The organism is Bacillus sp. FSL P4-0290, assembly GCF_037975435.1.
GTDB lineage: Bacteria > Bacillota > Bacilli > Bacillales > Bacillaceae > Bacillus > Bacillus subtilis.
Map to the genome: position 1 here is coordinate 625,107 of NZ_CP150253.1, position 57,671 is coordinate 682,777.

Genomic DNA, 57,671 nt, shown 5'->3' on the forward strand with positions numbered 1-57,671 from the left:
GGCCAGCCCGGCCTTGAATTGACTTCTTATAAAAGTCTCACGAGATAATAGCGTGAGACTTTTTATATGTTTGTTATTAACAGATAATTCACAATTTATCCACATGTCTGTGAGTAATTATAGAGATATAGATGGATAAAGGGCTGAAGTCGCTGTTAATAAAGTGGATAAATTCAGAATATTTTGTGGATATTGTGTATAAAGCGCTTACTTTGTTTTGCTTATTAGGGTATGTTCTGTGGATAAAAAGCACCTCTAAAAAGAGGTGCTTGACTTTTTTAATCTTCTTCTGTGGATAGTTCTTCCCATTCGGACAAAAGAGATTCCAGCTCCTGATTGAGCTTCTCATTGTCTGCATGGATAGCTTGTACTTTTTCATGATCCTGATAGACTTCAGGGTCACATAGCAATTCATCATTGCGGCTGATGTTTTCTTCAATGGTTTGAACAGTGGTTTCAATTTCTTCAATCCGACGGAGTCGTTGGCGCTCTTTCTTTTTCCATTCTTTTTCTTCCTCGTAGGAACGTTTGGAGTCAGACTTCACTGTAGCTGGCGTTTTTTCAGTTTCCTCTTGTTGATTTATTTTCTCCAATTCAAGCTGCTCTGTTTTTTTCTCTGTATAATAATCGTAATCTCCCAGATACTCCTCTATATGGCTTGAAGAAAGCTCCAATACTCTTGTGGCGATTCTGTTAATAAAATATCTGTCATGTGAGACAAATAACAGTGTGCCTGGATAATCAATCAGCGCGTTTTCGAGAACTTCTTTGCTGTCTAAATCCAGATGGTTAGTCGGTTCATCAAGGATGAGAAAGTTGGCTTTTTGAAGCATCAGCTTAGCTAGAGCCAATCTTGCTTTTTCGCCTCCGCTCAGTGAATGAACTGGTTTCAGCACATCATCTCCGGAGAATAAGAAATTTCCGAGACACGTTCTGATTTCTTTTTCTGGGAGCCCGGGGTACTCGTCCCACAGCTCATCAAGGACACGTTTAGAGGAAGTCAGCTCAGCCTGTTCCTGATCATAATAGCCGACACTGACATTTGAGCCGTATGAGATCGTTCCTTGATCTGGTTTTAGGGTGTCTATCAATGTTTTCAGCAATGTTGATTTACCAATTCCGTTAGGGCCGACAAGCGCGGCGCTTTCTCCTCTTGTCAGCATGAATGACACTTCTGTTAAAAGCGGCGGCTGGTTTTCATAGCTGATTGTGAGATCCTGAACACGGAGGACTTCATTTCCGCTCTGTTTTGTAATATCAAAATGAAAGTTTGCGGATTTTTCATCGCCAAGCGGTTTTGACATGACTTCCATTCGCTCCAGTTGCTTTCTGCGGCTTTGCGCCCTTTTGGTGGTAGAGGCTCTCGCCAGATTTCGGTCTACGAAGTCCTGCAGCTTTGCAATTTCGTCCTGCTGCTTTTCATACATTTTCAGATCTTTTTCATACTGCGCGGCTTTTTGGTCGAGATAAGCGCTGTAGTTGCCGTGATACTTTTTGCTTTCTGCTCTTGATACCTCGTATACCTGGTTTACTACTTTGTCCAAAAAGTAGCGGTCATGCGAAACGATGAGAATGGCGCCTGAATAGCCTTGCAAATAATGCTCAAGCCAGGTAAGCGTATCAATATCCAGATGGTTTGTCGGCTCATCGAGAATGAGCAAATCAGGCTGTGTTAACAGAAGCTTACCTAAAGCCAGTCTTGTTTTCTGGCCTCCGCTGAGGCTTTGAACCTGTGTAGAATCGTCAAAATGGCTGAAGCCGAGACCATGCAGCACAGATCTTACATCCGCTTCATATTGATAGCCGCCTTTATCTTTGAATTCCTGCTGAAGGCGGTCGTAGGTTTTCATGATGCTTTCTAATTCACCCGGGTCAGCTGCCGCCATTTTTTCTTCCATAGCCCGCATTTCCTTTTCCATTGCTTTTAAGTGGTCAAAAACAGTCAGCAGCTCTTCTTTTATGGTAAGCTTAGAATCCAAGCCAGTATGCTGGGCGAGATATCCCATTGTAATATCTTTCGGTTTAATAATTTCGCCCTTTTCATACGAAAGCTGGCCTGCGATAATTTTAAGGAGCGTGGATTTTCCGGCGCCATTTCTTCCTACAATGGCGATGCGATCACGATTTCTGACTTCCAGCTTTATATTGTTTAAAATAGTATCAGCACCAAACGATTTGGACAGCTGATTAATTTGTAAGATCATCATATTATTTCACCTCTGCTATAATAAGTTAAGTGTAGCTTATGAACCAGAAGTCAGCAAACAATACATTGGCCATATAAGACATAGAGAAGAAAATAGTGTATGATCTGTTTAAGGAGCGTTTTAATATGAATGGATTTTCTCATTTTAATGAACAGGGCAGAGCCCAGATGGTGGATATCAGCGAAAAATCTTCGACTGTCCGTACTGCGGCGGCTGTTTCAAGCGTACACATGAAGAATGAGGTGTACGAGAAAATACAAAGTCACGATATCGGCAAAGGAGATGTACTGGCTGTCGCGCAGGTGGCAGGCATTATGGCCGCAAAGCAAACGTCGAATATCATTCCGATGTGCCACCCGCTTTCACTGAGCGGGGTAGATATATCGTTTGACTGGAAAATAAAAGAAGCAGAAGTTATACTTCATATAAAAGCACAGGTCAAAACGAAAGGGAGTACAGGTGTGGAAATGGAAGCGCTCACTTCTGCATCGGTGTGCGCTCTTACCGTTTACGATATGTGCAAGGCCCTTGATAAGGGGATGGTCATCGGCCCTACTTTCTTGCTGGAGAAGACAGGCGGGAAAAACGGTGACTTTAAAAGAGAACTATCCGAGTATAATTTGGAGGACCAAAAATGAATAAGGATCAATCAAAAATTCCGCAGGCGACGGCGAAACGGCTGCCGCTTTACTATCGCTTTTTAAAGAATCTGCATGCGTCAGGAAAACAGCGTGTATCATCCGCTGAACTCAGTGATGCCGTAAAGGTTGATTCTGCCACGATTCGGAGGGATTTTTCCTATTTTGGAGCTCTTGGCAAAAAAGGATACGGATATAATGTGGATTATTTGCTGTCTTTTTTCCGAAAAACGCTTGATCAGGATGAGATGACAGACGTCATCTTGATTGGTGTCGGGAACTTGGGAACGGCATTTCTTCACTATAATTTCACAAAAAATAATAACACAAAAATTTCTATGGCTTTTGATATAAATGAGAGTAAAATAGGAACTGAGGTAGGCGGCGTGCCCGTCTATAACCTTGATGACCTTGAACAACACGTAAAAGATGAATCAGTTGCCATTCTTACAGTGCCAGCAGTTGCCGCTCAATCCATTACAGACAGATTGGTCGCATTAGGAATCAAGGGAATCCTTAATTTTACGCCGGCCCGTTTGAATGTGCCGGAACACATTCGAATTCATCATATAGATTTAGCAGTTGAGCTTCAGTCACTGGTTTATTTTTTGAAGCATTATTCAGTTTTAGAGGAAATCGAATAGAGGGAAAGGAGGAGCCCAAATATGCCGATCGGTCCTGGAAGCCTTGCTGTTATCGCAATCGTTGCTCTGATTATCTTCGGTCCCAAAAAGCTGCCTGAATTGGGGAAAGCAGCGGGAGACACACTTCGTGAATTCAAAAACGCTACTAAAGGATTAACGAGTGATGAAGAGGAAAAAAAGAAAGAAGATCAGTAAGTTAGGATGACACGAATGAAAGTGAATCAAATGTCGCTGCTGGAGCATATTGCTGAGCTTCGAAAACGGTTGCTGATTGTAGCGCTGGCGTTTGTCGTTTTCTTTATTGCTGGATTTTTTTTAGCAAAGCCGATTATTGTGTACCTGCAAGAAACAGATGAAGCGAAGCAGCTTACGCTTAACGCGTTTAACCTGACAGACCCGCTTTATGTGTTTATGCAATTTGCATTTATCATCGGCATAGTCTTGACCTCGCCGGTTATTCTTTATCAGCTTTGGGCTTTTGTGAGCCCGGGCCTCTATGAGAAAGAGCGCAAAGTAACGCTCAGCTACATTCCGATCTCTATTTTGCTGTTTTTAGCGGGCTTATCTTTTTCATATTATATTTTATTTCCTTTTGTTGTTGATTTTATGAAGCGAATTTCTCAGGACTTGAATGTCAATCAGGTGATCGGAATTAATGAATATTTTCATTTTCTTCTGCAGCTGACGATTCCGTTTGGACTGCTGTTCCAAATGCCGGTCATCCTCATGTTTTTGACCAGGCTCGGAATTGTGACACCGATGTTCTTGGCGAAAATCAGAAAGTATGCGTATTTTACGCTGCTGGTGATCGCAGCCCTGATTACACCGCCTGAGCTTCTGTCCCATATGATGGTCACAGTCCCGCTTTTGATTTTATATGAAATCAGTATCCTTATATCGAAGGCCGCTTATCGGAAAGCACAGAAAAGCAGTGCAGCCGATCGGGACGTGTCTTCTGGGCAATAATAAAAAATCCATTTCTCATGCGAGAAATGGATTCAGCGTGTTGACAAACCCCCGCATTCGTTGTCAAGCCTGTGCGTTGGTGCTCACGAATGAAAACATTCGCTCCGCTCCAATGCTCGCCTTTCCTAGACTTCAAGGGTTTTCAATCACGCTGAAAATGACAAAATCCTAAAACGAAAGCCGTTTTAGGATTTAATTTGAATCCATTTCTCATTCAGAAATGGATTTTCTTTATTTTTGGTTCTTTTTGATTTTAAATGAAAAGGCGAACATCTTAAAAGAAATGCTGATGTTGTAAGCGGCGAACACCATCAGCAGGATGGAGTAAAATGACCACATGCTGCCTGGCGAGCTTGCGGCAAGATAAGTAAAGATGCACCCTACGGCAAAGTAGATCATTCCCCAAACTACCGGGTTTCTCATAAAAATAATCCTCCAATAATCAATTGCATTTGTGTGCTCTGCTGTTCAAGGTAATTACGAACAGGCTCAAGCTGCATGATGACGACGAATGTATTCATCATTAAATGGGCGAAAATCGGCACCCATATCCGTTTTGTTCTCGCATATAAAAAGGCAAAGGTAAAGCCCATTGCTGTATATAGAAGAAGATGCTTCAAATCAGCGTGAACAATACCGAAAATAACCGAGCTGATCAGTCCGGCGAAAAAGAAATTCGTTTTTTCGTACAGCGTGCCGAAAATGATTTTTCTGAAGATGATTTCTTCTAATATAGGCCCGACGATGGAAGAAACGATAATCATGAGCGGGACTGCCTGAATGACATCCAGAATCGCTTGTGTATTTTCTGATTCTCTTCCGATGCCAAAAACATAATATTCAATAGAGCCTGCTATTCCTTGAGAGAAAAGGGCAATGAAAAAACCGGCTATCGCCCAAAGGATAGAAAGTCCGATTGAGTCCTTCTGTCCGTTTCGCAGCGTTTCTTTCGGAACGGTTCTCAGAATGAGCAGAACAACAACGAGACAGGCGATAAAGCTGATAACGGACCATAATCCTTGTGCATGCAGCATATTTTCATCTGTAGGCTGTCCTCCGGCATAACCGAATTTAAATAACAAGGGAATCGCGATTAATGCGGAAAACTGCATGATGATATATGTCAAAATAATAAACCAATACTGTTTTCTCAAATGGTATGTACTCCTTTGTTAAGTGGGTTTCGTTCATCTACAGCTATTGTAACATAATCGGTACGGGGGTGAAAAAGCTAACGGAAAAGCGAGCGGAAAAGAATGATGTAAGCGTGAAAAAATTTTTATCTTATCACTTGAAATTGGAAGGGAGATTCTTTATTATAAGAATTGTGTTAGCACTCTTTAGTGCTGAGTGCTAAAATTACATATTCATACTATTGAGGAGGTTATTACATTGTTAAAGCCATTAGGTGATCGCGTTGTCATTGAACTCGTAGAATCTGAAGAAAAAACTGCCAGCGGAATTGTGTTGCCGGATTCTGCAAAAGAAAAACCGCAAGAAGGCAAAATCGTGGCAGCTGGTTCAGGTCGCGTGTTAGAAAGCGGAGAGCGCGTTGCTTTAGAAGTAAAAGAGGGCGACCGCATTATCTTCTCAAAATACGCAGGTACTGAAGTGAAATACGAAGGTACTGAATACTTAATCTTACGTGAAAGCGACATTTTAGCTGTTATTGGCTAATTCTTAAATAAAAACATTTAAAAATTCGAGGAGGTACTGTAAACATGGCAAAAGATATTAAGTTTAGTGAAGAAGCCCGCCGCGCAATGCTTCGCGGTGTCGATGCACTTGCTGATGCTGTAAAAGTAACTTTAGGACCAAAAGGACGCAACGTGGTTCTAGAGAAAAAATTCGGTTCTCCGTTAATCACAAATGACGGTGTAACAATCGCTAAAGAAATCGAGCTAGAAGACGCGTTTGAAAACATGGGTGCTAAGCTTGTTGCTGAAGTAGCCAGCAAAACAAACGACGTTGCCGGTGACGGTACAACAACTGCAACAGTTCTTGCGCAAGCAATGATCCGTGAAGGCCTTAAAAACGTAACAGCAGGCGCTAACCCTGTAGGCGTGCGTAAAGGGATGGAACAAGCTGTAGCGGTTGCGATCGAAAACTTAAAAGAAATTTCTAAGCCAATCGAAGGCAAAGAGTCTATCGCTCAGGTTGCTGCGATCTCTGCTGCTGATGAGGAAGTCGGAAGCCTTATCGCTGAAGCAATGGAGCGCGTAGGAAACGACGGCGTTATCACAATCGAAGAGTCTAAAGGCTTCACAACTGAGCTTGAAGTTGTTGAAGGTATGCAATTTGACCGCGGATATGCGTCTCCTTACATGGTAACTGACTCTGATAAGATGGAAGCGGTTCTTGACAATCCTTACATCTTAATCACAGACAAAAAAATCACAAACATTCAAGAAATCCTTCCTGTGCTTGAGCAGGTTGTTCAGCAAGGCAAACCATTGCTTCTGATCGCAGAAGACGTTGAAGGCGAAGCACTTGCAACACTTGTTGTGAACAAACTTCGCGGCACATTCAACGCAGTTGCTGTTAAAGCTCCTGGCTTCGGTGACCGCCGTAAAGCAATGCTTGAAGACATCGCTGTCCTTACTGGCGGAGAAGTCATCACAGAAGATCTTGGCCTTGACCTGAAATCTACTCAAATCGCTCAATTGGGACGCGCTTCTAAAGTTGTCGTTACTAAAGAAAACACAACAATCGTTGAAGGCGCTGGCGAAACAGACAAAATTTCTGCCCGCGTGACTCAAATCCGCGCTCAAGTGGAAGAAACAACTTCTGAATTCGACAGAGAAAAATTACAAGAGCGTCTTGCGAAACTTGCTGGCGGCGTAGCTGTCATCAAAGTCGGCGCTGCGACTGAAACTGAGCTGAAAGAGCGTAAACTTCGCATCGAAGACGCCTTGAACTCAACTCGCGCAGCTGTTGAAGAAGGCATCGTATCCGGTGGTGGTACAGCGCTTGTAAACGTATATAACAAAGTCGCTGCAGTTGAAGCTGAAGGCGATGCTCAAACAGGTATCAACATCGTGCTTCGCGCGCTTGAAGAGCCAATCCGTCAAATCGCACACAATGCTGGTCTTGAAGGATCTGTCATCGTTGAACGCCTCAAAAACGAAGAAATCGGCGTAGGCTTCAACGCTGCAACTGGTGAATGGGTAAACATGATCGAAAAAGGTATCGTTGACCCAACGAAAGTTACACGCTCAGCTCTTCAAAACGCTGCGTCTGTAGCTGCAATGTTCTTAACAACTGAAGCCGTTGTCGCTGACAAGCCAGAAGAAAACGCTGGCGGCGGAATGCCTGACATGGGCGGCATGGGCGGTATGGGTGGAATGATGTAAAACCGACAAAAAACCCTTGATTTACAAGGGGGTGTCGGCAACGGACGTCATTTTTGATGCCCTATTGATCCATTTATAAATTTTCGAGGCTTCTCATGAGTTCACTGAACTTGTGAGAAGCTTCTTTTTTTCTGTCTTTCGTAGTTTGATTTTTTCAGCACTGTTCTATATCGATTTTCAATAGTTTTGATAATCCCGATATGAACTATTCAATTGACCAAAATACAAAATTCTACCGACTCAGATTCCTGTTTACGTCTTCTTTGATAAACGGCTTACTGTAACTTCAGTAAACTGCATTTCTGTTATGATTATAAAAAGGGTTTAAAAATTTTTCGTCCAAACCTCTGTTACTTCTCTCCCTATTGCAGACAGGAGATGGTATCCTCTCATAAGACAAAAAAGCCCCAGTTACCTAAATAAATAGTGTCACCAACACTCTTAGACGTTTCCCCAAGGAAAACACTGTCAAAGAGAAAACCTATTAAAATGTCTATTTGTGCTGCTTTTTAGCTACTAAGACGATGTATGTTAAATATATAGAACGGCAGAATAATCTGATTCTCAAAAATTCACTGGCGATGTAGTTAGGTTCTTCCACCAACATCTTGATAATATTCATCCCTACTCTATGGAGACCGACATTCCAATTATTAAATCTAATATTAGTTTTTTATGATTACCAAGGAGGACTTAATAGTGCATTTCTCAAAAATGATAGATCGCTTGGCTTTATATGATTTACATAGAAAAACAAGCAAAGATAAACATTTTTCTGCTGCTATTGCAGCCGATATCGATGATAGAGAGGAATTTTACAGTGCAAATATAGCTGATGTTTCAATTGATTTGAATGAATCTAAAAAAAAGTATAGGGTTGGAACATTTCGTTATGAATCCTTAATTCAAACTGGGAATCCTGTTAATGATACTTTAAAAGGGGAGGTTTTTTTACATAAAAATGATATAGATCAACCCAATGTTATCTTTGTACACGGCTGGCGCATGGAATCGTACAATAGGATCAAAAGAATATTTCATAAGCGTATAATGAACGATTTAGGCTGGAACATGTATTATTATTCTCTTCCATACCATTTTGAAAGAGAACCGGAAAATTCACTGTATAGTGGCGAGTTGATGATTAGTGCGAATATTGATCGTACAATTGAGTCGACAAGACAGGCCATTGTAGATTTACGGGCATTAATTCACTGGATAAAAGCAAATAAAAAAGGCCCTGTTATCATAGTGGGGGTAAGTTTAGGGGGATGGATCACTAATCTAATTGCTACCCTAGAATCTCAAATTGATGTAGTGGTATCAATCTTTTATGCCAATCGCCTTTCTTATTCAATATGGAACACGATCCCAGGTAAATTCATAAGAGAAGAATTAGAACAAAATGGTGTGACCTATGAAGATTTAACAAAATATTGGAATATCACAGATCCTAGTCAAGCCTTGCCGAAAGTTAATAAAGATAACATTCTGCTGATTTCTGCTAAACATGATCAGTATATTGACTTAAAAGATGCAGATTATTTATGGGAAAGTTGGGGGAAACCCACAAGATATGTCTACGATTGTGGTCATTCCGGTATTGTTTTTTGTCGCAAAAAACTGGCAAATGATACGCTTTCCTTTATAAGAGAAAGGATAAATAAGGGAAAACCTGGTTCAGTACATTTGTAGACCTTAATAAGAAACGAAAGGCCAACTGCGACTTCAGTTGGCCTTTTCTATTTATAATAAAGAAACTGAGTGAGATTGCTGACAGAACTACTATGCGTACTAGTCGGTTTCTTTAATCACCATTGCCAGTTCTTCCACCTCTCCCCGAATCCCAATCGCAGGCTCCCACGAATCAATCAAACGAATCGCTTTCTGATTAGCTTCCATCGCTTTCGTTTTCTCTCCTTTACGGTACAACAGCTGCGCCATTCCGTAGTGATAGTAGATCAGTTCAACTTGATTGGCGTTGTGTTTGTCATAGAGCATTTGCTCAAAGGCTTCTTCCGCTTTCTCAAATTGACCACATTTCACGTAAGCGACACCCAGATTGAAATAGGCTTCTATCGTTTTTTCGCCGCCGTACGTGGAGCTGATTTCATTTGCCGCTTCGTATAATTGAATGGCTTCTTCATGATGACCTCTCGCAAAGCTTAAGTCACCGCGAACCAATAGAACTCTGTGTTGAATGGTAGGGGAAATCGGTTGATTTTCGATTTCGTTTAAAATGGTCTCTGCTTTTTCCTGTTGCCCGTCTTTTAAAAAAAGCCTTGCTTTGAGTGCGTGTCCCCAAACCTTTAGATCATAGGCATCGTGATCGTCTGATTGTTCCAGAGTCTTCAGTCCGGCCTCTATTTGCTGTAAGGCCCCGTCTAAATCATTGACTTCCATCAGGGCCCAGCCTGCTGTGTCGATTCGGAAGTACGCTTCTCGTGTGTGTTGGCCTATTTGATGGGCGGCGTCGGCCGCTTTGTGTCCGTATTCGGTTCGCAAGGGCAGGTTGATTCTGCTTAGAAAATGGCTGATGCGGGTGATGAGTTCGATTAGGATTTCTTTTTGATCGGTTTCACTTGCCCATTGGATGACCTTTAAGATGTTTGGCCATTCTTGTTTCATTTGATCTAAGTTCCGTCCCAGCAGGTAGCTCCAATAGATAGAGTTGGGCTGTTCCCGCTTTAAATGGGTTTCGGCATAATCAATATAATAGTGAGCCCAGCGATTGCGGGCTTCTTTTTCATATTCGTGCTGTTCGGACAAGTGCTGTTCTCCGTAAGCGACAACGGTTTGGTGCGCTAAGTATTGTGTCCTGCCTTGGCTTCGTTCCGGCTGAATCAGCGCATATGACCGCATTTGCTCCATAGCGTAATGAAAACGGCGGGCGTCTAATCCGGCTGCTGCCGCCAGGCTTTTTTCATCAGGCGGCTTGCTGAAAAAGCAAAGCGTCTGCCATAGCTTTCGCGTATCTTCATTGCATCTATCCCAAGTGCGGCCAAAGAGGAATTCAAACAATTCCAGCAGTGAGTAGCCTGCTTTTCCAAGCTCATGAATCAGCTGCTGAGCGGGGATGTCATCGTCTGACATATAGGCAATGCTGAGTGCCATGGCTTTCGGGTTTCCGGCAGTCGCTGAAATGAATTCGTTTTTCAGGTCAGATGATAGATGTAACAGCTGCTCCAGCTTTTCCCGTTTATTTTGAATGTTGCATGTTTGTAAGCATCGGTGCACTTCTTGCTGAAAAAAATCCAAGGCATCTGTTTGCTCAAGGCCGCTCAGCTGAATAGCTGTCATTTCTCCGAAGCTTTCCCGATAGGTTTGCTTTACGTTTTCCCGCGCTGTGAGGAGAACTTTCACGCCTTGCGGAAGGCTGGTGATAAATTCATGAATGTCACGTTCTGCAGTATCAATGCTGTCAACAATCAGCAGGATCGGTTTTTCTCTTGTGTAATTGGCTAACGCATTGCGGACGACGAATCGTTTTTCATTGATTGATTTATCGATTTGTTCTGTGCGTCCGAGCTGATAGGCGATCGTATTTAAAAAATCGCTAAAGCTCAATCCTTTCCAATCAGCGCTGACCCAAATGATACTGTTGAACGCCAGCCAATCTGAAGTATCGTCGACACAGGAATAAGCGGCTTCAAGAGCGACTGTGGTTTTACCCATACCAGCCCAGCCGGTGATTAAACAGACTGGTGAAGGAGAAAGCATCCATTGCCGTATCGCTTCCATATCAAAGCTGCGTCCGATAAAGCGTCCGGACCAGCGTGAGGGTAAATTATGCGTGATAGGCTGTTCTGTAAGCGCATTCGTTTCATGGCCGGGTCTGTCATGAAACAGCCGTTTTACTACATTTTCAATTTCGTCTTCACTCGGAGCCCCAAATAATCCGTCTTTTCGCAGTATTTTCGCTTTTTTCAAACAAGATGCTGCCCATACAGGCAATGCGGGTTTGATGACTGGGATAGTGGTGGCTTCCAGCAAGTCGGTCAACCAATCGATATCGAAGTCGGTCTTTTCGAGAATGATCCAGATCATTCCGAACAGTTTTCCGTCGTCAATTCTTCCGGGAATGTAGTTTGCCCCCATCTGTCCGATCCAGCTTTTGATCGTGTTTGGGGAGACTCCCAGCTGGAGTGCGATTTTATCTATGTAAGACTGTCCTGTTTTTTCATTCTTTTTCCTTCTGACTTTATAATCAGGATGAAGTTTTAGCGTTTTGACGCCAGGTGCCAGCAGTTGTGCAAATTGTTTTCGGTTTTCAAGTTCAGCCATAAGCCTGCACCTCCTATTAGTACTATTTTATCAATCCAGCGTTTTTTGTATATGAAAAAATAAAAGTACAGTGCCGCTGTCCTTTTATACAGCAGAAAAGGCTGTTGAACGTCTTGAAAAGCAGATAAAATGGGGGCAGTAACAGAGAAAATAAAAATGTATGCACTTACATTTTATTTTCTAAAGAAAGGAATTTGCCAAATGACTCACACAGTACCTCAGAACATGAAAGCGGCTGTTATGCACAATACAAGAGAAATCAAAATCGAAACAGTGCCTGTGCCTGACATCAATCATGATGAAGTGTTGATTAAGGTGATGGCTGTCGGAATTTGCGGATCAGATCTGCATTACTATACAAATGGCCGAATAGGCAACTATGTAGTGGAAAAACCATTTATCCTTGGGCATGAATGTGCGGGAGAGATTGCCGCTGTCGGATCAGCTGTCGATCAATTTAAAGTGGGAGACCGCGTCGCTGTAGAGCCGGGTGTTACGTGCGGACGCTGTGAGGCGTGCAAAGAAGGACGCTATAATCTTTGCCCGGATGTACAGTTTTTGGCTACACCGCCGGTAGACGGTGCGTTTGTCCAATATATTAAAATGCGTCAGGACTTTGTTTTTTTAATCCCAGACTCACTTTCTTATGAAGATGCTGCTTTGATCGAGCCGTTTTCTGTCGGCATCCATGCGGCGGCCAGAACGAAGCTACAGCCCGGATCAACGATTGCAATTATGGGGATGGGCCCTGTTGGGTTAATGGCTGTTGCCGCAGCTAAAGCATTTGGGGCAGGCACAATCATTGTCACCGACTTAGAGCCGCTGCGGTTAGAAGCTGCGAAAAAAATGGGAGCGACTCATATTATTAATATACGTGAACAGGATGCACTTGAAGAGATTAAAACGATCACGAATGATAGAGGCGTTGATGTTGCTTGGGAAACAGCAGGGAATCCAGCGGCATTGCAATCCGCACTGGCTTCTGTGCGCCGGGGCGGAAAATTGGCGATTGTCGGTTTGCCTTCACAGAACGAGATTCCGCTCAATGTGCCGTTTATTGCGGATAACGAGATTGATATTTACGGAATCTTTCGTTATGCCAATACGTATCCGAAGGGAATCGAATTTCTCGCTTCCGGCATTGTTGACACGAAGCATCTTGTAACGGACCAATATTCACTGGAGCAGACGCAAGATGCGATGGAACGGGCGCATCAATTTAAGAATGAATGTTTAAAAGTGATGGTGTATCCAAATCGCTGAGTGAACAGGGAGGATCTTCGTATTCTCCCTCTTGTTTACTGGTAATGAAAACGGATTCTTGGGGTGGGAAATATGATTGAAACAGAAAAAGTAACGGCAATGAATGCGAAGCGTCAGTCAAAATCCAGCACCGGACTGTCCTGGTTTGAACGAATCGGCTATGGATTCGGCGATATGTCGTATAATATTATCTTTCAGTTTGTAAACGCATACTTATTATTTTATTATACAGACGTCGGCGGCATTCAGCCTGCGGTGATCGCAACTTTGTTTCTTGTTGTGCGTGTGCTGGATGCTATTTTTGACCCGATCATGGGATTGATTTTAGATAAAACGAATACAAGGTGGGGAAAAGCAAGGCCATATTTGCTGTGGGTGGCATTTCCTTTTGCGCTATTCACATTCTTATGTTTCACGACGCCTCATTTCGGTGAGACCGGAAATATGGTATATGCGTATGTCACTTATATTCTGCTTGGGATGTCCTTTAGTATGCAAACGATCCCGGTGAACAGCTTAACGGGGCGGATGACGAATTCGGTGGAGGAACGGACGGTTCTGACCACAACCCGGATGATTTTGGTGTATATCGGCATTCTTTTATCCATTTCCTGTGCGACACCGCTTGCAACTGCTATCGGAGGAGAGGATCAGGCGTTTGGATTTCAGATGACGGCGCTCATCTATGCGGCTGTCAGCATCGTTTTGAATCTATTTAGTTTCTTTACTGTACGGGAGCGGATTCAGCCTAAAAAGAGAAAAAAACAAGGGATCAAAAAGACGTTATCCGTTTTATTCAAAAACAAACCCTTGCTCATGTTAATTTCGTCATTTTTGGCTTTTGCGATCGGGTTTAATATTAAGCTCAGCACGATGGTGTATTATTTTACGTATAACGTAAACCATAAAGAGTTCGTGTTTATGGGCACCGTTTTATTTTTCGGGGCAGCGCTGATCAGCAATTTGTTTATTCCTTTCTTTTCTGAGAAGTGGGGCAGAAAACAAGTCATGATTATCACGGCAGCTCTATCGCTTATTTCTTATGCCGGCCTGCATTTTACGCCGTATTCTTCAATTCCACTCATTTTCATTTGGCTTTTCGCTTCGGGATTTTTCACAACGCCTTTAAATACGCTTGCTTGGGGAATGGTTGCGGATTGCGTCGATTATGCGGAATGGAAAACCGGAATTCGCGCGGATGGTGTTGTGATTTCGAGCATGAGCTTTATTAATAAGCTGGGTGTTGCGTTAGCCGGGTCATTTTCGGCCATTTATTTAGGAATCGCCGGGTATGTGGCGAATACAGACCAGACAGTTGCGTCGTTGAATGCGATTAAAAATATGAATGCTTTGATTCCGGGATTTTTCATTTTGCTTTCTATTATTCTTATCGCCTTCTATCCTTTAACGGAAAAAAGATATAAGCACATCATCTCTGAGCTGGAGCAAAGGTCTGCGAGATAAATATATGTAAAATTTTTAATATTCAATGTTGTATTTATGGCAGAAAGTAATATACTGAGACTGTAATCTAGACTTTATAAATGAGTGTGATAATATGCGTAGTCATTCTGTAGTTTGTATTGGGGAATTGTTGATTGATTTCTTTTGTACCGATGTTGACGTTGATTTAATGGTAGGGCGCCAATTCCTGAAAAGTGCCGGCGGGGCACCGGCGAATGTGTCGGCAGCAATTGCTAAGCTGGGCGGAGACGCCGCTTTCAGCGGAAAAGTAGGAAAGGATCCGTTTGGGTATTTTCTGAAGCAAACATTGGACGCTGTACATGTCGATACCTCTATGCTGGTGATGGATGAGAAAGCGCCTACAACGCTTGCTTTTGTTTCATTAAAACAAAATGGAGAGCGTGACTTTGTTTTTAATAGAGGCGCGGACGCTTTGTTTACGCTGGAGGACATTGACCAGGAAAAACTAAACGAAGCGAAAATCCTTCATTTCGGCTCTGCGACGGCACTGTTATCGGATCCGTTTTGCTCAGCCTATTTACGGTTGATGTCGATTGCGAAAGACAATGGACAGTTTATTTCGTTTGACCCTAACTACCGTGAAGATTTATGGAGGGGAAGAGTCTCAGAGTTTGTAAGTGTTGCGAAAAAAGCGATCGCTGTAAGTGATTTTGTGAAAGTCAGTGACGAGGAGCTTGAGATTATCAGCGGTGTGAAGGATCATGAAAAGGGTGTTGCGATCCTTCATGAGATCGGAGCCAACATTGTCGCTGTGACACTTGGGAAAAGCGGAACGCTTCTTTCCAATGGAAAAGACCGTGAAATCATTCCAAGCATTCCGGTGACATCAATTGACTCAACAGGGGCGGGAGATGCTTTTGTCGGTGCGGCTTTATATCAATTGGCAAATACGGATCAGATTCAATCTGTAGATGCTGATTTTGTGAAACTGCGTAAGATTGTGGCGTTTGCCAATAAGGTCGGAGCTCTTGTCTGCACTAAAATTGGAGCGATTGATGCACTGCCAAGCATGGATGAGATTGAAGTTTCTTTGTAAATCATTGAAGATGTCTCTTGAAAGTCTTTGGACTTTTGGGGGCATCTTTTTTTATTACTTACATTTTTGTTCAGGTAAAAAGTTGTATATTTTTCGTTTGAAATGTCATTTTTTATTAAAAAAGTGAAACTTTTAACGATAATAAATAGTATATGTAACAAGGGTTACCGAATAGCTTTAGGAGGAACGATATGATGAGTATAATTGGAAGATTTAAAGATATTATGTCTGCGAATATCAATGCTTTATTGGACAAGGCTGAAAATCCGGAGAAAATGGCAGATCAATATTTAAGAAACATGAATAGCGATTTGGCTAAGGTTAAGGCAGAAACAGCAGCTGTTATGGCCGAGGAGCAGAGAGCAAAAAGAGAATATCACGAATGCCAGGCGGATATGGAAAAGATGGAAAGCTATGCAATGAAGGCGCTGCAAGCCGGGAATGAGGGCGATGCGAGAAAGTTCCTTGAAAGAAAAACATCTTTGGAATCAAAGCTTTCTGAGCTGCAGGCGGCGAATCAAATTGCTGCAACCAATGCCGCACAGATGCGAAAGATGCATGACAAATTGGTATCTGACATTGGAGAGCTGGAAGCACGCAAAAATATGATCAAGGCGAAGTGGGCAGTAGCGAAAACGCAAGAAAGAATGAACAAACTAGGCGGTTCTGTTTCAAGTACAAGCCAATCAATGTCTGCATTCGGCCGAATGGAGGACAAAGTAAATAAGGCACTTGATCAGGCCAATGCAATGGCTGAACTGAACAGCGCTCCGCAGGATGATATGGCTGATCTGACTGCAAAGTATGACACTGGCGGTTCAAGCCAGGTTGATGATGAACTTGCGGCGTTAAAAGCGAAAATGATGCTCGATAAGTAATACATAGGAGGCCGCAGCTTTCGGCTGCGGCGTTATTTTATCATAAGATGTGAGAGGGAACGGTAATGATAATATCTTATAAGTGTCCGAACTGCGGCAGTGATATGGCATTTGACAGTGAAACCGGCTCGTTATCCTGCAGCAGCTGCGGAAGACAGGACAATATTGAAAGCCTTCCGAAAGAAAACATTGCGGCACGGTTTTCTGATGATGAAGCAAAAGAATATCAATGTGAAAACTGCGGTGCCATTTTGATCACGGAAGCTGAAACGACAGCAACGACGTGCAGCTTCTGCGGAGGTGCTGCAATACTTGCCGATCGTTTATCAGGACATTTGGCGCCGGCGAAGGTCATTCCATTTACAATCAGCAAGCAAGAAGCGGAGCAGGCATTTCGAAAGTGGTGCAAAAAAGGCCTTCTGACACCAAGAGGTTTCATGTCTGCTGATCGTATCAAAAGCATCACCGGCATGTATATTCCATTTTGGATGTTTGATTTAAATAGTGAAGTACAGGTGAGAGCAAACTGTACCAGAGTCCATCAATATGAAGAAGGGGATTATATTTGCACGGAAACAGAGCACTTTGAAGCGTTTCGTGATATCAATCTCGATTATTTGAAAATCCCTGTCGATGCCTCTGAAAAAATGAAAGACGAATTAATGGACAAATTGGAGCCTTATTCATACGAAGAGCTGAAGGACTTTCAAACGGCATATTTGGCCGGTTATATTGCGGAAAAGTACAATTATACCGATGAGGAGCTTTTTCCGAGGGCAAAAGAGAAAATCAGCAGTTATATAGATTCATACATCCATTCTACTTTTTCCGGATATACGTCAGTCAATGTGAGGGACAAACATATTCACACGAAAAACGTGAACAGCTTTTACGTTTTGCTTCCTGTTTGGATGGTCAGTTACGATTATGAAAGAGCGGAGCATATCTTTGCGATGAACGGGCAAACAGGAAAGGTCGTTGGAAAGCCGCCGATCAGTCGAGGAAAAGTGGCTGCATGGTTTAGCGGAATAGCAGGCGGGACATTTCTTGCGTTGAAGCTCGTCTCATTGATGATGGGAGGCGGATTTTGATGCGTGGATTTTTTGGGAAAGCGATCTTTGTTGTGCTGGCTGTTTTCATCATGATGCCTTTACTGGGTATCGAAGCGGCAAGAGCCTCTGAATCGCAGCAGCATGTGTACGATCGCGCTCATCTATTGTCAAAAGCGGAGATCGGAAAACTTGAATCTCTCTCGGCAGAGCTGGGTGCAAAGAGGGACACTGATTTCATCATTATTACGACCAAAAGCACAAACGGTGAAGATATTGCAGACTATACCGGCGATTTTTATGATCGTTACGGAAAAGGCAGCACAGCCATTCTGACGATTGATATGACAAACAGAGAAGTGTTTATCGCAGGCTTCAAAAAAGCCGAACAGTATTTGGACAACAGCAGGCTCAATAGTATCAGAAATACGATTTCATCTGATTTATCCAATGAAAATTATTTTAAAGCTTTTGAGACATATATTCAGCTTTCCTATAAAGATATGGGCATAAAACCGGGAGTAAACCCTGACAACATATTCTTTACATGGTGGTTTCAGCTGATTGCTGCCATCGCAGTCGGGGGAATTGCGGTTTCAATCATGCTTTATCATGCAGGCGGCAAAGTAACGGTTAATGGAAATACATATATGGATCAGCGTACGTCTGATGTGATTGATCAATACGACACTTATATTAGAACGACTGTAACAAGAGAAAGAAAACCATCAGATAAAGACAGCGGCAGCGATGGCGGTGTTACGAAAGGCGGCACGTCATACAGTGGGAGCCGGGGCAGTTTTTAAATGTAAGAAATAGAGAAAGGGAGAGGCGTAATGTCGTTTTTCAGAAATCAATTAGCGAATGTAGTAGAGTGGGAAGAATTTAGAGATGATATGATTTTTTATAAATGGAACAATCGTGAAATCAAAAAAGGGAGCCGTTTAATCATTCGTCCCGGACAGGATGCTGTCTTTTTGAACAATGGGCGGGTTGAAGGAGTCTTTCAAGATGATGGCGATTATGATATTGAATCAGAAATTATTCCATTCCTTTCAACGTTAAAGGGCTTTAAGTTTGGCTTTAACAGCGGCATGCGAGCTGAGGTGCTGTTTGTCAATACGAAGGAATTTACCGTAAGATGGGGAACAAAACAGGCGATAAATATTCCGGCAGCGGGAATGCCAGGCGGGATGCCCATTCGCGCAAACGGCACATTTAATTTCAAGGTGCAGGACTATATCAGCCTGATTGATAAAATCGCTGGCGTGAAAGATCAATATTTTGTAGAGGATATTAAAACCCGTATCATTTCTATTCTGGATCAGCTTCTCATGAAGTGGATCACAAGAGAAGGGAAAGATATGTTTAATCTTCAAGCAAACGCTTTTGATATTGCCAAGGGAATTCAAGAGGACTTAGATATGCAATTAATAAGCGACGGGATGACGGTCACTGGTTTTCAAATCATGAGCTTTAATTATCCTCAAGAGGTTCAAGATATGATTACAAAGAACGCTTCCTACGGTATGGTTGGGGATGTGAACAGATACCAGCAAATATCAATGACGGATGGAATGGCATCCGGAAAGATGAGCGGAGGCGGAGCGGCTTCGGATATGGCTGGAATGATGATGGGAATGAATATGGCCAATCAGATGATGAACCAAATGAATCAAAATCAGCAGGCACAGTCATCAGGCCCACAGTCAACTGGCAGCGGAAGCAAACCGAATTTCTGTCCAAACTGCGGAACAAAAACGGGCGAAGCCAATTTTTGTCCGAATTGCGGCCAGAAGCTTGTGTAAGACTCATACAGTGAAAAGTCCGGAGTGATCAGCACTCGGGACTTTTTTATTTAGGAGAATAAGCGTTACCTATTGCTTGCTCCTGAACAGGCCATTTTCGAGCCCCCGCTTGGATAATTCCCAGCAGCAATTGACGGCGTTCCTTTATTGAATTGACGGCAATTTGAAATGTTTGCTTTGATAAAGCCGGTATGCCTGATTGTTGAAGCTTTGAGATGTCTGGTTCCGGCGGCGCTTGTTCTGCAGGATGGATATAGGCAGTATGAACGGTATCCAGATAGTTTTTGATACTTGAGCGCGCTTCTTTGATATGAAGCTGATTCGGCTGATATTGTTCAGGAATTCCGTATTTGAAAATGGTTAGAGCTTCATCCAATACAGCAACAGCTATAATGGATGATTCCTGATGCTGCGTGCTGTGGTAAAAATGAAGGATGGGGAAGGCGTTATGCTGAGCGGTCAGCTTTCCCAGTTCTGATGAGGCAGCGACAAGAAGAAAATCAATGTCGTGAAAATCTTTGCCATTCCATGCATTATGGACGATTTCTGTTCCGTCATGCCCTAGACTTAATACACTTTGGGCAAAGGAGCGTTTTTGATTAACCGCACTCAAGACGGAAATCAAATACGTGACAGAAAACGTGATGGTAAGCAGTCCTTGAGCTGTTTCAATAATCGTGACAAGCTTCCATAGGCCTCCGTTCGGAGCGAGGTCGCCATTTCCTAATGTAAACATGACATAGCCGGAAAAATAAATTCGGTCTGACCAGGAAGCCGGTTCTTTTGATTGAGTTTCCATAAGTGATTGAGGGTCACTTGAGTAAATCAAAACCCACCCGCCCCAAAATAGACTAATCCATATCACTAACGTCAGGCATAACAGCAGAGGACCAGCCATACTTAGAACCTTTGCGTGGTCACCGCTGATTTTGCGGCAGCCCTTCCACAGCCAGGCAGACAGGCATCTTGTGATCGGGCCTGCACCGCTCTCTAACCATAACGTGGTCCATAAAAAATCAATCATCCCCGCTGTCAATAATAAAAGGCCTGCAATGATATAACCCTCACTCATTTTGGTTGCCTCCCTTAAGTCAGCCTTCTTTTATTTTCTTCTCTATTTCCTTTTATCCTGAGTCTGAAACAATTGAACGAATGTTTGATTTTACAGAGAAAAATGGGTGAAGTTACCCAACACTTACTCATTTATCGATATGAATAGAAAATCACAGGATTTTTGACTTGATTCACACATTTTCATGAAGAAAAACGTTCATTTTCCCCTTGAATTGGTGATTTTCCTTTTATAGAGTAAAAAATTTTCAGAAATTTATATTGACTGAAAGCATTTTTATAATTATGATAATATCAGATGTAACAAAAATATCACTATCATATCACTACAATTTAACTATCAAGTGACTATTAAATGCCAAATTTACAAGGTTATACACAAAGAAATGACCATTGTTCTTTTAGTGAGAAATGAAATCGCTTCCATCAGGACTGACATGCTAAGAAGAAGGGAAGGTTATGAGGTTGTTATGAGGTTATTGGATAAAAACATGAACAACTATTTTCTGAAGCCTGCTTACGAAATGTGAGGAAGGCAGCAGCCCTGGAATGAGTTTTTGACATACGCATTTTGAAAAAGACTGGGGGAAACAGTATGAATAAACAAGGCAATCAAATGTCATTTTTACGTACAATTATTTTAGTCTCCACTTTCGGCGGGCTTCTTTTTGGCTATGATACCGGTGTGCTCAATGGAGCTTTGCCGTATATGGGAGAGCCGGATCAGCTTAATCTCAATGCCTTCACAGAGGGCCTTGTCACCAGTTCACTTCTTTTTGGAGCGGCACTGGGTGCTGTGTTTGGCGGCAGGATGTCTGATTTTAACGGCCGCCGCAAAAATATTTTGTTCCTCGCTGTTATATTTTTTATTTCAACGATTGGGTGCACGTTTGCACCAAATGTTACGGTCATGATTATTTCCCGTTTTGTGCTCGGTATTGCGGTTGGGGGTGCATCCGTAACGGTGCCTGCCTATTTAGCAGAGATGTCTCCTGTGGAAAGCAGGGGACGGATGGTGACGCAGAACGAATTGATGATTGTATCAGGACAGCTTTTGGCCTTTGTTTTTAATGCGATCCTTGGAACAACAATGGGAGACAACTCCCATGTGTGGAGGTTTATGCTGGTCATTGCGTCACTTCCAGCCGTGTTCCTGTTTTTCGGCATGATCAGAATGCCCGAGAGTCCCCGCTGGCTTGTTTCTAAAGGAAGAAAAGAAGATGCTTTACGTGTATTGAAAAAAATCAGGGATGAAAAACGGGCAGCAGCTGAGCTGCAAGAAATTGAATTCGCTTTCAAAAAAGAAGATCAGCTTGAAAAAGCGACGTTTAAAGATCTTTCAGTCCCATGGGTGCGCCGTATTGTGTTTATTGGATTAGGGATTGCGATTGTACAGCAAATTACAGGTGTGAATTCGATTATGTATTATGGGACTGAAATTCTAAGAAATTCCGGTTTCCAAACGGAAGCCGCTTTAATCGGAAATATTGCGAATGGCGTGATTTCGGTATTGGCAACATTCGTCGGAATCTGGCTGCTGGGAAGAGTGGGGCGCCGGCCGATGCTGATGACAGGCTTGATCGGTACGACAACAGCATTATTGCTAATCGGGATATTCTCACTTGTACTTGAAGGATCACCGGCACTTCCGTATGTAGTCCTGTCATTAACGGTCACATTTCTTGCTTTTCAGCAGGGCGCCATTTCACCAGTGACTTGGCTGATGCTATCTGAAATTTTCCCGCTTCGCCTTCGCGGACTGGGAATGGGTGTTACGGTATTCTGTCTGTGGATGGTGAATTTTGCAGTCAGTTTCACGTTTCCGATATTGCTGGCAGCTATCGGGCTGTCCACAACGTTCTTTATCTTCGTTGGATTAGGAATTTGCTCTGTCCTGTTTGTGAAGAAGTTTTTACCGGAAACGAAAGGTCTTTCGCTTGAGCAGCTGGAGGAAAACTTCCGCGCTTATGATCACGGCGGGGCAAAGAAGGATTCTGGGGCTGAAGTGATTGGATAATTAAAAAAAGAATCCGCACCCGAGTGCGGATTCTTTTTGGTTTCAAATTAGTTAGGTCTGACAAGGATTTTGACTTGGCTTTTCTCTTTAATAAGAGCCCCGAAGCCTTCCTCGATCAAATCATCTAGTACGATTTTTTTCGTTACGAGTTTGTCGGCTGAAAAATAGCCTTCTTTCATTAATGACAATACAGCCGGGAAGATGTCGCGGTATCCGATAATTCCTTTTACTGTACGTTCTTTGATTACGATATCGTTCGGATGGATTTCAGCACCTTTTTCCCAAATGCTGACGATGACGGTTTCACCGGCAATTGTAGTGGACTGGATGGCTTGTCGTAACACCACTGGGACACCAGTGACTTCGAATGCTACGTCAACACCGCCTCCTGTACGTTCTGCAATCTCAGCGACTACATCGTCTGTTTTAGACGGATCTACGATGATCGCGCCAAGCTCCTCAGCTTTTTGCTGGCGTTCAGGAGAAAGCTCAACAGCGTAAATATCAGTTGCACCGGCAGCCTTCAGCGCTTCAATGACAAGAAGTCCGATCGGGCCGCAGCCGAATACAGCCGCTTTGTCGCCTGCTTTGAGTTTGCTTGAGCGGACAGCGTATAGAGCAACTGCAGAAGGTTCAACGAGCGCGCCTTGTTCATATGATAATTCATCAGGAAGTTTGAACAAAAGCTCTTCATCTACAGAGACGTATTCAGAGAAACCGCCGCCTCCGCCGGCTAAGCCGAGGAATCCCATTTGTTCATCAAGGTTGTAGGCGCCTTGGTGGCCGTGTGTAGCAAAAATCGGCTCGACTACAACGCGGTCTCCAACTTTATAATTTTCAACGCCTTCTCCGACTTCGACAACTTCACCGGAGAATTCATGCCCCATTGTGACAGGTGCCGTTTCATTTGTTAATGGGTGCGGTTTGTCAACCGGAATAAAGATCGGGCCGCCCAGATATTCGTGTAAATCACTTCCGCAGATGCCGCACCATTTGACTTTGATCTTTACTTTTCCCGGCTCCGTTTTTGGCTCTTCGATATGTTCAATACGGATATCCTTTTGGTTATGCCATCTTGCTGCCTTCATGGATTACCACTCCTATAACTTTTGATGTGAGTAATTCCGCACCGGTCAATATGAACTGTTCACAAAATCGCCATTTTTAAAACCAAAAAAGAAATGAAATTTTTATATAATATAATCTACGTTTTTTTGAAAAAAGAAACTTTGAAGAAAAAAGGGTCTCGCACACTCTTTTTTCTTTATATGAGAGTATCAATCGTTTACATAGCTATGAATTTGGTTTGAACAATACGGTAATGGTTCGTTCATATTGAATGCGACAACTACTCTATCAATAATTATAACGCTAATACTGCTATTATAATAGGATAATCTTCCATGGTTTATTTTAGCAGAGTAACTTTTTTGACTTTGTAACATTACTGTAAGGATATTGAAATAAAAAATAGCTGGTTGATCGTGTATAATCTTCCTAGATGTTAACAAACAGGGGGACGAAATGTTGAAGAAAGTCATTTTAGCCGCTTTTATCTTAGTAGGAAGTACTTTGGGAGCTTTTAGTTTTTCATCAGATGCCAGTGCGAAACATGTGAACGGAAATATTACTTGGTATAATGGAGTCGGGAAAAAAGGCTCTTCAGGTAAGAAACTTGGACATTGGGATTGTGCGACCAAAATCGGATTTGATGTTCCTAGAAACGGGACAAAAATCAGAGCTTATGCAAAAGCGAAGCCTAAAAAGGTGATTACGGTTTATAAAAATGATGTTGGCAGAATGCCTAATGCAGTGCTGGATGTTAGCCCTAAAGCGTTTAAAGCGCTTGGATATCCATTAAGCAAAGGTAAAGTAGCGGGGCATTACAGCTATTAATGTACATATATAATCTGGAAAGCAAGAAGTCACATTCTTGCTTTTTCTATTGGTGGAGATAAAAGATGAAAAAAAGAATCATATTATTATTAGCAGTGATAATAGCGGCAGCTGCCGCGGGGGTTGCGTTTTATCTTGCAAAGGATAAAGGCCATGAGAAGGCTGCTGATGTTTCAGTCAATACCGAAAGCGGTGATGAGCTGCTGGTTTCAATTACAGATACGGATCTGCTGACAAAGTATTATGAAAATGACAAGGTGATCCATGAGGAGAAGCTGACCAGCTATCCGGCATTTGCCTTGGATCAAAAACAGCAGGTGCTCTATTATACGGGCAATAATGAACAGAATGAAATGAGGCTTTTTAAATTGGATCTGAAGTCTCATAAAAAAACGATGCTTTATAAAGGCGCGGAGAGTGCGGACAGTTTATTTTTATCAAAGGACCGTTCAACCATCTATTTCCGCTTAGGAAAAGCGGACGAAAGCAATTTTCGGATCGCCGCTTTTGATCTGAAGACGAAAAAGTATAAAAATCTTTATCCTGCCGCTAATGATCAGGATGACACCGTCAGCAGCTTCTTTTATAACCAAAAAAACGATTCATTTGCATTGCTTCATTATTCTGTAGAAGAAGACTACAAGAAAACAGATGAAGCAAACGAAAAGGGCATCGACCCAGAACCGACAACGATTCATTTTGCGGAAGGCCGCCAAAATAAATTTAATGAGCTGAAAAGCCTGAACCAATTTATCAGCGATATTGCTGTTTCTGATGATGATAAACGTATTTTATTCACATCATATACGCAAAAAGGAACGGAGCAAACCGCTTCTATTCAAATGCTCAATGCGGATACGAAAAAATATGAAAGCATCATCTCAAATCAAAAATCATTTAAGCTGTTAATTGACGCACAGCCTCAGTTCTCTAAGGATGGAAAGAACATTTATTTTCTTGCCGAAGCCAAGGGGGCTAAAAAGCTGAAGGACGAAACAGGGCGTGAAGCTAAGGTGCGGACGATTTATTCCTATAGCCTTGAAAATAAGACCTTCAAAAAAGTATGGGAAAATCCAAACGGCATCATCAACAGCTTTTCTGTGATTAACTAATAAAAACCACTCGGCATGAGCTGAGTGGCTTTTTTAATGGATGAGGTGCAGAGCTAATGATCCGAGCCATTTAAAGATATGAATCAGAGGTACCGACAAAAACAGAAGTTCAACATATGAGTTCATTGCAACATTCAGCTTTTTGAACGCAGCTCTTTTTTTCAAGTCTTTTTGCTGCTGGTTTGAGATCACGTTATCAATCCTCTTATATCCATATTATACCATTAAAGCAGACAAAAAAGCCCTAAACGTTTACAGTTTTGGGCTTCTTTCTTCGTATTTGGCCTCTTGCAATGAGAGGCTTTTATTCTGAAATATAGAATTTTGTCTCCGTTCGGGGTTTGTTTGCTTGCGGGAGACTGCATTTGTTATAGGGAAGAACTAGCTTGTTTTCGTTTGGCTGTTGTTTTGGAGATTCACTAATGAACGGATGCCGTCGACCATTTTACTTCCGCACAAAGGGCACAATGGCGTATCACTGCTGGCGAAGTTTTTTCGGGTCCAGCCATTACAGTCTTCTTTTGTGCATTCCCAAGTACTCACATCTTCCTTTGGCAGCGGTTCTTGATTTCGTTTGTTATAGTAAGACATAAAGTCACTTCTTCCCTCATGTATTTTACTGCACATTTCTTATTGTCTCATACTTTTCCCTAATCTCCTAATTCCTTTTTCTTTATGACTTTCCAATAACCCCATCTAAAAAGGAGAGGAGTGTGCTGTTAAAAGCATCTGGCTCTTCTAAAAACGGGCAATGGCTGCTTTTAGAAAAGGTAACGAGTGTCGCGTTCGGAATATTGCTGCGCAAGTGTTCCCCGGCTGCTGTAGAGAAAAATTTCTTGTCTTCCCCGAAGCACAGCAATGCCGGCACATTGATGTTTTGGAGGGTGCCCCGGTAATCAGCGGCCGTTTGGTTAAATAAAATCGTGCTGGAAATGGCAGCCGGCTGTTTGAGGATTTCTGCCAGCATCCATTCTGTTTCGGTCTCGGCAGGCGGTTCTGCGAACATATTCTGGATGAAGCTTTCGTAGAAAGGCAGCGGGTCAGTTTGAATGGCGTGCATCGCTGTTTTTAAGCCGTCAAAATCAAATGGACCATGTTCCCAGCCCTCCCATTGATAGTCGGAAGCGGATTGATCGATGATCACAGCGGCTTGAATGTTATCATTCCCAAATTGATTGAGATAATCCCATACGACAAAAGCACCCATTGACCAGCCGGCAAGAACGACATGGCCAAGCTCCATTGCATTTAGAAATTCCCTTATGTCACGGGCATATTGGGAAATGGTGTGGCCGTGAAGCACTTTGTCAGATTCGCCGTGTCCTCTAAGATCAAGACGAATACATTGATAATTGGCAGAAAGCGCCGAAAATTGTTTGTGGAAAAATTGTCCGCTCATCAGCACCCCATGTATAAACAGGATCGGCGTCCCGTTCCCGTGTGTTTCATAGTAAAGGCGTGTCTGATCTTCTAATGTGATGTATGGCATGTTTCTCCTCCTTTAGTTTCCATCATGAGTATGGCTGGCTGCTGTTGAGCTGATGATGGCAGCTGTCGCGGCTGCCTGCTGTGCTTGAATGACTGTTTCGATAGCGGTGTATAGTCCTGATTCCATCAGCAGATTTTTCTCCATATGCTCACTGAGATAGAGGCTGACAGCAATTTTAAAGTTCATTTCCTTTTGCCATTTAAAAGCTTTTTCCTGGTTTAATTCGTCAGTGATGCACAAAACGGTTTTGATATCTGGCTCTTCCAGAAATGTGAGGAGAGCAAGGTCTGGATAATGATAATCCTTTGGTTTTTTGACAGATTCAGTGATCGATTGATATATCTGTTTGCAAGCGGAAACAAGCATTTCGGGCTCTTTTTCACTTTGCAAGGCCAGAATATGGCTGACCTGATGTAAGTACTGTCCTTTTTTAAAGCCGTTGGCCGCCAGCAGCTGATAGCATGTTTCCGCCTTCTGTAGCGCCTGCAAACCTTTTCCGTTTTCTCCAAGCAGTACGGCAAGCGGAACATTCTGAGTTGAAGTGAGGAAATAATGATTTTTCTTCATCTGCTGATAAACAGCTAGCCCCATGTTCATCTGTTCTTTTTGGTTTGTCGTTTCAGATTTGCCGGTGAGCAAGATCAGAGCGGAAAGGTATGTGAACATATCCCGCTTATACCCTAGCTTCACCATTTCATTGTATACATCGATGAAAGTCTGAAATGTTTGTTTTGCCTCATGCTGAAAATGAATGTCCAGAATAGATGCAACAGTAAAGCGGTGGTGTGAATTGAGTGTTGAGAAGCTGCCGATGTTTGATTTGATATAGCTGCTCAAATCATAAAAGCGCTGAAAATCAAACTCTCTTTTATTCACAATATATGCAGAAGAAATGAGCATTAATATCTGATCGTGTGAAACTTTCCATTTTAATTTTGATTTTAATTTAGCATAAATGGAAATGTATTGCTTTATTTTTTCATGTAGGTCGTGTGTCAGCATAAAAAGCAGCTCCTTTTGCTGTTTTTACGTAATACGATAAATAGGGCCAAAGGTTCCATAAAGAAAAAACTTGCCTGCTAGAGGCAAGTTTGTCGGATTATTTATGGGGATCTGTTATATCCATCGGTCTCATCATGTCATAGTCTTCATGCTCTAGAATATGGCAATGCCATACGTATCGTCCGCTGTACGGACCGAATGTCGCCGCGATTCTCAGGACTTCACCTGCATGCGCTTGAATGGTGTCTTTCCAGCCCTTTTCACTTGGCGGCGGCGGGACAGCCGGACCGGTATAGGACAATTCCCCGCTTTCTTGATAACGGGCGATATCAAACGGCCGCCGGTCTAATACACGGAAGGAGACTAGATGCAGGTGGATCGGATGTGTTCCGCGTGTCGGGTTGATAATGGACCATATTTCAGTTGTGCCGACTTTTGGTGCTTCTGTGACGGGATCGTGCCAGCGTTTGTTATTAAGCAGAAGGACGGGTCTGCCGTATTCGTCCTGGGTGCCTGCCAGTTTTAACGTTCTGATGTTTTGTATTCTTTCATGCTGTACCGAAGGGTATGAGGCGAGGTACTTCGGCTTTCTGCTTTCGTCTTTTTGTGCCAATGGTTTTGTGACTCTGAATTGCATGATATTCGCATCTGTTTCAGGATTGACGTCACCGCCGCAGCCCGCGCTGTTTGCCAAAATGATCGATTCTCCTTCATATGCTGTGAAGTCAATGATGATATCATAACGTTCAGCAGGCGCAAGGCTGAAAGAATTCAGTTTAACAGATCGCGGCAGGAGCCCACCATCTGAACCAATCTGAATAAACTCTCCGCCATTATCGAGTGACAGGTTATAGGTTCTTGTATTGGAGGCGTTGATGACACGGAATCGGTATTTCCTTGGCTCGACTTCCAAGTATGGCCATACCTTCCCGTTGACGAGTATGGTTTCTCCGCAAAAAGCCGGAACGATTGAAGGATTAGGCAGTGACGGAGAAGGGTTTTCCGGTGCGCTCGGATAAAACAAAGAACCATCCTCATTGATCGTGCGGTCTGTGATAAGAAGCGGCACATCGTATTCGTCTGAAGGCAGTTTTAAGCGTTTTTCCTTTGGGTCATGAATGATATAAGCACCGACAAGTCCGGCATAGACATTTAGCCTGGTGAGCGCCATGGCGTGATCGTGGTACCACAATATAGCCCCGCGCTGCTGGTTTGGATAATGATAAACCTCTCTTTTGAAATAAGGTCCTGTTTGTTCAAAGTCTTTGGAAAACCAAGCCTCCGGATACCCGTCACTATCATCTGGCGTGACGCCGCCGTGTAAATGAACAACAGTCTTTACCTCGGGCTCTTCATGCTGGCTGTCACTGTGATGAATGGTGTGATCAATTGGAAGGAAATGCGTGGAAGGAAGGTTATTCATCCATTTTACATATACGTTTTCATTTCTTTTAACCTCAATGGTCGGCCCCGGAAATAAGCCGTTGTAGCCCCACAGGCGGGTTGGAGGGAGATCGCGATGGAGCTGATGAGTGCATTCCTCCATGGTGACTTCGTAGTATGTTTTTTCTTTTGATTGCTGTACTGGCTTTAGTGTATCTGGGATTGGGAGAGCATCCACAAATTTTTCAAGTGTCATTTTCATCTGTCCTTATCTAAATTTTCCAAATTGGTACTATAGTTAATGACAATAAGGACGTGATGGTTACAAAAAATCTTCGTGCTGCAGCCCGCCCGAAGAAGAAAATAACAAAATCCTAAACGGCAGGCCGTTTAGGATTTGATCAGCATTAAGGCAGGATATCGGGTTGCTGCTGTGTGACTGGGTTGGCAGCCGCTTTCTCGCTCACCTTGCGTTTTCTGAACACAAGGTAAGAAATCAGAACGATTCCCGTGATGACGCCTGTTAGCAGCAGCTCGTCTCTCATGGAATCAATAAACGCCATGGACACTAAAATTCCGCAAATGGCGATGATGGTCAAGTAGGTTAGGAAAGGGAAGAGCCACATTTTGATCTTCAATGCTTCTGGGTTTGTTTTTTCGAGTTTTTTCCGCATTTTCAGCTGGGAAACTGCGATGACAAGATAGACGAGTAAAGCGATTGCGCCTGATGAGTTGACTAAGAATAAAAAGACGGTATCCGGTGAAAAATAGTTCATTACGACCGCGATATAAGAGAAAAATGTCCCGGCCACAATGGCTTGTACGGGAACGCCTTTTTTGCTCAATTTCATAAAACGGCGCGGCGCTTCGTTTCTTTCTGCAAGTGAATACAGCATTCTGGATGTGGTATACAAACCTGAATTCAGGCAAGAGAGTACGGCTGTGAGGACGATAAAGTTCATAATCTGTGCGGCTGCGGGCACTCCTATATGCTCAAGTACAGCGACGAAAGGGCTTTCTAAAATATTTGCTGAATTCCATGGCAACAGCGCTACGACAATGGCGATTGAGCCCACGTAAAAGACGATGATGCGCCATACAACGGATCTGGTGGCTTTTGTCACAGATTCGATCGGATTGGATGTTTCCCCTGCTGCAATGGCAACGATTTCAGTTCCCATAAAAGAGAAAATGACAACGACAATGCCGAGCAATACGGAGCTGATGCCCTCCGGGAAAAATCCGCCTTTGCCTGTAAGATTCGAAAAACCGACTGGCTCACTGCCCGGTGCAAAGCCAAAAATAAAGGCAAAACCAACGATTAGAAAAGCAATGATAGTCACAACTTTAATGAGGGAGAACCAATATTCAAACTCACCGAAAGACTTAACGGAGTAGACGTTTGTCAGGGTGAGCACAATGGTCAAGATCAAACTTGTCAGCCACAGCGGAATATCATGGAACCAGTATTGAATAATGCCAGCACCGGCAATGGCTTCGATCGCGATGACGATCACCCAGAAAAACCAGTACAGCCAGCCGATTGTAAATCCTGCCCACGGTCCGATGGCGTCGTGAGCGTATTGAGAAAACGATCCGCTCGTCGGGTTTACGGCAGACATCTCACCGAGCATTCTCATAATAAAAATCACCAATAATCCGGCTAACGCGTAAGAAACAACGGCACCCGGACCGGTCGAGTGAATCACTGAACCGCTGCCTACAAATAGGCCGGCTCCGATTACACCGGCAATCGAAATCATTGTCATATGGCGGGTCTTTAATTCCTTTTTTAATCCTGATTGAGATTGGTTCATAAGTTACCTCCTTTTAAAATGCAATCATTACTGAATATTATGATAATTGAAACTCTATCATAAATATACAGTTTGTCGAAAATTCATGTGAGAAAATATAACGTTTTATTTCAAATTTGTAGTGTTTTGTTTGCGCTTTCAGCGAATGTGTGGAAAAAATGTTTCGTTTTTTATTTGCTGTGTGATTTTGTGTACTATTTACAATTTGATAGAATGCGAGAAGCGCTGGTGTCATTGGATCTGATGGGCTTTTTGGCGGAGCAAATAAATTGGATGAGAGAAAAAGTGTTCCATCGTCACTATTTTTCTGTGGCGGGTGAATCATGTTTCTGTAGACCCACTGCGGTTCAGCTTTGTAAGATAATAATAGGAAAATGTGAGCGGGGAGGAGGTTTTGTATGGAGAGATATGATGAACTGAAAAAGGGAGAATCCGGGGCGCTGGTCAGCATTGCCGCGTATCTTGTTCTTTCCGCAATTAAACTGATCATCGGTTATCTTTTTCACTCGGAAGCACTTACGGCAGACGGGTTAAATAACACAACTGACATTATTGCTTCTGTTGCTGTGCTGATTGGCCTGCGCATCTCTCAAAAGCCTCCTGACGAAGATCATCCATACGGCCACTTTCGAGCGGAAACGATTGCATCGCTTATCGCATCGTTTATTATGATGGTTGTCGGCCTGCAAGTGCTGTTCAGTGCCGGAGAATCTATTTTTTCTGCTAAACAAGAGACGCCGGATATGATTGCGGCTTGGACGGCAGCGGGCGGGGCAGTCCTGATGCTGATCGTTTATCGGTACAATAAAAGGCTGGCCAAAAAGGTGAAGAGCCAGGCGCTCCTTGCTGCGGCTGCTGATAATAAATCAGACGCATTCGTCAGTATCGGCACATTTATCGGCATTGTGGCTGCTCAATTCCATCTTGCTTGGATTGATACGGTCACTGCGTTTGTGATCGGTCTGCTTATTTGCAAGACCGCATGGGATATTTTTAAAGAGTCATCTCACTCTTTGACAGATGGATTCGACATAAAGGACATTTCCGCTTATAAACAGACAATCGAAAAAATCTCCGGTGTGAGCCGTTTAAAAGACATAAAAGCAAGATACTTGGGCAGTACGGTTCATGTTGATGTGGTGGTTGAGGTATCGGCAGATTTAAATATTACGGAAAGCCACGATATAGCCAATGAAATTGAGCGGAGAATGAAGGAGGAGCATGCGATTGATTATTCGCATGTTCATATGGAGCCTTTAGAACAAAAATAATGGAGCTTCCTGTCACAGGAAGCTTCAGCGTGTCGACAAACCCTCGCATTCGTTGTCAGGTCTGCGCTTCGGTGCTCACGAATTAGAACATTCGCTCCGCTCCTATGCTCGTCCTTCCTAGACTTCAAGGGTTTTCAATCACGCTGAAAAGATGACAAAACCCTAAAATGAAAGCCATTTTAGGATTTTGTCAACAATCTGGAGCTTCCTGCCACAGGAAGCTTTTTTGTGTGTTTTGGCCAGCTTTATTGGTAACAATTTGCTAGAATCGTTTTTTTATACAGATTGCTTTTTGTGGTAAAGTTAGGTTACATTATGATGAATTTTGTAGATGACTAGGAGGAAAAGAATGGCATATCAAGAAGACCTGCATCCTTTGCTGGGGAAAGCAGTTGAACATATTAATAGAGTAATGGTTGGAAAACGAGACATCGCCATACTCAGCTTAGCAGCCCTTCTTGCCAAAGGGCATGTGCTGCTTGAGGATGTACCCGGAGTCGGAAAAACGATGATGGTCCGCGCGCTGGCAAAGTCAATCGGCGCCGATTTCAAAAGAATCCAATTCACTCCGGATTTGCTGCCATCTGATGTAACAGGGGTATCTATCTATAATGCGAAAACGATGGAGTTTGAATATCGTCCCGGCCCGATTATGGGAAATATCGTGCTGGCCGATGAAATCAACCGTACCTCTCCGAAGACACAGTCGGCTTTGCTCGAAGCGATGGAAGAGGGAAGCGTCACGGTAGATGGCCATACGATGCAGCTTGCCGATCCGTTTTTTGTGATGGCAACGCAAAACCCAGTCGAATATGAAGGAACCTATCCTTTGCCGGAAGCCCAGCTTGACCGTTTTTTATTCAAACTTCGGATGGGTTATCCGTCCTTTAATGAAGAGCTTGACGTCTTATCTCTTCAGGAAAAAAGCCATCCGATTGAGACGCTTGAGCCGATTATTGCAAAAGAAGACTTCATCCATTTACAGAGGGAAGTGCAAAATGTCCGTGCTGATGACAGCATTAAGGAATATATCGTTGAAATTGTGCAGAAAACGAGACAGCATCCTTCTGTTCAATTAGGCGTCAGTCCGCGCGGCTCAATCGCCCTCATGAAAGCGGCACAGGCATACGCGCTGCTGCATCATCGCGACTATGTCATACCGGATGATATTCAATATTTAGCTCCTTTCACGCTGCCGCACCGGATGATGCTTCATCCTGAGGCAAAATTTGAAGGGATTCAGGCAGAAGCGATCGTAAGGGAGATCATGTCAGCTGTGAAGGTGCCGGTTCAAAGGTCGTCGGTCCGCTGATGAATAAGAAATGGCAATGGCTCATATATGGTTGGAAGCTGATTATATTAACTTTATTGACGGCTGCTGTTTTTTCTTATGCGATGTTTCAGGGCGGCTTTGTCAGCTGGTTTTTGTTTTACGCGTTTCTCCCTTTTGTCTTGTATGCCGGGCTGTTGGCCTTGTATCCGCTCCGTTCTTTTCAGGCTTCAAGGCAAATGGATAAAACACAATTGCATGCGGGGGACAGGCTGGGCGTAACGGTTACGCTGAGAAGAAAGCTGCCATTCCCCCTGATGTATATGGTGATTGAAGATTGCCTGCCAGAAGGTATCGAGTCATTAAATCGAGACGGAGCCGCGGCCAAACGGCTCGTTTTTCCTTGGTTTAAACGGAGCATGACGATGTCGTATGAATTAGCTCGGGTACCGCGCGGAGAGCATCACTTTCATTCTGTCAGGGTGCGAACCGGGGATGTTCTTGGCTTGATTGAAAAAACAGCATTTTTTGAGCTGGATGATACCTTGTTTGTTTATCCATTCTATCAGCGTTTTTCCTATCAGGTGAATGAGAGGCATCAGGAAGACGGTGTAAGCGGTTCTTCTCCTATTCATCAGCACCATTCCTCAGTCGCAGCAAGTGTGCGGAATTATCAGCCGGGAGACCGATTTGCTGCGTTAGATTGGAAGACATCTGCACGGCGGAGCCAGCTGATGACGAAGGAATTTGAGCCTTCTCGCAGCAAAAATCTGTTTCTGCTGATGGTCCGTTTTTCCTCAGACGCATTCGAAGAGGTCGTTTCAGTGACAGCTTCGATTCTTCATTCTGTTTTAAAAAACGGCGCGGGTGCTGGTCTGGCTTCCATCGGGAAGGAAAAAAACATTTTCCCTATTCAGGAAGGGGATCAGCATTTTAAGCACATGCTTCGGCATTTAGCCATCGCTCATTGTGATGCGGCAGACCCGATAAGCCGATATGCACGGGAAGAGCTGGGAAAGCCATCTGTTCGCCAAGCTGATCAAGTTGTTGTCACGGGACAGTTAACGGAAGATATGCTGCACCTTGCAGAAATAGGAGGCGGCCGGATTACGGTGATACTGGCAAAAGAGAAAGATGCTGAGCTCTCTCAAGCTGAAAATGTCATGATTGAACGCATGATGAAACGCCAAATCAGAGTTCGGGTCATGAGGGGCGGGCGAGTTTCGCGTGTTGTTTAGAAAGAGAGGTGACTGGTTCACATGCCGCACGATGATCACAAGGGAAGCCGTTTGAGCTTGCTGTTATTTTATTTTCTGGCTTTTTTATTGCTGTGGGAGTGGCTCAGGCCGCTTGACAGTTTTACTGAAACGAAACATACAGGCTTTTTTAGTGTCTTTATCGGTTTGACGTTTCTGCTGACTTTTTTCAGGATGAGGTGGTTTGTCACCGTTCCTTTTTGTGTCATATTTACATTGATCTCGATACACATCCTGTTTTATCAAGGATCTATATTCGACTTGAGCTGGGTCAGCTCTTTTTTGCAGGATGTCTATCTGAATATCACGCTGATTCAATCTGGGCAATGGAATGACATGATTCCTTCATTTCGGACCCTGCTGTTTTTTGTGCTGCTGTGGCTGCTGGTCTATCTCCTGCATTATTGGGTGATTTACCAGAGAAGAATTTTGTTTTTCTTTATGATGACAGTAGCGTATATTACGATTCTTGATACCTTTACGCCATATGATGCCACTTTTGCCGTCATCCGTATCGTGCTGATCGGCTTCTTTATGCTGGGCCTTTTATACTTGGAGCGCATTAAGCTGATGGAAAGAATCACACTGCCAAAAACATCTGTCCTGAAATGGTTTCTTCCTTTATCTGTATTGGTTTTGGCTGCAACGGGATTCGGACTCGCCGCTCCAAAATCAGATCCAGCCTGGCCTGATCCGGTGCCTTTTCTTAAAAAAATCACTCATCAAGACCGCGTGTCTGCAGGGGAAAGCAAAATCGGATACGGGAATCATGATGAATCACTCGGCGGCCCGTTCCAGCAGGATGCTACACCTGTTTTTACATGGCAGGGAAAAGAGCGTACGTATTTCCGTGTGGAAACGAAGGATACGTATACCGGGAAAGGCTGGATTGAAACAGACACAGGCATGTCGTATCAGCTTAGCAATGGAAAAGTTGAAAATCTGTGGTTTGACCATAAGGTTGCGACAGAGCGCCGCACCGTCCGTGTAAAAGTCGATAAGCACTACGGGTATAACCATCTGATGTATCCGATTGGTGCGGAAATCATTCAGCCAAAGCAGGCTGTCTCACTTGAAATGAACGGCAACACGGAGCAAATTTCTCCGATCAGTGAACAAGCCGGTGAAATCAGAAATATGGGGAATTATACTGTAACGTACAATTCCCCGGTCTATAAGCTGGATGAACTGAGAAAGGTAAAAGTGAGAAAAAACAGTGAGGAGTACACATTCAGCGATCGCTACATGCAGCTTCCAGATTCACTGCCAGAGCGGGTGAGAACCCTTGCGATCAAACTGACTCAGGATCACGACAATATGTTTGATAAGGTGAAAGCGGTTGAGGACTATTTAGGGTCAAATGCGTTCACATATGAAACAGAAAACGTGACCATTCCTAAGAATGATGAAGATTATGTCGATCAATTTCTCTTTGAAACGAAAATGGGTTATTGTGATAACTTTTCTTCCGCCATGGTGGTGCTCTTGCGCTCGGCCGGGATTCCGGCCCGCTGGGTAAAGGGTTATACGTCCGGCGAATACAAAGAAGCAGGAAACAAAAATGGCAACATCTACGAAGTGACAAATAACAATGCCCATTCCTGGGTAGAGGTGTATTTCCCGGAACAGGGCTGGGTTACATTTGAGCCGACTAAAGGGTTTACAAATCCGGCTGAATTTACTTCTTCTGACACAAAGGACTCCGGCAGCGATAGCAGCAGCTCGCCGAAGAAAGCAAAAGAGAAACAGAAAGAAGAGAAAAAACAGCCGCAAAAAGAGGAAAAACAAAAGGAAAAGCGGGAGCCAGCTGTTTCTAAAAAGCCGTCCGCTTCACATACCAATGCCGGTGCGGGCTTGTATGCAGCGCTTGCGATTCTTGCAGTCCTCCTGGTGGCAGCTGTATTGCTGTATGTTTTCCGCTCGTTATGGATTCCTGTTTTCGCCGTGAGGAAATTGAAGCGGCGCAACGATCAGCACGCGTTTTTTGAGGCATATGACGCGCTGCTGAAACAACTGAAGAGAAAAGGGCTGCCGAAACGAGGCAGTGAAACGCTGCGTGATTATGCAAAACGAATCGATGAAAAATACGACATAGAAGACATGTCAAAGCTGACATTAAGCTATGAAAGGGCGCTTTACAGAAATGAAGATTCTTCAGCGCTTTGGAATGATTCCAGAGAGTTATGGGAAAATTTAATTAAAAGAAGATGGTCTTGACCGCTTATCAACGTGTTGTTAGAATTAGTGAATATTATCGGAGTCTGGGAGCGAGTTGGCCTGACTCCGGCAAACGGCCTTGCCAAAGAGGGCGGAGCGAGCTTCATATCTGTCCTCGTTTTTTTCTGTGTCAAAAAACTTAGAGGAGATTAGGTGACAACCATGACAAAGTTAGTGAATGAAATGATTCTTGTCCTTGATTTCGGCAGTCAGTATAACCAGCTGATTACACGCCGTATCCGTGAATTCGGTGTTTACAGCGAGCTGCATCCACATACATTGACGGCTGAAGAAATTAAAAAAATGAATCCAAAAGGAATTATTTTATCCGGCGGTCCAAACAGTGTGTATGATGAAAACTCTTTCCGCTGTGACGAGAAAATCTTCGAGCTTGATATTCCTGTTTTGGGAATTTGCTACGGCATGCAGCTGATGACTCATTACCTTGGCGGTAAAGTTGAAGCGGCAAGCCAGCGTGAATACGGAAAAGCAAACATCCGCATCGAAGGCACACCTGATTTGTTCAAAGATCTTCCAAACGAACAAGTGGTTTGGATGAGCCACGGCGATTTGGTTGTAGAAGTTCCTGAAGGCTTCACTGTTGACGCGACAAGCCATCACTGCCCGAACTCAGCGATGAGCAAAGCGGACAAAAAATGGTATGGCGTTCAGTTCCACCCGGAAGTGCGCCACTCTGAATACGGCAATGATCTTCTGAAAAACTTTGTATTCGGTGTTTGCGAATGCGAAGGCGAATGGTCAATGGAGAACTTTATCGAAATCGAAATGCAAAAAATCCGTGAAACGGTCGGAGACAAACAGGTTCTTTGCGCGCTAAGCGGCGGCGTTGATTCCTCTGTTGTTGCTGTTTTGATTCATAAAGCGATCGGCGACCAGCTGACTTGTATCTTTGTAGACCATGGTCTTCTCCGTAAAGGCGAAGCTGAGGGTGTTATGAAAACATTCAGCGAAGGCTTTAACATGAATGTGATTAAAGTAGACGCAAAAGATCGATTCTTAAACAAACTAAAAGGCGTTTCTGATCCTGAGCAAAAACGCAAAATCATCGGTAATGAATTCATTTACGTGTTTGATGATGAAGCGGACAAGCTCAAAGGCATCGACTACCTTGCACAAGGTACGCTTTACACAGATATCATCGAGAGCGGTACAGCAACGGCGCAAACGATCAAATCTCACCACAATGTCGGCGGGCTTCCTGAAGACATGCAGTTTGAGCTGATCGAGCCGTTAAACACGCTCTTCAAAGACGAAGTGCGCGCGCTAGGCACAGAGCTCGGCATTCCGGATGAAATCGTATGGCGTCAGCCGTTCCCAGGACCGGGCCTCGGAATCCGTGTTCTTGGCGAAGTAACAGAAGAAAAACTTGAAATCGTTCGTGAATCAGATGCAATCTTGCGTGAAGAAATTGCAAATCACGGCTTAGAGCGTGATATCTGGCAATACTTCACTGTTCTTCCTGACATCCGCAGCGTTGGTGTTATGGGTGACGCAAGAACATATGATTACACAATCGGAATCCGTGCCGTTACATCAATCGACGGCATGACATCTGACTGGGCGCGTATCCCGTGGGATGTGCTTGAAGTCATTTCGACACGTATCGTAAACGAAGTGAAGCACATTAACCGCGTGGTGTACGATATTACAAGTAAGCCGCCTGCGACGATTGAGTGGGAATAAGTAAATAACAATGAGAAAAACGTCCCTTTTTCAAAAGGGGCGTTTTTTTGTTAACTTTTTGAAACCGTTTCGACAATTTTTGTATCTAACAACATAGGAGGTGGATAAGGTGAAGGAAGACAGATTGATTACAAAGGCGAGAAAAGGAAATGCTCGGGCCTTTGAAAAGCTTATGCTGGCACATCAGGAGACTTTATATAAAACCGCTTATCTCTATTTAAGAAATAAAGAAGATGCACTTGATGCTGTACAGGAAACAGCTTATAAAGCTTTTATCAGTATAGAAAAACTAAAAGAGCCAAAGTATTTTTTAACGTGGCTCACCCGAATTCTTATTAATTCAATTTTTGCAATGAAGAAAAAGCAGGGGGAATTAGTTCCGTTTGAAAGCCATCATGACACTGGCACGGACCAAAGGAATATTGAAGAATATATAGACTTGCGCAATGCGCTGGATACACTTGATGAACATGTTCAGTTAACAATTCAGCTCTATTATTTTCAAGATTATTCGATTTCAATGATAGCTGAACAAACAGGAATGGCAGAAGGCACAATTAAAACACATTTACATAGAGCAAGAAAAGCATTGAAACAGGAGCTGGAAAAGGAGGATCAAAACAAATGGACAAACACCAAATGAAGCAGATATTTGATGACATTGAAGTGCCTAAGACAGCGCTAAAAAAAGCAATACATCAAGCTGTTGTTCGTGCTGAAAATGAAAGTAACACGAGGCGCCGTTTTAAATGGGGACGAACCTTTACAAATGGAATTGCTGTTGCTGCTGTGGTAGGTATACTGTATTTAACGTCCGGTCTTTTTCTGCCTTCTGTAAACAAAGCGATGGGAAGCATACCCATTGTCGGCCAAATTTATAAGGAGTTTCAAGATAAAGTTGGCCTATCATTGTTTGAAAGCAATTTGGTCACAGCTTTAAATGAAAAAGCTGAGTCAAGGGGAATCACTGTATCGGTAAACAGCTCCTATTACGATGCCGGGCAGCTTGTGTATAACTTTACCGTTGATAACCTCCAGTCTGATAAAAAAGAGCTAAGTTATAATGTGAGCAAAGCGAGTTTTAATAATAATTTTTCAATCAACTACGATTCCTTAATGCTCAAAAAATTAAATAACAAACAATATGCTGGTCAATTAAGGCTTTATACAAAGGGGACAGAAATAAAGAATGGGGATACCGTGCCTTTTGTGATGACTCATATCAATGAAATACCGGGAAATTGGAGATTCAAACTGCCTATTACCAAAAAGAATGCGAGTTATTTAGAAAGCTCAAAAGTGGTATCAGTGCATCACAATCGTTATCAATTTTCCAATATTCAAGTGGAGAATGGTAAGCTAGGATCTGTCCTTCAATTTACAATCGATTATCAAGGCATAGCAAAGCATGATACGGTTGAAATTAACGAAGTCAAAGATGATTTAGGAAACACATATGAGATGACATCGTCAAACATCGAACTGGGAGACCGCAAAAAAGTAAACGAGAGAACGGTTAGAGCAAAAGGACAAACACAGTTAGAATCACCAATTAATCCAAAAGCGAAAAAGCTAACATTAATAGCTGATATTAAATCTGAGGCAGAGGGCAGTGAAATTATCCCGTTAAATGCAGAGATGCCATTTCATGTTTCAGAAACAAACCATCAAAACATAGGGATTCAAATCAACAACATTAACCAAAAAGGAAAGAAAGTATTGGTTCATTACCATTTCACTGGAATTGATACCTCAAGCGTGGACGAAAATAAATTAGTGAATATCGGTGAAACGATTGGCCTTGGTGATATAAAAAAAATGCAATCTTGGCCTGATCCAGTAGGTGATTATGAAGAAGGTTATTATTTGAAAGGAAATATTGCTAAAGTGAAAAATATGAAAACAGCCGAAATGGTATCTACTTTTGAACTGGATGATGATTATAATGATAAGCTGTCTTTAAAGCATTTTGAGTTTAATGAATACGGTCTGTATATTGATAACGGCGTTTTAAATGACCTGATTCAACTAAAGCCATTCTCGTTTACTGTACCAGTGCATCAGGTGAGTCAGCCTACCGAAAAAAAATAATCATAAGTTGAAAAGCCGTATGTTGCCATACATACGGTTTTTATCATTGTTACCAATTTAGTCAATAGACGAATAAACCAATTTTTTTAATAAGTAATGTTCGTTGTTTATATTGTCAATTCAAAATGAACTTGGTACAATAGACACAGAAATCAAATAAGATGAATTCGTATAATCGCGGGAATATGGCTCGCAAGTCTCTACCAAGCTACCGTAAATGGCTTGACTACGTAAACATTTCTTTCGTTTGATATAAATAAAACACGTTTATTTATTCGAACTGAAATCCGTCTGTAGTCAAGCGTCCCAAAATTATTGGGGCGTTTTTTATTTGGCGATTTCAGGACAGAATAAATAGCAAAGAGTGAAGGGAGTCAAATAGCTTGAAAAAGTATTTTCAGTTTGATGAGCTGGGCACCAGCTATCGCAATGAAATCATTGGCGGATTAACGACTTTTTTATCTATGGCATATATATTGTTCGTCAATCCGATTACGCTTGCTTTGGACAGCGTGAAAGATTTTCCGGAGGCGCTGAGAATTGACCAGGGTGCGGTCTTTACGGCGACAGCGCTGGCGTCTGCAGCAGGCTGTATCTTAATGGGATTAATAGCGAGATATCCGATTGCCATCGCGCCGGGTATGGGGCTGAACGCGTTTTTTGCGTTTTCTGTTGTCCTTGGTATGGGTATTTCATGGCAGGCAGCTTTGTCTGGTGTTTTTATTTCAGGCCTTATTTTCGTTGCTCTTTCTTTAACAGGTTTTCGTGAAAAAATCATCAACGCCATTCCGCCTGAGCTGAAATTGGCAGTCGGTGCGGGGATCGGCCTGTTTATTACATTCGTTGGTTTGCAAGGCTCAGGAATCATTACTGCAAATCCTTCTACGCTCGTCACGATCGGAAACATTCACAGCGGTCCTGTGCTGTTAACGATTTTCGGTGTGATTGTCACGGTTATTTTAATGGTGCTTCGCGTGAACGCAGGCGTGTTTATCGGGATGCTGTTAACAGCGGTTGCCGGCATGATTTTCGGTTTGGTTCCGGTTCCGACTCAAATTGTCGGCAGTGTGCCGAGCCTTGCGCCGACTTTCGGACAAGCGTGGATTCACCTCCCGGATATTTTCTCCGTACAAATGCTGATCGTTATTTTAACATTCTTGTTTGTCGGATTTTTTGATACAGCTGGTACACTTGTTGCTGTGGCGACACAAGCTGGTTTAATGAAGGAAAACAAATTGCCGCGTGCAGGCCGTGCGCTTTTAGCTGATTCATCTTCTATTGTGATCGGTGCCGTGCTTGGTACGTCTACAACAACTTCTTATGTGGAATCAAGCTCAGGTGTCGCTGCGGGTGCCCGGTCAGGATTTGCCGCAATTGTAACAGGGATTCTCTTTTTACTGGCTACGTTTTTCTCGCCGCTCCTATCAGTCGTTACGTCAAATGTAACAGCGCCGGCGCTTATTATTGTTGGTGCATTGATGGTGGCGCCGCTTGGCAAAATCGCTTGGGATAAGTTCGAAGTGGCCGTTCCTGCTTTCCTTACCATGATCATGATGCCGTTAACGTACAGCATCGCGACTGGTATTGCCATCGGATTTATTTTCTATCCGATTACAATGGTGTGCAAAGGGAAAGCAAAAGAGGTTCATCCAATCATGTACGGGCTGTTTGTCGTATTTATCCTGTACTTTATCTTCTTAAAATAAGAATTGAAAAACCAGCTGCACCGGCAGCTGGTTTTTTTGTTGCAAAAGATAAAACCATTTCATACGATATACCGTCATGTAGATGTGCCGCCATGCTTTACTTAAATGGAAATGACTTGACTGTTCAGGAAGGCTTCGGTACCTTATATAAGTGTTTTATTTTCTTGCTGAATGGTATTCCGCCGTATTTTTTTGATAGGAGTTGCTGACATGACGGAAGAAAGAAAAGAAACGTTTGAAGAAGAAATTAACCAGAGTGAAAGAATAGATGCAGATGAAGAACCGCTATCGAGAATGTCCAGAAAGGCGAGCCGGCAAAGCAAGCAGAAGCAAAAACAAAAGCAGAAACCGCGCCAGGAACGCGGTGAATCAACTGTTAAAGACAAGCTTGCGTCTGTTTGGGCAGCCATCAACAGATATTGCGGTTTTGCGTTCTCGATTTTAAAATCTCCGACGAAAACTGTCGTAACGGATGGTTTTTCTCATTATAAGTACGGTCTGATTTCAATGCTTATATTCAGTATCATTTTTTCAATTGGGAATTGGTTTCAGTTAAAGGCAAGCTGGAATCGGCCGCTCGGTTTCGGAGAACGCCATCATGCTTTCTATGACGGGTTTTTAGTTGTTCTTGTGTATTTGCTGATCTTTTTCGCGGTAATGGTCTTTGCTATATGGGCTGTCTCCCGCTATATGATGAAGCAGAAGGTGACGTTCAGAGAAGCGGCTGCCGTATTGGGTTCATTGCTTGTACCGGTAATTGCTGTTTCAATCCTTTGGCTGATCTTTGCGATCGTAAATATCCCAATGCTGACAGTACTGTTTACGGTGCTGATCTTGTTTTCCATCTTTTTTATCATCGCGCTGTATGTACAGCGTGTGTACCAGGCGGCACAAGATGCATCAATTGATTATATCTATTGTGTATTTGCAGTGGTTGCGATAGCGCTGCTGTTTACGGCAGTGACTTGGCCGTTTATTTCTGAGTATTTTACGGCGTCGCTGATTCCGCTTTAATGAAAAAACCGGCTAATCCTAGCCGGTTTTTTTATGTCACACTTTTTACAAATATATCTAAAAAACATAGTTGATTTGTAGGATTAACCCGTGTATGATGGGGAAAATGCTGAAAACGTCCAGCGCAAAAACCTTTATGTTTAAGGAGGATGATGGACATGGCTGATGTACTTCGCCGAGCAATTAACCAAAAGAAGCAATTTTTAAAAACCAAATTACTGCTCTCGGAATTTTATCAAGGAAGAGGGGAACAGCTTGCTGACTACACGCTGAGTGAGCTTGAGAAAGAATACAAGTCCCTTCAGAAAATGAAAAAAGAGATCTGACAATAGATATAAAGAGGTGAGTCTGCTGAAAAGTGGGCTTTTTTGTTTTGATTTTGAAAAGGCGAGAAAGAGGGTAAACTACTACTGTTCAACACATAAAAGCGTGTCGAAATATTTTGCTTAAGCTTACGGGCGAAGCTGATTGTAAACGGCTCATTTCTCTAGTAGAATATGAATGCTTTGTGCAAGCTGAAGAGTAGGGGGATGAATAAAATGATGCAAACCATCTTATCAAATGGGATAGCCATGGTTCTCATAATTCTCATTATTAATATTGTCTATGTGTCATTTTTTACGATAAGAATGATTTTAACGCTGAAAGGACAGCGTTATTTAGCGGCCGGCATCAGTACGATTGAAATACTGGTTTATGTGACGGGGCTGAGTCTGGTGCTCGATAACTTAGACCAGATTCAAAATGTGATCGCGTACGCGCTCGGTTACGGTCTAGGCGTAATTGTCGGCATGAAAATAGAAGAAAAATTGGCGCTTGGCTATATTATGGTCAATGTGATTACGAAGGAGCTCGATCTTGATCTTCCGAAGCAGCTCCGGGAAAAAGGCTACGGCGTGACAAATTGGGTGGCAGGCGGGCTTGAAGGCGACCGCACAGCCCTTCAGATCCTGACGCCGAGAAGATATGAACTCCAGCTATATGATACGATTAAAACACTTGATTCAAAAGCCTTTATTATTGCGTACGAACCAAAAACAATCCACGGCGGCTTCTGGGTCAAAGCGGTGAAGAAGAGGAGAATTAAAGAATAATGGCAAAGCCGAAGAAGAAAAAGTTTGAAGTGACAGAGCAGCAAACGATTGATGCGGTGCTTCAGCAAATGAAAGAAGAAGGATATCTGCCTGTAAGGCGAATGGAAGAGCCTATTTTTATGGAAAAAAAGGAAAATGGGTCAATTCAGATCGTTCCGTGCGGGAAAAAAATCGTATTTGAAGGGAAATTGATCTAAAACACGAACATTAGTAGAATGAATTTTTGTATCGTTCGATAATATCGTTGACATTATCCATGTCCGTTGTTAAGATAAACATGAAATCAAAACACGACCTCATATAATCTTGGGAATATGGCCCATAAGTTTCTACCCGGCAACCGTAAATTGCCGGACTATGCAGGAAAGTGATCGATAAAACTGACATGGATATATCGCAGAAGCGAACGACTGACGATACATGTACCATGCCCGGTTTGTATTGCTTCCTCATAAGTGCAATGCAGAGCGGGTATTTTTTATTTTCTGAAAACAAAAGCATTAGAAGGTGGGGAACAGAATGCAGCCGCTAGTAGGAATCATCATGGGAAGCACTTCCGATTGGGAGACAATGAAACACGCATGCGACATACTTGACGAACTCAATGTTCCGTACGAAAAAAAGGTCGTTTCCGCTCACCGGACGCCTGATTTCATGTTTGAATATGCTGAAACTGCTAGAGAAAGAGGCATCAAGGTGATTATTGCCGGTGCCGGAGGAGCGGCGCATCTGCCAGGGATGACGGCTGCGAAAACAACACTGCCAGTCATCGGAGTTCCGGTTCAGTCCAAGGCGCTGAACGGAATGGATTCACTTCTTTCCATCGTCCAAATGCCTGGAGGCGTGCCTGTTGCGACAACATCCATCGGCAAAGCGGGTGCTGTGAACGCAGGCCTGTTAGCGGCGCAAATTTTGTCAGCATTTGACGAAGACCTTGCCCGTAAGCTGGATGAGAGAAGAGAAAATACAAAACAGACAGTGTTAGAAAGCAGTGATCAGCTTGTCTAAACAAATCATCTATCCGGGAGCTGTAATCGGCATTATCGGCGGCGGCCAGCTTGGGAAAATGATGGCTGTGTCCGCCAAACAAATGGGGTATAAAGTCGCGGTCGTTGATCCGGTGAAAGATTCGCCGTGCGGGCAGGTTGCGGATGTCGAAATTACCGCTCATTATAATGACCGTGAAGCGATTCGAAAATTGGCTGAAATCAGCGATATCATCACATATGAGTTTGAAAACATCGACTATGATGCGCTGCATTGGCTGAAAGATCATGCGTATCTCCCGCAAGGAAGTGAGCTGCTGCTCATTACCCAAAACCGTGAAACAGAGAAAAAAGCAATTCAATCCGCGGGCTGTGAAGTCGCACCGTACAGCATCGTCAAAACAAAGAATGAATTGAAACAGGCGGTACAGGAGCTCGGGTTACCCGCAGTTCTGAAGACATGCCGCGGCGGGTACGACGGCAAAGGCCAATTTGTGATAAAAGAAGAGGCGCAAATGGAGCAGGCAGCCAGTCTGTTAGAACACGGAACTTGCATTCTTGAAAGCTGGGTTTCTTTTGAAATGGAACTGTCGGTGATCGTCGTCAGATCGGTAAACGGTGAAATTTCAACATTTCCGACAGCTGAAAACATTCACCACAACAATATTCTTTTCCAAAGCATCGTGCCCGCACGGGTAGAGAAAGGGATTCAGCAGAAGGTTGCTGATCTCGCAGTTAAGCTTGCAGACGAGCTTAACCTTGTCGGACCGCTTGCTGTTGAGATGTTCCTGACAGAGGACGGAGAGCTTTTGGTCAATGAACTGGCGCCAAGACCGCACAATTCTGGGCATTATACGCTGGATCTTTGCGAGACGAGCCAGTTTGAGCAGCATATCAGAGCGGTATGCGGGCTTCCGCTTGGGAAGACAGATTTGCTGAAGCCGGGCATGATGGTGAATCTTCTCGGCGATGAAGTGAAGCTTGTTGAGGAAGACCCGGAGCTTTTAAAAGAGGCAAAGCTATATATATACGGAAAACATGAAATCAAAAAAGGCCGCAAAATGGGGCATATTACATTTATGAAGCAGCCTGAAGACGAATGGATTCAGGAGATCACAAATAAATGGATGAATAGAGACGGAGGACAAGCAGAATGATCGAACGTTATTCAAGACCTGAAATGTCCGCGATTTGGACGGATGAAAACAGATTTCAAGCATGGCTGGAGGTAGAGATTCTTGCCTGTGAAGCGTGGGCGGAGCTTGGCGTCATTCCGAAAGAAGATGTAAAGGTTATGCGCGAAAACGCGTCATTTGACATCAACCGCATTTTAGAAATCGAACAGGACACGCGCCATGACGTTGTCGCTTTTACACGCGCCGTTTCCGAATCACTGGGCGAAGAAAGAAAATGGGTGCACTACGGATTAACGTCAACTGACGTTGTTGATACGGCTCTTTCCTACTTATTAAAACAGGCAAACGATATTTTGCTCAAGGATCTTGAGAGATTTGTTGACATTATAAAAGAAAAAGCGAAAGAACATAAATACACAGTCATGATGGGGCGCACGCACGGCGTACACGCTGAGCCTACAACTTTCGGCTTAAAACTTGCGCTTTGGCATGAAGAAATGAAACGTAATCTTGAGCGCTTTAAACAAGCGAAAGCAGGCATTGAGGTTGGAAAGATTTCCGGCGCTGTCGGCACATATGCGAACATTGATCCATTTGTTGAGCAATATGTCTGTGAGAAGCTCGGATTGAAAGCAGCACCGATTTCCACTCAAACCCTTCAGCGTGACCGCCATGCTGACTATATGGCAACACTTGCTTTGATCGCGACAAGCATTGAGAAATTCGCTGTGGAAATCCGCGGACTGCAAAAGAGTGAAACACGTGAAGTTGAGGAATTTTTCGCGAAAGGGCAAAAGGGTTCATCTGCAATGCCGCATAAACGAAATCCGATTGGCTCTGAAAACATGACAGGCATGGCGCGCGTGATCCGCGGCTACATGATGACAGCTTACGAAAATGTTCCATTATGGCATGAGCGCGATATTTCTCATTCTTCAGCAGAACGGATTATTCTTCCGGATGCGACAATTGCGCTGAACTACATGCTGAACCGCTTCTCCAACATCGTGAAGAACTTAACGGTCTTCCCGGAAAACATGAAGCGCAACATGGACCGCACTCTCGGCCTTATCTATTCTCAGCGTGTGCTGCTTGCTTTGATTGACACAGGCCTTACACGTGAAGAAGCCTATGATACTGTTCAGCCGAAAGCAATGGAAGCGTGGGAAAAACAAGTGCCGTTCCGCGAACTTGTTGAAGCGGAAGAGAAAATCACGTCACGTCTTTCTCCAGAAAAAATTGCTGACTGCTTTGATTACAATTACCATCTGAAAAATGTTGATCTGATCTTTGAACGTTTAGGTTTAGCATAGAAGAAGCTTTTAGCGGCTTCTTCTAAGCCGCCGCAGTTTGAAAATTCCCAACATTCGGGTTAGGAGGCCTTCCGTGAATATTGTGAAGAATGAACTTTTATACGAAGGAAAAGCAAAAAAGATCTACAAAACCGATGACGAAAACACGCTGTATGTCGTGTATAAAGACTCCGCCACTGCCTTTAACGGCGAGAAAAAAGCAGAAATCAGCGGGAAAGGGCGCTTAAATAACGAGATTTCAAGCTTAATTTTCAAACACCTTCATGGAAAGGGCATTAACAATCATTTTATCGAGCGCATTTCGGAAACGGAACAGCTCATTAAAAAGGTAACGATTGTGCCGCTTGAAGTCGTGGTCAGAAATGTTGTGGCAGGAAGCATGTCCAAACGTCTCGGCATTCCAGAAGGCACGGAGCTTGAGCAGCCGATTATCGAGTTTTACTACAAGGATGACGCGCTGGGTGATCCGCTCATCACAGAAGATCATATTTGGCTTTTGAAAGCAGCGACTCCTGAGCAGGTAGAAACCATTAAGTCCATTACAAAAACAGTAAACGAAGAGCTTCAAAGCATTTTCGACGATTGTCATGTCAGATTAATAGATTTCAAGCTTGAATTCGGTCTAGATGCAGACGGGCAAGTGCTTTTGGCGGATGAAATTTCACCTGACACATGCCGCTTGTGGGATAAAGAAACGAACGAAAAGCTGGACAAAGATTTATTCAGACGCAATCTGGGAAGCTTAACCGACGCATACGAAGAGATTTTCAAAAGACTGGGAGGCATTCATCATGTATAAAGTAAAAGTTTATGTCAGCTTAAAAGAAAGTGTACTAGATCCACAAGGGAGCGCTGTCCAGCATGCCTTGCACAGTATGACTTATAACGAAGTTCAAGATGTGCGCATCGGGAAATACATGGAGCTTACCATTGAAAAATCTGACCGTGATCTTGACGTGCTAGTGAAAGAAATGTGCGAAAAACTTCTTGCGAACACAGTGATTGAAGATTACAGATACGAGGTTGAGGAGGTAGTCGCACAGTGAAATTTGCGGTGATTGTGTTACCCGGCTCCAACTGTGATATCGATATGTATCATGCTGTAAAGGATGAGCTCGGCCATGAAGTGGAATACGTCTGGCATGAGGAAACAAGTCTTGACGGCTTCGACGGCGTGTTAATTCCGGGAGGATTTTCTTACGGCGATTACTTAAGATGCGGTGCCATCGCCCGATTTGCGAATATTATGCCAGCTGTCAAACAAGCAGCGGCTGAAGGAAAACCTGTTCTTGGCGTCTGTAACGGATTCCAGATTTTACAGGAGCTTGGGCTGCTGCCAGGCGCAATGAGACGCAACAAAGATCTGAAGTTCATTTGCCGTCCGGTTGAATTGATTGTTCAGAACGACGAAACCTTATTCACAGCTTCCTACGAAAAGGGAGAATCGATTACAATCCCGGTTGCCCATGGTGAAGGGAATTTCTACTGTGATGACGAGACGCTTGCTACATTAAAGGAAAACAATCAAATTGCTTTCACATACGGCTCTAATATTAATGGAAGTGTCAGCGACATTGCCGGTGTCGTGAATGAGAATGGCAATGTATTAGGCATGATGCCTCACCCTGAGCGCGCGGTCGATGAACTGCTTGGAAGCGCCGACGGTCTTAAATTGTTCCAGTCTATCGTGAAAAATTGGAGGGAAACTCATGTCACTACTGCTTGAACCAAGTAAAGAACAAATAAAAGAAGAGAAACTGTATCAGCAAATGGGTGTCAGTGATGATGAGTTTGCATTGATAGAATCCATTCTTGGAAGATTGCCGAACTACACAGAAATCGGAATTTTTTCTGTCATGTGGTCTGAGCATTGCAGCTATAAAAACTCAAAGCCGATTCTGCGTAAATTCCCGACAAGCGGCGAGCGTGTGCTGCAGGGGCCGGGGGAAGGCGCCGGAATCGTTGATATCGGTGATAACCAAGCGGTTGTGTTCAAAATTGAATCACATAACCACCCATCAGCTCTCGAGCCTTACCAAGGCGCTGCGACTGGCGTAGGCGGAATTATCCGTGATGTATTCTCAATGGGTGCACGCCCAATCGCTGTATTGAACTCTCTTCGATTTGGTGAACTGACTTCACCACGCGTGAAGTACTTGTTTGAAGAAGTAGTAGCGGGTATCGCCGGATACGGCAACTGTATCGGCATCCCCACAGTCGGCGGAGAAGTGCAGTTTGACAGCAGCTATGAAGGAAATCCGCTCGTCAACGCAATGTGCGTCGGTTTAATCAATCATGAAGACATCAAAAAAGGCCAGGCAAAAGGTGTCGGCAACACAGTAATGTACGTAGGAGCGAAAACTGGGCGTGACGGCATCCACGGCGCTACGTTTGCTTCTGAAGAAATGTCAGACTCGTCTGAAGAAAAGCGTTCTGCTGTCCAAGTCGGCGATCCGTTTATGGAGAAGCTTTTGCTTGAAGCATGTCTGGAAGTCATCCAATGCGACGCCTTAGTCGGCATTCAGGATATGGGAGCTGCCGGTTTAACAAGCTCAAGTGCAGAAATGGCAAGTAAAGCCGGTTCTGGCATTGAAATGAACCTTGACCTGATTCCTCAGCGCGAAACAGGCATGACCGCGTATGAAATGATGCTTTCTGAATCACAAGAACGGATGCTTTTGGTTATTGAGCGCGGACGTGAGCAGGAAATCATCGATATTTTTGACAAGTACGATCTTGAAGCGGTTTCTGTCGGACATGTGACAGATGATAAAATGCTTCGCCTGACACACAAAGGAGAGGTTGTGTGCGAGCTGCCTGTTGATGCCTTGGCAGAAGAAGCACCGGTTTACCATAAGCCTTCTCAAGAGCCTGCTTACTATCGCGAGTTTTTGGAAACGGACGTTCAGGCTCCGCAAATTGAAGATGCGAATGAAACGCTGAAGGCCCTTCTTCAGCAGCCGACGATTGCGAGTAAAGAGTGGGTGTATGATCAGTATGACTACATGGTGCGCACGAATACAGTTGTCGCTCCTGGGTCTGATGCTGGTGTTCTCAGAATCCGCGGAACGAAAAAGGCGCTGGCGATGACGACAGACTGTAACGCGCGTTATCTCTATCTTGATCCTGAAGTCGGAGGGAAAATTGCTGTCGCTGAAGCAGCGCGCAACATCATTTGCTCAGGCGCAGAACCGCTTGCGGTCACAGATAACCTTAACTTCGGAAACCCGGAGAAGCCGGAAATCTTCTGGCAGATCGAAAAAGCGGCAGACGGCATAAGCGAAGCGTGCAATGTTCTCAGCACTCCGGTTATCGGCGGTAACGTATCGCTTTATAACGAATCAAACGGCACGGCGATCTATCCGACACCAGTTATCGGCATGGTCGGCCTAATTGAAGATACAGCGCACATTACAACACAGCATTTCAAACAAGCAGGAGATCTCGTATACGTGATCGGCGAAACAAAACCAGAGTTTGCGGGAAGCGAGCTGCAAAAAATGACAGAAGGCCGTATTTACGGCAAAGCGCCGCAAATCGATCTTGATGTAGAGCTGTCTCGTCAAAAAGCACTGCTTGACGCGATTAAAAAAGGCTTCGTTCAATCTGCGCATGATGTGTCTGAAGGCGGCTTAGGCGTAGCGATTGCGGAAAGTGTCATGACGACGGAAAACCTTGGCGCTAATGTGACTGTAGAAGGGGAAGCGGCGTTATTATTCTCTGAATCTCAATCCCGCTTCGTCGTTTCAGTGAAAAAAGAACATCAAGCTGCGTTTGAAGCAACTGTCAAAGATGCGGTTCATATTGGTGAGGTAACAGCTGACGGAATTCTGGCGATTCAAAACCAAGACGGACAACAAATGATTCATGCGCAAACGAAAGAGCTTGAACGCGTATGGAAAGGAGCTATCCCATGCTTGCTGAAATCAAAGGCTTAAATGAAGAATGCGGCGTTTTTGGGATTTGGGGACATGAAGAAGCCCCGCAAATCACGTATTACGGTCTCCACAGCCTTCAGCACCGAGGACAGGAGGGTGCGGGCATCGTAGCGACTGATGGTGAAAAGCTGACGGCTCACAAAGGCCAAGGTCTGATCACTGAAGTATTTCAAAACGGCGAACTCAGCAAAGTAAAGGGAAAAGGCGCTATCGGGCACGTTCGGTACGCAACGGCTGGAGGCGGCGGATACGAAAATGTTCAGCCGCTCCTCTTCCGTTCCCAAAACAATGGCAGCCTGGCGCTTGCTCATAACGGAAATCTTGTCAACGCCACTCAGCTGAAGCAGCAGCTCGAAAATCAAGGGAGCATCTTTCAAACCTCTTCGGATACAGAGGTTTTGGCTCACTTGATCAAAAGAAGCGGACACTTCACGCTGAAGGACCAAATTAAAAACTCGCTTTCTATGCTGAAAGGCGCCTACGCGTTCCTGATCATGACCGAAACAGAAATGATTGTCGCACTTGATCCAAACGGGCTGAGACCGCTATCCATCGGCATGATGGGCGACGCTTATGTGGTCGCATCAGAAACATGCGCATTTGACGTCGTCGGCGCAACGTACCTTCGTGAGGTAGAGCCGGGAGAAATGCTGATCATTAATGATGAAGGAATGAAATCAGAGCGTTTTTCCATGAATATCAACCGTTCCATTTGCAGCATGGAGTACATTTATTTCTCCAGACCAGACAGCAATATTGACGGTATTAACGTACACAGTGCCCGTAAAAACCTTGGGAAAATGCTGGCTCAGGAATCCGCAGTTGAAGCTGACGTCGTAACCGGGGTTCCGGATTCCAGTATTTCTGCGGCGATCGGCTATGCAGAGGCAACAGGCATTCCGTATGAGCTTGGCTTAATCAAAAACCGTTATGTTGGCAGAACGTTTATTCAGCCGTCCCAGGCTCTGCGTGAGCAAGGCGTCAGAATGAAGCTGTCTGCGGTGCGCGGGGTTGTAGAAGGCAAACGCGTCGTGATGGTGGATGACTCTATCGTGCGAGGAACAACTAGCCGCCGGATTGTCACGATGCTAAGAGAAGCGGGTGCGACAGAGGTGCATGTGAAAATCAGTTCACCGCCGATCGCTCATCCGTGCTTTTACGGCATTGACACTTCCACACATGAAGAACTGATCGCGTCTTCGCATTCTGTTGAAGAAATCCGTCAGGAAATCGGAGCCGATACCCTCTCATTTTTGAGTGTGGAAGGGCTGCTGAAAGGCATCGGCAGAAAATACGATGACTCGAATTGCGGACAGTGTCTCGCTTGCTTTACAGGAAAATATCCGACTGAAATTTACCAGGATACAGTGCTTCCTCACGTAAAAGAAGCAGTATTAACCAAATAAAACTTGAAAAATGACATAAAGGCAGCGCAGTTCGGCTGCCTTTCTCTTTCTGCCCTCGTTCGGGGAGATATTTTGAAAAGCGCCTTAAAGGAGTGAATAGGATGTCTGAAGCATATAAAAACGCAGGAGTTGACATCGAAGCCGGATATGAAGCTGTAAAACGAATGAAAAAACACGTGGAGCGCACGAAACGGCTTGGCGTTATGGGCAGCCTTGGCGGTTTTGGCGGCATGTTTGACCTGTCTGAGCTTTCTTATCAAAAACCAGTTCTCATTTCGGGAACGGACGGTGTCGGCACAAAATTAAAGCTCGCTTTTTCCATGGATAAGCATGACACGATTGGCGTGGACGCTGTTGCAATGTGTGTCAATGACGTGCTGGCACAAGGTGCAGAGCCGCTGTTTTTCCTCGATTATTTAGCGGTTGGCAAAGCGGACCCAGTGAAAATTGAACAGATTGTACAAGGTGTTGCGGAAGGCTGTGAGCAGTCAGGTTCAGCCTTAGTCGGCGGTGAAACGGCTGAAATGCCGGGGCTCTATACAGCTGATGAATACGATATTGCCGGTTTCTCAGTCGGAGTGGCAGAAAAGGACGAAATCGTGACTGGAGAAAACATTGAAGAGGGCCATCTGTTGATCGGTCTCAGCTCCAGCGGCCTTCACAGCAACGGCTTTTCCCTTGTCAGAAAAGTGCTTCTGGATGATGCGGAGCTGGACCTCGATACAACATATGAGCCGTTTGAACGCCCGCTTGGCGAGGAATTGCTTGAACCGACAAGGATTTACGTGAAGCCTGTGCTTGCCGCGGTCAAAAGCGGAAAAATCGACGGCATGGCGCACGTGACAGGCGGAGGATTTATTGAAAATATTCCGCGTATGCTTCCGGAAGGCTTAAGTGCGGAAATTGATCATGGCTCATGGCCGATCCCGCCGATTTTCTCTTTCCTGCAAGAGTACGGCAAGCTGAAGGAAGAAGACATGTTCAACGTCTTTAATATGGGGATCGGTTTTGTTTTGGCTGTCAAAGAAGAGCATCTGACAGATGTGATCGGAACGCTTGAAAGCCATGGCGAAAAAGCCTATTTAATCGGGCGTGTGAAAAAAGGTGAAGGCGTCACATTCGGCGGTGCGGCACTTTCATGAAAAAGTTTGCGGTATTTGCATCAGGAAACGGTTCAAACTTCGAAGCCATCGTTACGCGTTTGAAGGAGGAGAACTGGGATGCGTCAGCAGCGCTCCTCGTTTGCGACAAACCGCAGGCGAAAGTCATCGAACGGGCGGAAGCATTCCACATTCCATCCTTTGCATTTGAGCCGAAGTCTTATGAAAACAAGGCCGCATTTGAACAAGCCATCATTGAACAGCTTCGTCTTCACGAGGTTGAATTGATTGTTCTTGCCGGCTATATGAGGCTGATCGGTGATACGCTCCTTCAAGCATATGGAGGAAAAATCATTAACATTCACCCGTCGCTTCTTCCGGCGTTTCCTGGAATCGACGCAGTCGGACAGGCGTTCCGGGCGGGTGTGAAGGTGGCCGGAATCACCGTGCATTATGTCGATGAAGGAATGGATACAGGTCCGATCATCGCTCAAAAGGCAATCGAAATTGATGAACATGATACATTGGAAACAATCGAACAGCGAATTCACAAGCTTGAGCATAAATGGTATCCGAGTGTGATTAAACAGCTATTAGGATTAAATAACAGAGGTGAAAAGGCATGACCATTAAACGTGCATTAATCAGTGTTTCAGATAAAACAAATCTCGTTCCTTTCGTAAAAGAACTGACAGAGCTTGGCGTTGAAGTCATCTCCACAGGCGGAACGAAAAAGCTTCTTCAAGAAAACGGTGTGGATGTGATCGGAATTTCGGAAGTGACAGGCTTCCCTGAAATTATGGACGGCCGGTTAAAAACCCTTCACCCGAATATTCACGGCGGCCTTCTGGCGGTTCGCGGCAATGAAGAGCATATGGCGCAGATCAATGAACACGGGATTCAGCCGATTGACCTCGTTGTCGTCAACCTCTATCCATTTAAAGAAACGATTTCTAAGGAAGACGTCACATATGAAGAAGCGATCGAAAATATCGACATCGGCGGACCTGGCATGCTGCGTGCGGCATCAAAGAACCATCAGGATGTCACGGTTATCGTCGATCCGGCCGATTACAGCCCAGTGCTGAATCAAATCAAAGAAGAAGGCAGCGTATCTCTTCAGAAAAAACGCGAGCTCGCGGCAAAGGTATTCCGTCATACTGCGGCATATGATGCACTGATCGCTGACTATCTGACAAATGTTGTCGGTGAAAAAGAACCAGAGCAATTCACTGTGACATTTGAGAAAAAACAATCGCTTCGCTATGGAGAAAACCCGCATCAGGAAGCAACTTTCTATCAAACAGCTCTTCCTGTCAAAGGCTCCATTGCGCAAGCAGAACAGCTTCACGGAAAAGAGCTTTCTTACAACAACATTAAAGACACGGATGCGGCAGTTCAAATCGTTCGTGAATTCACTGAACCGGCTGCTGTTGCTGTGAAGCACATGAACCCGTGCGGTGTAGGAACAGGAAAAACGATCGCAGAAGCGTTTGACAGAGCGTTTGAAGCGGATAAAACATCTATCTTCGGCGGCATTATCGCGCTGAACCGTGAAGTGGACAAGGCAACTGCCGAAGCGCTTCACAACATTTTCTTAGAAATCATCATTGCGCCTTCATTCAGCCAAGAAGCGCTCGACGTCCTGACTGCGAAGAAAAATCTCCGTCTGCTGACGCTTGACGTATCCGCCGCTGTTCAAAAGGAAAAACAACTGACATCTGTTCAAGGCGGGCTGCTGATTCAAGATTTAGATATGCACGGCTTCGATGATGCTGAGATTAGCATTCCGACAAAAAGAGAGCCGAACGAGCAAGAGTGGGAAGACTTGAAGCTTGCTTGGAAAGTCGTGAAGCATGTGAAATCAAATGCGATTGTTCTCGCGAAGGACAACATGACAGTCGGCGTGGGAGCAGGCCAAATGAACCGCGTCGGATCGGCAAAAATCGCAATCGAGCAAGCAGGGGAAAAAGCGAAGGGCAGCGCGCTCGGTTCGGATGCATATTTCCCAATGCCAGATACTGTCGAAGAAGCGGCAAAAGCGGGCGTTACAGCCATCATTCAGCCAGGCGGATCGATCCGAGATGAGGATTCCATCAAAAAAGCGGATGAATACGGCATTGCCATGGTATTCACCGGCATCAGACACTTCAAACATTAAGGGGATGAAAACGACGTGAATGTATTAATTATCGGTAAAGGCGGAAGAGAACATACGCTGGCGTGGAAGGCAGCGCAAAGCAGCCTCGTCGAGAATGTATTTGCCGCTCCCGGAAATGACGGCATGGCAGCTTCCGCTCAGCTTGTAAACATTGAGGAAAGCGACCACGCAGGGCTTGTCTCATTTGCAAAACAAAATCAGGTCGGCCTGACCATTGTCGGCCCTGAGGTTCCTTTAATTGAAGGTCTGGTGGATGAATTCGAAAAAGCGGGCTTACATGTGTTCGGTCCGTCAAAAGCTGCGGCGATCATCGAAGGAAGCAAACAGTTCGCTAAGGATTTAATGAAGAAATACGACATTCCGACCGCAGAATACGAGACGTTTACATCCTTTGATGAGGCGAAGGCATATGTGCAGGAAAAAGGTGCTCCGATTGTGATAAAAGCAGATGGACTTGCAGCTGGAAAAGGCGTTACTGTGGCTATGACAGAGGAAGAAGCAATTGCGTGCTTGCATGACTTTCTTGAAGATGAAAAGTTCGGTGATGCGAGCGCGTCCGTTGTCATTGAAGAATATCTTTCTGGTGAAGAATTTTCTCTAATGGCCTTTG

55 protein-coding genes and 2 riboswitches (2 of these 57 cut by a window edge) are annotated in these 57,671 nt (G+C 44.0%); of the genes, 42 read left to right on the forward strand and 13 right to left on the reverse strand.

The window, feature by feature from the left end:
- Positions 1-48, forward strand: partial view of a tRNA (adenosine(37)-N6)-threonylcarbamoyltransferase complex transferase subunit TsaD gene (gene tsaD / locus MKY10_RS03280; RefSeq protein WP_015715342.1) — the end only. 993 nt of this gene lie to the left of the window's left edge; the window shows 48 of its 1,041 coding nt (coding positions 994-1,041); its start codon lies beyond the left edge, outside the window; its stop codon occupies positions 46-48.
- 230 nt (positions 49-278) lie between these two features.
- Here the strand turns inward: tsaD and abc-f are convergent, their stop codons facing one another.
- The gene (abc-f, locus tag MKY10_RS03285) at positions 279-2,207 is read right to left on the reverse strand and encodes an ABC-F type ribosomal protection protein (RefSeq protein ID WP_015482882.1); all 1,929 of its coding nucleotides are present in this window, start codon (positions 2,205-2,207) and stop codon (positions 279-281) included.
- A 125-nt stretch (positions 2,208-2,332) separates the two neighbouring features.
- Here abc-f and moaC point away from each other — a divergent pair, with 125 nt between their 5' ends.
- Genes moaC through tatC form a run of 4 tightly spaced genes read left to right on the forward strand, consistent with a single transcriptional unit; the run spans position 2,333 to position 4,455 of the window.
- Entirely contained in the window at positions 2,333-2,845 is a 513-nt protein-coding gene (gene moaC, locus MKY10_RS03290) for a cyclic pyranopterin monophosphate synthase MoaC (protein ID WP_003243499.1), read from the forward strand.
- Positions 2,842-3,489: a redox-sensing transcriptional repressor Rex gene (locus MKY10_RS03295; protein ID WP_003234073.1), complete on the forward strand. Its 648-nt coding sequence runs from the start codon at positions 2,842-2,844 to the stop codon at positions 3,487-3,489. The genes moaC and MKY10_RS03295 overlap by 4 nt, the downstream gene beginning before the upstream one ends.
- Positions 3,490-3,510: 21 nt before the next feature.
- A complete protein-coding gene (gene tatAY, locus MKY10_RS03300; protein WP_003234072.1) occupies positions 3,511-3,684 on the forward strand; it encodes a sec-independent protein translocase protein TatAY in 174 nt (57 codons plus the stop codon).
- 6 nt (positions 3,685-3,690) lie between these two features.
- A complete protein-coding gene (gene tatC / locus MKY10_RS03305; RefSeq protein WP_072174264.1) occupies positions 3,691-4,455 on the forward strand; it encodes a twin-arginine translocase subunit TatC in 765 nt (254 codons plus the stop codon).
- A gap of 231 nt (positions 4,456-4,686) precedes the next feature.
- Here tatC and MKY10_RS03310 read toward each other — a convergent pair whose 3' ends face one another.
- Both MKY10_RS03310 and MKY10_RS03315 read right to left on the reverse strand, forming a co-directional pair.
- The gene (locus MKY10_RS03310; RefSeq protein ID WP_003225680.1) at positions 4,687-4,878 is read right to left on the reverse strand and encodes a YdiK family protein; all 192 of its coding nucleotides are present in this window, start codon (positions 4,876-4,878) and stop codon (positions 4,687-4,689) included.
- Complete coding sequence (locus tag MKY10_RS03315) at positions 4,875-5,609, reverse strand: type II CAAX endopeptidase family protein (RefSeq protein ID WP_015252679.1); 735 nt, start codon at positions 5,607-5,609, stop codon at positions 4,875-4,877. Before MKY10_RS03315 ends, MKY10_RS03310 begins: the two co-directional genes overlap by 4 nt.
- Before the next feature lie 238 nt (positions 5,610-5,847).
- Here MKY10_RS03315 and groES point away from each other — a divergent pair, with 238 nt between their 5' ends.
- From groES to MKY10_RS03330, 3 genes are all read left to right on the forward strand, one after another.
- Positions 5,848-6,132 (forward strand): co-chaperone GroES, encoded by a 285-nt coding sequence (gene groES, locus MKY10_RS03320; protein WP_003155970.1) that lies wholly within the window; start codon positions 5,848-5,850, stop codon positions 6,130-6,132.
- Positions 6,133-6,176: 44 nt separating this feature from the next.
- On the forward strand, positions 6,177-7,808 hold the full coding sequence (gene groL, locus MKY10_RS03325) for a chaperonin GroEL (RefSeq protein ID WP_015252678.1): 1,632 nt from the start codon (positions 6,177-6,179) through the stop codon (positions 7,806-7,808).
- Between the two features lie 699 nt (positions 7,809-8,507).
- The gene (locus MKY10_RS03330; RefSeq protein ID WP_048655027.1) at positions 8,508-9,503 is read left to right on the forward strand and encodes a YqiA/YcfP family alpha/beta fold hydrolase; all 996 of its coding nucleotides are present in this window, start codon (positions 8,508-8,510) and stop codon (positions 9,501-9,503) included.
- Positions 9,504-9,602: 99 nt separating this feature from the next.
- Here MKY10_RS03330 and gutR read toward each other — a convergent pair whose 3' ends face one another.
- A complete protein-coding gene (gene gutR / locus MKY10_RS03335; protein WP_015252676.1) occupies positions 9,603-12,092 on the reverse strand; it encodes a glucitol operon transcriptional regulator GutR in 2,490 nt (829 codons plus the stop codon).
- Positions 12,093-12,293: 201 nt separating this feature from the next.
- Between gutR and gutB the strand changes: the two genes are divergently transcribed.
- The 7 genes from gutB to MKY10_RS03370 all read left to right on the forward strand — a co-directional run bounded on the left by gutB (position 12,294) and on the right by MKY10_RS03370 (position 19,611).
- The gene (gene gutB, locus MKY10_RS03340) at positions 12,294-13,355 is read left to right on the forward strand and encodes a sorbitol dehydrogenase (protein WP_015252675.1); all 1,062 of its coding nucleotides are present in this window, start codon (positions 12,294-12,296) and stop codon (positions 13,353-13,355) included.
- A 72-nt stretch (positions 13,356-13,427) separates the two neighbouring features.
- Positions 13,428-14,819, forward strand: a complete 1,392-nt coding sequence (locus tag MKY10_RS03345) for an MFS transporter (protein WP_015252674.1) — start codon at positions 13,428-13,430, stop codon at positions 14,817-14,819.
- Between the two features lie 94 nt (positions 14,820-14,913).
- Complete coding sequence (locus MKY10_RS03350; protein ID WP_015252673.1) at positions 14,914-15,876, forward strand: carbohydrate kinase; 963 nt, start codon at positions 14,914-14,916, stop codon at positions 15,874-15,876.
- A 194-nt stretch (positions 15,877-16,070) separates the two neighbouring features.
- Positions 16,071-16,754 (forward strand): PspA/IM30 family protein, encoded by a 684-nt coding sequence (locus tag MKY10_RS03355; RefSeq protein ID WP_015252672.1) that lies wholly within the window; start codon positions 16,071-16,073, stop codon positions 16,752-16,754.
- Positions 16,755-16,819: 65 nt separating this feature from the next.
- Complete coding sequence (locus tag MKY10_RS03360) at positions 16,820-17,845, forward strand: TFIIB-type zinc ribbon-containing protein (RefSeq protein ID WP_015252671.1); 1,026 nt, start codon at positions 16,820-16,822, stop codon at positions 17,843-17,845.
- Positions 17,845-18,609, forward strand: a complete 765-nt coding sequence (locus MKY10_RS03365; RefSeq protein ID WP_015252670.1) for a YgcG family protein — start codon at positions 17,845-17,847, stop codon at positions 18,607-18,609. The genes MKY10_RS03360 and MKY10_RS03365 overlap by 1 nt, the downstream gene beginning before the upstream one ends.
- A 30-nt stretch (positions 18,610-18,639) precedes the next feature.
- Complete coding sequence (locus MKY10_RS03370) at positions 18,640-19,611, forward strand: SPFH domain-containing protein (protein ID WP_003234032.1); 972 nt, start codon at positions 18,640-18,642, stop codon at positions 19,609-19,611.
- Positions 19,612-19,657: 46 nt separating this feature from the next.
- On the opposite strand, the gene MKY10_RS03375 is transcribed toward MKY10_RS03370, so the two are convergent.
- Positions 19,658-20,683 carry a potassium channel family protein gene (locus MKY10_RS03375; RefSeq protein WP_015252669.1) on the reverse strand — a complete coding sequence of 342 codons (1,026 nt, stop codon included), beginning with the start codon at positions 20,681-20,683 and terminating at the stop codon, positions 19,658-19,660.
- Positions 20,684-21,277: 594 nt separating this feature from the next.
- On the opposite strand from MKY10_RS03375, the gene iolT reads away from it, so the two are divergent.
- A complete protein-coding gene (gene iolT / locus MKY10_RS03380; RefSeq protein ID WP_029726584.1) occupies positions 21,278-22,699 on the forward strand; it encodes a myo-inositol transporter IolT in 1,422 nt (473 codons plus the stop codon).
- Positions 22,700-22,746: 47 nt separating this feature from the next.
- On the opposite strand, the gene bdhA is transcribed toward iolT, so the two are convergent.
- On the reverse strand, positions 22,747-23,787 hold the full coding sequence (gene bdhA / locus MKY10_RS03385) for a (R,R)-butanediol dehydrogenase (protein WP_003234015.1): 1,041 nt from the start codon (positions 23,785-23,787) through the stop codon (positions 22,747-22,749).
- 436 nt (positions 23,788-24,223) lie between these two features.
- Between bdhA and walM the strand changes: the two genes are divergently transcribed.
- Both walM and MKY10_RS03395 read left to right on the forward strand, forming a co-directional pair.
- Positions 24,224-24,595 carry a cell wall metabolism protein WalM gene (gene walM, locus MKY10_RS03390; protein WP_003234013.1) on the forward strand — a complete coding sequence of 124 codons (372 nt, stop codon included), beginning with the start codon at positions 24,224-24,226 and terminating at the stop codon, positions 24,593-24,595.
- 65 nt (positions 24,596-24,660) lie between these two features.
- Positions 24,661-25,707 carry a PD40 domain-containing protein gene (locus MKY10_RS03395; RefSeq protein ID WP_015252667.1) on the forward strand — a complete coding sequence of 349 codons (1,047 nt, stop codon included), beginning with the start codon at positions 24,661-24,663 and terminating at the stop codon, positions 25,705-25,707.
- A gap of 33 nt (positions 25,708-25,740) precedes the next feature.
- Here the strand turns inward: MKY10_RS03395 and MKY10_RS03400 are convergent, their stop codons facing one another.
- From MKY10_RS03400 to MKY10_RS03430, 7 genes are all read right to left on the reverse strand, one after another.
- Entirely contained in the window at positions 25,741-25,899 is a 159-nt protein-coding gene (locus MKY10_RS03400) for a hypothetical protein (protein WP_003243985.1), read from the reverse strand.
- 189 nt (positions 25,900-26,088) lie between these two features.
- Positions 26,089-26,298, reverse strand: a complete 210-nt coding sequence (locus tag MKY10_RS03405; protein ID WP_003234008.1) for a cold-shock protein — start codon at positions 26,296-26,298, stop codon at positions 26,089-26,091.
- Positions 26,299-26,380: 82 nt separating this feature from the next.
- A complete protein-coding gene (locus tag MKY10_RS03410) occupies positions 26,381-27,196 on the reverse strand; it encodes an alpha/beta hydrolase (protein WP_015252666.1) in 816 nt (271 codons plus the stop codon).
- Positions 27,197-27,208: 12 nt separating this feature from the next.
- The gene (locus MKY10_RS03415; RefSeq protein WP_015252665.1) at positions 27,209-28,198 is read right to left on the reverse strand and encodes a DUF4003 domain-containing protein; all 990 of its coding nucleotides are present in this window, start codon (positions 28,196-28,198) and stop codon (positions 27,209-27,211) included.
- 97 nt (positions 28,199-28,295) lie between these two features.
- A complete protein-coding gene (gene cotA, locus MKY10_RS03420) occupies positions 28,296-29,837 on the reverse strand; it encodes an outer spore coat copper-dependent laccase CotA (protein WP_014479048.1) in 1,542 nt (513 codons plus the stop codon).
- 151 nt (positions 29,838-29,988) lie between these two features.
- Positions 29,989-31,398 carry a GABA permease gene (gene gabP / locus MKY10_RS03425; RefSeq protein WP_003233998.1) on the reverse strand — a complete coding sequence of 470 codons (1,410 nt, stop codon included), beginning with the start codon at positions 31,396-31,398 and terminating at the stop codon, positions 29,989-29,991.
- Between the two features lie 37 nt (positions 31,399-31,435).
- Positions 31,436-31,723, reverse strand: a complete 288-nt coding sequence (locus MKY10_RS03430; protein WP_044052617.1) for a hypothetical protein — start codon at positions 31,721-31,723, stop codon at positions 31,436-31,438.
- A 73-nt stretch (positions 31,724-31,796) separates the two neighbouring features.
- Here MKY10_RS03430 and mneS point away from each other — a divergent pair, with 73 nt between their 5' ends.
- The 24 genes from mneS to purD all read left to right on the forward strand — a co-directional run.
- Complete coding sequence (mneS, locus tag MKY10_RS03435) at positions 31,797-32,669, forward strand: manganese transporter MneS (protein ID WP_003233995.1); 873 nt, start codon at positions 31,797-31,799, stop codon at positions 32,667-32,669.
- A 349-nt stretch (positions 32,670-33,018) separates the two neighbouring features.
- Positions 33,019-33,981 carry a MoxR family ATPase gene (locus MKY10_RS03440; protein ID WP_048655022.1) on the forward strand — a complete coding sequence of 321 codons (963 nt, stop codon included), beginning with the start codon at positions 33,019-33,021 and terminating at the stop codon, positions 33,979-33,981.
- Positions 33,981-35,177, forward strand: a complete 1,197-nt coding sequence (locus tag MKY10_RS03445; RefSeq protein ID WP_044052616.1) for a DUF58 domain-containing protein — start codon at positions 33,981-33,983, stop codon at positions 35,175-35,177. Before MKY10_RS03440 ends, MKY10_RS03445 begins: the two co-directional genes overlap by 1 nt.
- Positions 35,178-35,198: 21 nt before the next feature.
- Complete coding sequence (locus MKY10_RS03450; protein ID WP_015252662.1) at positions 35,199-37,412, forward strand: DUF4129 domain-containing transglutaminase family protein; 2,214 nt, start codon at positions 35,199-35,201, stop codon at positions 37,410-37,412.
- A 162-nt stretch (positions 37,413-37,574) separates the two neighbouring features.
- Positions 37,575-39,116, forward strand: a complete 1,542-nt coding sequence (guaA, locus tag MKY10_RS03455) for a glutamine-hydrolyzing GMP synthase (RefSeq protein ID WP_003233970.1) — start codon at positions 37,575-37,577, stop codon at positions 39,114-39,116.
- A 109-nt stretch (positions 39,117-39,225) separates the two neighbouring features.
- Positions 39,226-39,759: a sigma-70 family RNA polymerase sigma factor gene (locus MKY10_RS03460; protein WP_015252661.1), complete on the forward strand. Its 534-nt coding sequence runs from the start codon at positions 39,226-39,228 to the stop codon at positions 39,757-39,759.
- Positions 39,741-41,207 (forward strand): DUF4179 domain-containing protein, encoded by a 1,467-nt coding sequence (locus MKY10_RS03465; RefSeq protein WP_048655021.1) that lies wholly within the window; start codon positions 39,741-39,743, stop codon positions 41,205-41,207. Before MKY10_RS03460 ends, MKY10_RS03465 begins: the two co-directional genes overlap by 19 nt.
- A 147-nt stretch (positions 41,208-41,354) precedes the next feature.
- A riboswitch (purine riboswitch) is annotated at positions 41,355-41,456 on the forward strand.
- Between the two features lie 134 nt (positions 41,457-41,590).
- Positions 41,591-42,913: a hypoxanthine/guanine permease PbuG gene (gene pbuG / locus MKY10_RS03470; RefSeq protein ID WP_015252659.1), complete on the forward strand. Its 1,323-nt coding sequence runs from the start codon at positions 41,591-41,593 to the stop codon at positions 42,911-42,913.
- A 210-nt stretch (positions 42,914-43,123) separates the two neighbouring features.
- Positions 43,124-43,927 carry a hypothetical protein gene (locus tag MKY10_RS03475; RefSeq protein ID WP_029317403.1) on the forward strand — a complete coding sequence of 268 codons (804 nt, stop codon included), beginning with the start codon at positions 43,124-43,126 and terminating at the stop codon, positions 43,925-43,927.
- A gap of 158 nt (positions 43,928-44,085) precedes the next feature.
- Positions 44,086-44,253, forward strand: a complete 168-nt coding sequence (locus tag MKY10_RS03480; protein WP_003244066.1) for a Fur-regulated basic protein FbpA — start codon at positions 44,086-44,088, stop codon at positions 44,251-44,253.
- Between the two features lie 213 nt (positions 44,254-44,466).
- A complete protein-coding gene (locus MKY10_RS03485) occupies positions 44,467-45,021 on the forward strand; it encodes a DUF5698 domain-containing protein (RefSeq protein WP_009966729.1) in 555 nt (184 codons plus the stop codon).
- The gene (locus MKY10_RS03490) at positions 45,021-45,218 is read left to right on the forward strand and encodes an NETI motif-containing protein (protein ID WP_003219403.1); all 198 of its coding nucleotides are present in this window, start codon (positions 45,021-45,023) and stop codon (positions 45,216-45,218) included. Before MKY10_RS03485 ends, MKY10_RS03490 begins: the two co-directional genes overlap by 1 nt.
- Positions 45,219-45,297: 79 nt before the next feature.
- Positions 45,298-45,399: riboswitch (purine riboswitch) on the forward strand.
- A 141-nt stretch (positions 45,400-45,540) separates the two neighbouring features.
- Entirely contained in the window at positions 45,541-46,029 is a 489-nt protein-coding gene (purE, locus tag MKY10_RS03495; protein WP_003244134.1) for a 5-(carboxyamino)imidazole ribonucleotide mutase, read from the forward strand.
- The gene (gene purK / locus MKY10_RS03500; RefSeq protein WP_044052613.1) at positions 46,022-47,164 is read left to right on the forward strand and encodes a 5-(carboxyamino)imidazole ribonucleotide synthase; all 1,143 of its coding nucleotides are present in this window, start codon (positions 46,022-46,024) and stop codon (positions 47,162-47,164) included. The genes purE and purK overlap by 8 nt, the downstream gene beginning before the upstream one ends.
- Positions 47,161-48,456: an adenylosuccinate lyase gene (purB, locus tag MKY10_RS03505; RefSeq protein ID WP_014476028.1), complete on the forward strand. Its 1,296-nt coding sequence runs from the start codon at positions 47,161-47,163 to the stop codon at positions 48,454-48,456. The genes purK and purB overlap by 4 nt, the downstream gene beginning before the upstream one ends.
- Before the next feature lie 73 nt (positions 48,457-48,529).
- Positions 48,530-49,255: a phosphoribosylaminoimidazolesuccinocarboxamide synthase gene (gene purC / locus MKY10_RS03510; protein WP_014479060.1), complete on the forward strand. Its 726-nt coding sequence runs from the start codon at positions 48,530-48,532 to the stop codon at positions 49,253-49,255.
- A complete protein-coding gene (gene purS, locus MKY10_RS03515; RefSeq protein ID WP_003219409.1) occupies positions 49,248-49,502 on the forward strand; it encodes a phosphoribosylformylglycinamidine synthase subunit PurS in 255 nt (84 codons plus the stop codon). Before purC ends, purS begins: the two co-directional genes overlap by 8 nt.
- Positions 49,499-50,182 carry a phosphoribosylformylglycinamidine synthase subunit PurQ gene (purQ, locus tag MKY10_RS03520; RefSeq protein ID WP_061891239.1) on the forward strand — a complete coding sequence of 228 codons (684 nt, stop codon included), beginning with the start codon at positions 49,499-49,501 and terminating at the stop codon, positions 50,180-50,182. The genes purS and purQ overlap by 4 nt, the downstream gene beginning before the upstream one ends.
- The gene (gene purL, locus MKY10_RS03525; RefSeq protein ID WP_003233949.1) at positions 50,166-52,394 is read left to right on the forward strand and encodes a phosphoribosylformylglycinamidine synthase subunit PurL; all 2,229 of its coding nucleotides are present in this window, start codon (positions 50,166-50,168) and stop codon (positions 52,392-52,394) included. Before purQ ends, purL begins: the two co-directional genes overlap by 17 nt.
- Positions 52,370-53,800 (forward strand): amidophosphoribosyltransferase, encoded by a 1,431-nt coding sequence (gene purF, locus MKY10_RS03530; protein ID WP_003233947.1) that lies wholly within the window; start codon positions 52,370-52,372, stop codon positions 53,798-53,800. The genes purL and purF overlap by 25 nt, the downstream gene beginning before the upstream one ends.
- 101 nt (positions 53,801-53,901) lie before the next feature.
- A complete protein-coding gene (purM, locus tag MKY10_RS03535; RefSeq protein WP_003233945.1) occupies positions 53,902-54,942 on the forward strand; it encodes a phosphoribosylformylglycinamidine cyclo-ligase in 1,041 nt (346 codons plus the stop codon).
- Positions 54,939-55,526 (forward strand): phosphoribosylglycinamide formyltransferase, encoded by a 588-nt coding sequence (purN, locus tag MKY10_RS03540; protein ID WP_015252651.1) that lies wholly within the window; start codon positions 54,939-54,941, stop codon positions 55,524-55,526. Before purM ends, purN begins: the two co-directional genes overlap by 4 nt.
- Complete coding sequence (purH, locus tag MKY10_RS03545) at positions 55,523-57,061, forward strand: bifunctional phosphoribosylaminoimidazolecarboxamide formyltransferase/IMP cyclohydrolase (RefSeq protein WP_046380820.1); 1,539 nt, start codon at positions 55,523-55,525, stop codon at positions 57,059-57,061. Before purN ends, purH begins: the two co-directional genes overlap by 4 nt.
- A 15-nt stretch (positions 57,062-57,076) precedes the next feature.
- Positions 57,077-57,671 carry the beginning of a phosphoribosylamine--glycine ligase gene (gene purD / locus MKY10_RS03550; RefSeq protein WP_061891237.1) on the forward strand. The gene runs 674 nt beyond the window's last position, so the window shows 595 of its 1,269 coding nt (coding positions 1-595); its start codon is at positions 57,077-57,079; its stop codon lies beyond the right edge, outside the window.

Excerpts from the sequence above, each read along its gene's own strand:
- purM (WP_003233945.1), top strand. The coding sequence starts at position 53,902 with ATGTCTGAAGCATATAAAAACGCAGGAGTTGACATCGAAGCCGGATAT.
- MKY10_RS03355 (WP_015252672.1), top strand. The coding sequence starts at position 16,071 with ATGAGTATAATTGGAAGATTTAAAGATATTATGTCTGCGAATATCAAT.
- tatAY (WP_003234072.1), top strand. The coding sequence starts at position 3,511 with ATGCCGATCGGTCCTGGAAGCCTTGCTGTTATCGCAATCGTTGCTCTG.
- tatC (WP_072174264.1), top strand. The coding sequence starts at position 3,691 with ATGACACGAATGAAAGTGAATCAAATGTCGCTGCTGGAGCATATTGCT.
- MKY10_RS03465 (WP_048655021.1), top strand. The coding sequence starts at position 39,741 with ATGGACAAACACCAAATGAAGCAGATATTTGATGACATTGAAGTGCCT.
- purS (WP_003219409.1), top strand. The coding sequence starts at position 49,248 with ATGTATAAAGTAAAAGTTTATGTCAGCTTAAAAGAAAGTGTACTAGAT.
- gutB (WP_015252675.1), top strand. The coding sequence starts at position 12,294 with ATGACTCACACAGTACCTCAGAACATGAAAGCGGCTGTTATGCACAAT.
- MKY10_RS03415 (WP_015252665.1), bottom strand. The coding sequence starts at position 28,198 with ATGCTGACACACGACCTACATGAAAAAATAAAGCAATACATTTCCATT.
- MKY10_RS03480 (WP_003244066.1), top strand. The coding sequence starts at position 44,086 with ATGGCTGATGTACTTCGCCGAGCAATTAACCAAAAGAAGCAATTTTTA.
- gabP (WP_003233998.1), bottom strand. The coding sequence starts at position 31,398 with ATGAACCAATCTCAATCAGGATTAAAAAAGGAATTAAAGACCCGCCAT.
- purL (WP_003233949.1), top strand. The coding sequence starts at position 50,166 with ATGTCACTACTGCTTGAACCAAGTAAAGAACAAATAAAAGAAGAGAAA.
- purN (WP_015252651.1), top strand. The coding sequence starts at position 54,939 with ATGAAAAAGTTTGCGGTATTTGCATCAGGAAACGGTTCAAACTTCGAA.
- mneS (WP_003233995.1), top strand. The coding sequence starts at position 31,797 with ATGGAGAGATATGATGAACTGAAAAAGGGAGAATCCGGGGCGCTGGTC.
- moaC (WP_003243499.1), top strand. The coding sequence starts at position 2,333 with ATGAATGGATTTTCTCATTTTAATGAACAGGGCAGAGCCCAGATGGTG.
- walM (WP_003234013.1), top strand. The coding sequence starts at position 24,224 with ATGTTGAAGAAAGTCATTTTAGCCGCTTTTATCTTAGTAGGAAGTACT.
- MKY10_RS03370 (WP_003234032.1), top strand. The coding sequence starts at position 18,640 with ATGTCGTTTTTCAGAAATCAATTAGCGAATGTAGTAGAGTGGGAAGAA.
- MKY10_RS03375 (WP_015252669.1), bottom strand. The coding sequence starts at position 20,683 with ATGAGTGAGGGTTATATCATTGCAGGCCTTTTATTATTGACAGCGGGG.
- MKY10_RS03410 (WP_015252666.1), bottom strand. The coding sequence starts at position 27,196 with ATGCCATACATCACATTAGAAGATCAGACACGCCTTTACTATGAAACA.
- MKY10_RS03440 (WP_048655022.1), top strand. The coding sequence starts at position 33,019 with ATGGCATATCAAGAAGACCTGCATCCTTTGCTGGGGAAAGCAGTTGAA.
- MKY10_RS03345 (WP_015252674.1), top strand. The coding sequence starts at position 13,428 with ATGATTGAAACAGAAAAAGTAACGGCAATGAATGCGAAGCGTCAGTCA.
- iolT (WP_029726584.1), top strand. The coding sequence starts at position 21,278 with ATGAATAAACAAGGCAATCAAATGTCATTTTTACGTACAATTATTTTA.
- MKY10_RS03310 (WP_003225680.1), bottom strand. The coding sequence starts at position 4,878 with ATGAGAAACCCGGTAGTTTGGGGAATGATCTACTTTGCCGTAGGGTGC.
- MKY10_RS03365 (WP_015252670.1), top strand. The coding sequence starts at position 17,845 with ATGCGTGGATTTTTTGGGAAAGCGATCTTTGTTGTGCTGGCTGTTTTC.
- MKY10_RS03360 (WP_015252671.1), top strand. The coding sequence starts at position 16,820 with ATGATAATATCTTATAAGTGTCCGAACTGCGGCAGTGATATGGCATTT.
- guaA (WP_003233970.1), top strand. The coding sequence starts at position 37,575 with ATGACAAAGTTAGTGAATGAAATGATTCTTGTCCTTGATTTCGGCAGT.
- purB (WP_014476028.1), top strand. The coding sequence starts at position 47,161 with ATGATCGAACGTTATTCAAGACCTGAAATGTCCGCGATTTGGACGGAT.
- MKY10_RS03450 (WP_015252662.1), top strand. The coding sequence starts at position 35,199 with ATGCCGCACGATGATCACAAGGGAAGCCGTTTGAGCTTGCTGTTATTT.
- purH (WP_046380820.1), top strand. The coding sequence starts at position 55,523 with ATGACCATTAAACGTGCATTAATCAGTGTTTCAGATAAAACAAATCTC.
- MKY10_RS03405 (WP_003234008.1), bottom strand. The coding sequence starts at position 26,298 with ATGTCTTACTATAACAAACGAAATCAAGAACCGCTGCCAAAGGAAGAT.
- MKY10_RS03485 (WP_009966729.1), top strand. The coding sequence starts at position 44,467 with ATGATGCAAACCATCTTATCAAATGGGATAGCCATGGTTCTCATAATT.
- MKY10_RS03350 (WP_015252673.1), top strand. The coding sequence starts at position 14,914 with ATGCGTAGTCATTCTGTAGTTTGTATTGGGGAATTGTTGATTGATTTC.
- cotA (WP_014479048.1), bottom strand. The coding sequence starts at position 29,837 with ATGACACTTGAAAAATTTGTGGATGCTCTCCCAATCCCAGATACACTA.
- abc-f (WP_015482882.1), bottom strand. The coding sequence starts at position 2,207 with ATGATGATCTTACAAATTAATCAGCTGTCCAAATCGTTTGGTGCTGAT.
- gutR (WP_015252676.1), bottom strand. The coding sequence starts at position 12,092 with ATGGCTGAACTTGAAAACCGAAAACAATTTGCACAACTGCTGGCACCT.
- MKY10_RS03395 (WP_015252667.1), top strand. The coding sequence starts at position 24,661 with ATGAAAAAAAGAATCATATTATTATTAGCAGTGATAATAGCGGCAGCT.
- MKY10_RS03490 (WP_003219403.1), top strand. The coding sequence starts at position 45,021 with ATGGCAAAGCCGAAGAAGAAAAAGTTTGAAGTGACAGAGCAGCAAACG.
- MKY10_RS03445 (WP_044052616.1), top strand. The coding sequence starts at position 33,981 with ATGAATAAGAAATGGCAATGGCTCATATATGGTTGGAAGCTGATTATA.
- bdhA (WP_003234015.1), bottom strand. The coding sequence starts at position 23,787 with ATGAAGGCAGCAAGATGGCATAACCAAAAGGATATCCGTATTGAACAT.
- groL (WP_015252678.1), top strand. The coding sequence starts at position 6,177 with ATGGCAAAAGATATTAAGTTTAGTGAAGAAGCCCGCCGCGCAATGCTT.
- MKY10_RS03430 (WP_044052617.1), bottom strand. The coding sequence starts at position 31,723 with ATGATTCACCCGCCACAGAAAAATAGTGACGATGGAACACTTTTTCTC.
- purF (WP_003233947.1), top strand. The coding sequence starts at position 52,370 with ATGCTTGCTGAAATCAAAGGCTTAAATGAAGAATGCGGCGTTTTTGGG.
- MKY10_RS03295 (WP_003234073.1), top strand. The coding sequence starts at position 2,842 with ATGAATAAGGATCAATCAAAAATTCCGCAGGCGACGGCGAAACGGCTG.
- MKY10_RS03475 (WP_029317403.1), top strand. The coding sequence starts at position 43,124 with ATGACGGAAGAAAGAAAAGAAACGTTTGAAGAAGAAATTAACCAGAGT.
- purE (WP_003244134.1), top strand. The coding sequence starts at position 45,541 with ATGCAGCCGCTAGTAGGAATCATCATGGGAAGCACTTCCGATTGGGAG.